This window comes from Lachnotalea glycerini (genome assembly GCF_003201285.1).
GTDB lineage: Bacteria > Bacillota > Clostridia > Lachnospirales > Lachnospiraceae > Lachnotalea > Lachnotalea glycerini.
Genome location: NZ_QICS01000003.1, coordinates 57,672 through 115,342 on the forward strand (window position 1 = coordinate 57,672; position 57,671 = coordinate 115,342).

42 protein-coding genes, 1 tRNA gene and 1 riboswitch (2 of these 44 cut by a window edge) are annotated in these 57,671 nt (G+C 35.5%); of the genes, 6 read left to right on the top strand and 37 right to left on the bottom strand.

What is annotated here, in order from left to right; genetic code table 11:
• The 3 genes in view from C8E03_RS07720 to C8E03_RS07730 are tightly spaced (at most 49 nt apart) and all read left to right on the top strand, a layout consistent with a single transcriptional unit that may run on beyond the window.
• Positions 1-523, top strand: the 3' portion of a protein-coding gene (locus C8E03_RS07720; RefSeq protein WP_170122934.1) for a GNAT family N-acetyltransferase. It extends 269 nt beyond the left edge of the window; only the last 523 of its 792 coding nucleotides appear in the window; its start codon lies off the left edge, out of view; its stop codon occupies positions 521-523.
• A 49-nt stretch (positions 524-572) separates the two neighbouring features.
• Positions 573-1,625 carry a pyridoxal phosphate-dependent aminotransferase gene (locus C8E03_RS07725; protein WP_094377064.1) on the top strand — a complete coding sequence of 351 codons (1,053 nt, stop codon included), beginning with the start codon at positions 573-575 and terminating at the stop codon, positions 1,623-1,625.
• Between the two features lie 13 nt (positions 1,626-1,638).
• Positions 1,639-2,340: a phosphocholine cytidylyltransferase family protein gene (locus tag C8E03_RS07730; protein WP_110290723.1), complete on the top strand. Its 702-nt coding sequence runs from the start codon at positions 1,639-1,641 to the stop codon at positions 2,338-2,340.
• 52 nt (positions 2,341-2,392) lie between these two features.
• Here C8E03_RS07730 and C8E03_RS07735 read toward each other — a convergent pair whose 3' ends face one another.
• The 5 genes from C8E03_RS07735 to C8E03_RS07755 form a co-directional block, all read right to left on the bottom strand.
• Positions 2,393-4,570, bottom strand: coding sequence for a glycosyltransferase family protein (locus C8E03_RS07735; RefSeq protein WP_094377066.1), 2,178 nt, complete (start codon positions 4,568-4,570; stop codon positions 2,393-2,395).
• Between the two features lie 3 nt (positions 4,571-4,573).
• On the bottom strand, positions 4,574-5,410 hold the full coding sequence (locus C8E03_RS07740) for a CvfB family protein (protein ID WP_094377069.1): 837 nt from the start codon (positions 5,408-5,410) through the stop codon (positions 4,574-4,576).
• Positions 5,411-5,469: 59 nt separating this feature from the next.
• On the bottom strand, positions 5,470-6,174 hold the full coding sequence (locus tag C8E03_RS07745; RefSeq protein ID WP_094377067.1) for an acyl-[acyl-carrier-protein] thioesterase: 705 nt from the start codon (positions 6,172-6,174) through the stop codon (positions 5,470-5,472).
• 364 nt (positions 6,175-6,538) lie between these two features.
• Positions 6,539-6,610: transfer RNA gene (locus C8E03_RS07750), tRNA-Gln, on the bottom strand.
• Between the two features lie 236 nt (positions 6,611-6,846).
• The gene (locus C8E03_RS07755; protein ID WP_110290724.1) at positions 6,847-7,785 is read right to left on the bottom strand and encodes a GNAT family N-acetyltransferase; all 939 of its coding nucleotides are present in this window, start codon (positions 7,783-7,785) and stop codon (positions 6,847-6,849) included.
• Positions 7,786-7,889: 104 nt separating this feature from the next.
• On the opposite strand from C8E03_RS07755, the gene C8E03_RS07760 reads away from it, so the two are divergent.
• Positions 7,890-8,411, top strand: coding sequence for a peptidylprolyl isomerase (locus C8E03_RS07760; RefSeq protein WP_094378972.1), 522 nt, complete (start codon positions 7,890-7,892; stop codon positions 8,409-8,411).
• A gap of 84 nt (positions 8,412-8,495) precedes the next feature.
• On the opposite strand, the gene C8E03_RS07765 is transcribed toward C8E03_RS07760, so the two are convergent.
• Positions 8,496-9,230 carry a TPM domain-containing protein gene (locus C8E03_RS07765; RefSeq protein ID WP_110290725.1) on the bottom strand — a complete coding sequence of 245 codons (735 nt, stop codon included), beginning with the start codon at positions 9,228-9,230 and terminating at the stop codon, positions 8,496-8,498.
• A gap of 19 nt (positions 9,231-9,249) precedes the next feature.
• Positions 9,250-10,254 carry a zinc ribbon domain-containing protein gene (locus C8E03_RS07770; RefSeq protein ID WP_146212307.1) on the bottom strand — a complete coding sequence of 335 codons (1,005 nt, stop codon included), beginning with the start codon at positions 10,252-10,254 and terminating at the stop codon, positions 9,250-9,252.
• Positions 10,255-10,848: 594 nt separating this feature from the next.
• Between C8E03_RS07770 and C8E03_RS07775 the strand changes: the two genes are divergently transcribed.
• Complete coding sequence (locus C8E03_RS07775; RefSeq protein ID WP_094378978.1) at positions 10,849-12,270, top strand: alanine/glycine:cation symporter family protein; 1,422 nt, start codon at positions 10,849-10,851, stop codon at positions 12,268-12,270.
• Positions 12,271-12,320: 50 nt separating this feature from the next.
• On the opposite strand, the gene fba is transcribed toward C8E03_RS07775, so the two are convergent.
• From fba to ftsH, 10 genes are all read right to left on the bottom strand, one after another.
• A complete protein-coding gene (gene fba, locus C8E03_RS07780; protein ID WP_094378980.1) occupies positions 12,321-13,187 on the bottom strand; it encodes a class II fructose-1,6-bisphosphate aldolase in 867 nt (288 codons plus the stop codon).
• A 151-nt stretch (positions 13,188-13,338) separates the two neighbouring features.
• Positions 13,339-14,295, bottom strand: a complete 957-nt coding sequence (locus C8E03_RS07785) for a diacylglycerol/lipid kinase family protein (protein WP_110290726.1) — start codon at positions 14,293-14,295, stop codon at positions 13,339-13,341.
• Between the two features lie 139 nt (positions 14,296-14,434).
• The gene (locus C8E03_RS07790) at positions 14,435-14,698 is read right to left on the bottom strand and encodes an HPr family phosphocarrier protein (protein ID WP_094378984.1); all 264 of its coding nucleotides are present in this window, start codon (positions 14,696-14,698) and stop codon (positions 14,435-14,437) included.
• Positions 14,695-15,657 carry a DNA-binding protein WhiA gene (gene whiA / locus C8E03_RS07795; RefSeq protein ID WP_094378986.1) on the bottom strand — a complete coding sequence of 321 codons (963 nt, stop codon included), beginning with the start codon at positions 15,655-15,657 and terminating at the stop codon, positions 14,695-14,697. The genes C8E03_RS07790 and whiA overlap by 4 nt, the downstream gene beginning before the upstream one ends.
• Before the next feature lie 14 nt (positions 15,658-15,671).
• Positions 15,672-16,550, bottom strand: a complete 879-nt coding sequence (rapZ, locus tag C8E03_RS07800; protein ID WP_094378988.1) for an RNase adapter RapZ — start codon at positions 16,548-16,550, stop codon at positions 15,672-15,674.
• A 65-nt stretch (positions 16,551-16,615) separates the two neighbouring features.
• Positions 16,616-17,527, bottom strand: coding sequence for a UDP-N-acetylmuramate dehydrogenase (murB, locus tag C8E03_RS07805; protein WP_242993445.1), 912 nt, complete (start codon positions 17,525-17,527; stop codon positions 16,616-16,618).
• A gap of 268 nt (positions 17,528-17,795) precedes the next feature.
• A complete protein-coding gene (locus tag C8E03_RS07810; RefSeq protein ID WP_094378990.1) occupies positions 17,796-18,650 on the bottom strand; it encodes a YiiX/YebB-like N1pC/P60 family cysteine hydrolase in 855 nt (284 codons plus the stop codon).
• Positions 18,651-18,957: 307 nt separating this feature from the next.
• The gene (locus C8E03_RS07815) at positions 18,958-19,890 is read right to left on the bottom strand and encodes an ROK family glucokinase (protein ID WP_094378992.1); all 933 of its coding nucleotides are present in this window, start codon (positions 19,888-19,890) and stop codon (positions 18,958-18,960) included.
• Positions 19,891-20,093: 203 nt separating this feature from the next.
• Positions 20,094-21,947 carry an excinuclease ABC subunit UvrC gene (gene uvrC / locus C8E03_RS07820; RefSeq protein WP_110290727.1) on the bottom strand — a complete coding sequence of 618 codons (1,854 nt, stop codon included), beginning with the start codon at positions 21,945-21,947 and terminating at the stop codon, positions 20,094-20,096.
• Positions 21,948-22,262: 315 nt separating this feature from the next.
• Positions 22,263-24,401, bottom strand: coding sequence for an ATP-dependent zinc metalloprotease FtsH (gene ftsH, locus C8E03_RS07825; RefSeq protein WP_094378996.1), 2,139 nt, complete (start codon positions 24,399-24,401; stop codon positions 22,263-22,265).
• Between the two features lie 422 nt (positions 24,402-24,823).
• Between ftsH and C8E03_RS07830 the strand changes: the two genes are divergently transcribed.
• Positions 24,824-26,428 (top strand): CTP synthase, encoded by a 1,605-nt coding sequence (locus C8E03_RS07830; RefSeq protein WP_110290728.1) that lies wholly within the window; start codon positions 24,824-24,826, stop codon positions 26,426-26,428.
• 133 nt (positions 26,429-26,561) lie between these two features.
• On the opposite strand, the gene C8E03_RS07835 is transcribed toward C8E03_RS07830, so the two are convergent.
• The 20 genes from C8E03_RS07835 to C8E03_RS07930 all read right to left on the bottom strand — a co-directional run.
• A complete protein-coding gene (locus C8E03_RS07835) occupies positions 26,562-28,295 on the bottom strand; it encodes a methyl-accepting chemotaxis protein (RefSeq protein WP_094378999.1) in 1,734 nt (577 codons plus the stop codon).
• Positions 28,296-28,343: 48 nt separating this feature from the next.
• Positions 28,344-29,360: a UDP-glucose 4-epimerase GalE gene (galE, locus tag C8E03_RS07840; protein WP_094379001.1), complete on the bottom strand. Its 1,017-nt coding sequence runs from the start codon at positions 29,358-29,360 to the stop codon at positions 28,344-28,346.
• A gap of 156 nt (positions 29,361-29,516) precedes the next feature.
• The gene (locus C8E03_RS07845; RefSeq protein ID WP_170122935.1) at positions 29,517-31,919 is read right to left on the bottom strand and encodes a lectin like domain-containing protein; all 2,403 of its coding nucleotides are present in this window, start codon (positions 31,917-31,919) and stop codon (positions 29,517-29,519) included.
• 145 nt (positions 31,920-32,064) lie between these two features.
• Entirely contained in the window at positions 32,065-33,756 is a 1,692-nt protein-coding gene (locus C8E03_RS07850) for a C1 family peptidase (protein WP_094379005.1), read from the bottom strand.
• A gap of 140 nt (positions 33,757-33,896) precedes the next feature.
• Positions 33,897-36,611, bottom strand: coding sequence for a lectin like domain-containing protein (locus C8E03_RS07855; protein WP_110290730.1), 2,715 nt, complete (start codon positions 36,609-36,611; stop codon positions 33,897-33,899).
• A 16-nt stretch (positions 36,612-36,627) separates the two neighbouring features.
• Complete coding sequence (locus C8E03_RS07860) at positions 36,628-36,966, bottom strand: hypothetical protein (protein ID WP_110290731.1); 339 nt, start codon at positions 36,964-36,966, stop codon at positions 36,628-36,630.
• Between the two features lie 362 nt (positions 36,967-37,328).
• On the bottom strand, positions 37,329-38,540 hold the full coding sequence (locus tag C8E03_RS07865; RefSeq protein WP_110290732.1) for a hypothetical protein: 1,212 nt from the start codon (positions 38,538-38,540) through the stop codon (positions 37,329-37,331).
• Between the two features lie 74 nt (positions 38,541-38,614).
• Positions 38,615-39,568, bottom strand: a complete 954-nt coding sequence (locus C8E03_RS07870) for a M48 family metallopeptidase (protein WP_170122936.1) — start codon at positions 39,566-39,568, stop codon at positions 38,615-38,617.
• Between the two features lie 276 nt (positions 39,569-39,844).
• On the bottom strand, positions 39,845-41,155 hold the full coding sequence (locus C8E03_RS07875; RefSeq protein ID WP_110290734.1) for a sensor histidine kinase: 1,311 nt from the start codon (positions 41,153-41,155) through the stop codon (positions 39,845-39,847).
• Between the two features lie 53 nt (positions 41,156-41,208).
• Positions 41,209-41,916, bottom strand: coding sequence for a LytR/AlgR family response regulator transcription factor (locus C8E03_RS07880; protein ID WP_094377623.1), 708 nt, complete (start codon positions 41,914-41,916; stop codon positions 41,209-41,211).
• Between the two features lie 106 nt (positions 41,917-42,022).
• On the bottom strand, positions 42,023-42,955 hold the full coding sequence (gene hprK / locus C8E03_RS07885) for an HPr(Ser) kinase/phosphatase (protein WP_094377622.1): 933 nt from the start codon (positions 42,953-42,955) through the stop codon (positions 42,023-42,025).
• Between the two features lie 489 nt (positions 42,956-43,444).
• The gene (locus C8E03_RS07890) at positions 43,445-45,358 is read right to left on the bottom strand and encodes an endonuclease MutS2 (protein WP_110290735.1); all 1,914 of its coding nucleotides are present in this window, start codon (positions 45,356-45,358) and stop codon (positions 43,445-43,447) included.
• 300 nt (positions 45,359-45,658) lie between these two features.
• The gene (locus C8E03_RS07895) at positions 45,659-46,567 is read right to left on the bottom strand and encodes a cation diffusion facilitator family transporter (RefSeq protein ID WP_207657794.1); all 909 of its coding nucleotides are present in this window, start codon (positions 46,565-46,567) and stop codon (positions 45,659-45,661) included.
• Between the two features lie 204 nt (positions 46,568-46,771).
• A riboswitch (NiCo riboswitch) is annotated at positions 46,772-46,865 on the bottom strand.
• A 171-nt stretch (positions 46,866-47,036) separates the two neighbouring features.
• Entirely contained in the window at positions 47,037-47,942 is a 906-nt protein-coding gene (locus C8E03_RS07900) for a CAP domain-containing protein (RefSeq protein ID WP_242993446.1), read from the bottom strand.
• 128 nt (positions 47,943-48,070) lie between these two features.
• Positions 48,071-49,054: a DUF4405 domain-containing protein gene (locus C8E03_RS07905; RefSeq protein WP_170122937.1), complete on the bottom strand. Its 984-nt coding sequence runs from the start codon at positions 49,052-49,054 to the stop codon at positions 48,071-48,073.
• Between the two features lie 89 nt (positions 49,055-49,143).
• The gene (locus C8E03_RS07910) at positions 49,144-50,841 is read right to left on the bottom strand and encodes a S8 family peptidase (protein ID WP_094377619.1); all 1,698 of its coding nucleotides are present in this window, start codon (positions 50,839-50,841) and stop codon (positions 49,144-49,146) included.
• Positions 50,842-50,879: 38 nt separating this feature from the next.
• A complete protein-coding gene (locus C8E03_RS07915; protein ID WP_094377618.1) occupies positions 50,880-52,913 on the bottom strand; it encodes a substrate-binding domain-containing protein in 2,034 nt (677 codons plus the stop codon).
• A 221-nt stretch (positions 52,914-53,134) separates the two neighbouring features.
• On the bottom strand, positions 53,135-54,352 hold the full coding sequence (locus tag C8E03_RS07920; RefSeq protein WP_094377617.1) for a DUF4422 domain-containing protein: 1,218 nt from the start codon (positions 54,350-54,352) through the stop codon (positions 53,135-53,137).
• A gap of 176 nt (positions 54,353-54,528) precedes the next feature.
• Positions 54,529-57,333 carry a hypothetical protein gene (locus C8E03_RS07925; RefSeq protein WP_110290737.1) on the bottom strand — a complete coding sequence of 935 codons (2,805 nt, stop codon included), beginning with the start codon at positions 57,331-57,333 and terminating at the stop codon, positions 54,529-54,531.
• 192 nt (positions 57,334-57,525) lie between these two features.
• A protein-coding gene (locus C8E03_RS07930) for a LacI family DNA-binding transcriptional regulator (RefSeq protein WP_110290738.1) crosses the window boundary here: on the bottom strand, positions 57,526-57,671 show its 3' portion. The gene runs 832 nt beyond the window's last position; 146 of the gene's 978 nt are visible here — the last part of the coding sequence; its start codon lies off the right edge, out of view; the stop codon is at positions 57,526-57,528.

Consider the following 57,671-nt stretch of genomic DNA (forward strand, 5'->3'; position numbering starts at 1 on the left):
CTCTACAACCGATGTAATTGATTTGTTATCGCATGAGCTTAGCAAGGAATATCAGGTGGAAAAGGGATTTGTTACCTCGTTAATCCAAACCAATGAATTGATATCCAAATCAGACGTTCAATGTGCAGATGTCAACGATTTAGAAGAAATCGCAAAGCTGATATGCAGTGATTACGGTTTAGGAGGTCATTATGATGTGATTCAGCTAAAGAATCAGCTATCGACCAGAATGCAGGAGAAATTTGGACGTAATTATATCATACGTCAAAATGGACAAATTGTTTGTCATGCTGCTACCTATGCAGAAGTTGATAATCTAGCGGTTATCAGCGGAGTTATAACTCATCCCGATTTCCGTGGCAGGGGCTTGGCCAGAGAAGTTGTCACAAAGCTGTGTGATGATTTATTATCCGAAAGAAAGCAGCCTTATTTGTTCTATTATACAAAAGATTCCGAACGTTTATATAAAAAAATCGGATTCACTTCCAAGAGCAGTTGGGGCAAACTTGCCAAACAGGAATAACAATAAAAGGAATAATCTATATGCGCTTATCGCAGCAATGGAGGTAATTATGTATTATGTAAACCAAAATATAAAAGATGTAGTTCGTATCTTCCCACCACAGAATCGCTACGGTTATTTAAGATTGGATATGAACGAAAATCCCGAAGGACTCCCTCAGCAATTCGTAGATGAGGTATTAGAAGAATTTACACCGGAATATCTGGCAACCTATCCTGAGCCTGATGTATTTATACAAAAATACGCCGCTTTTGTAAAGGTAAAACCGGAAAATATCTGTATCACAAATGGTTCGGATGCCGCCATTCGTTATGCCTTTGAGGTATTCGCCGAAAAAGGAAGCAGTGTTGTAACGGTAACACCTAGCTTTGAAATGTACGGAGTCAATTGCAATATGCTGGGATTGGTACACAAACCAGTGCCATATTCCTCTGATTTTACAATATCAATTGACCGTATTATTGAAGCAATTGATGATACGACAGACATCATAGTTTTACTAAATCCAAATAATCCAATCGGACCAAACTTTACATTAGAAGAAGTAACAAGAGTGATCAGCAAAGCCAATCAGGTAGGCGCTGTGGTTATTTTTGATGAAGCTTACCATTATTTTTGTAAAAGCTCCTTTCTCGATTTAATAGAAAAATATGATAATGTATTAATTTTCCGTACTTTTTCAAAGTTATTTTCACTTGCAGGCTGTCGTCTTGGTATGGTAATCAGTAATACAACAATCATCGAATATTTGAGAAAGGCTCGTCCATCCTTTGAAGTAAATGCACTTGCATTAAAATTCGGTGAGAAAATAATAGATCACCCGGAGATATTTGATGCACTTATTAAAACAGCAGAATTAGGTAGAAGCTATTTACTGAATTCTTTAGAAAAGAATCATTATGAATACTACCCTCAAAGCGGAAATTTTATTTTTATAAAGCCACATATTGATTCTAATATGCTTGCCTGCCGTCTTATGAATAACAAGATTCTGGTAAAAACCTATGGAAATGATTTGTTAAAGGATTATATTCGCATCAACACCGGTTCAGTTAAAGTTATGGAACAATTTATGAACGCTTTACTAGAAGCAGATCGTTAATAAGGAGGTATGCATGAAAGCATTTCTACTGGCGGCAGGTGTAGGCAGCCGAATTAGCCGTGAAATATCAAAGCCTAAAAGTCTTTTGGACATAGGAGACGGTACTCCGTTAATACGGCATACCGTGGCTCTCTTGCAACAATACAAAATAGAAGTTTCTATTGTGGTTGGCTATCAAAAGCATCTATTTTATGAAGCACTGAGTGGGATGAATGTTACTTTCTATGATAACCCCTTTTACCGTGTTTCCAACAGTATCGCATCTCTTTGGTTTGCCAAGGATGCACTGATTGCTGATGATGATTATTTATTTGCAAATGCAGATGTCTTTTTTGAGAAAGACATTCTTGAGAAAATACTTCAATCGTCGGAAGATATCACTATGCTTGCTGATTATAGGAAAATCGAAGAGGGGGATTATTTCTTCCATTGTGAAAATGGTCTGGTTACCAAATATGGTAAGGACTTAACTATTCCAGAGCGAACCTGTGAATATGTCGGTATTGCAAAGGTAGGGAAAAATTATGTTGAGCATTTCAAAGAAGTAATGATTCGAATGATAGAGCAGGAGGATTATAAAACTTGGTGGGAAACTGTACTCTATTCTCATTGTGAGGAGTTTCCAATTCATACATTGGATGTCGCTCCTTATTTCTGGTCAGAGATTGATTATATTGAAGATTATGAACGAATCGTTGAATATATAAATAAATAACCAACACTTTAAAAAGGATTTGAGCACAAACAATACTCAAACCCTTTTTTCTTTACTTTTCACTCGTTTCTTTGTCTGGTTTTTGGATAAGTAGTATGGCACTTAGGAATAATTCAAGCGCAAGCAAAAATACTGCCAATGCAAGATATTTCTTTGGCGATAAAAAGCTCTCTTCAAGTGATTGGTAAATTTGAAAGGTCAAGCTTCCTCTTGTCTCTTCACCATTTAAGCTCAGCTTTCCATCCTCATAAATATTCCAGTTTCCGGTATTGTACATCATAAACACAATATTATGATTCTCATCTGCTTTTTGTGTCGTTATCTTAAGCTTATATGTAGTTGCTTTATCAGGTACAATTGTTTCCAGTGGAATACGATAATAATCCGTATCAAAGGCTAAAGAACCAACCACCTCATCCGTTACAATAACCTGATTCTCCTCATCTAAGAGTTGAACCTTATACAAGGAGGTATTCTCCTCTCCAGTAAAGTTTCGAACCTTAATTCCGATTCTGTTAAAGGCTCTGTTTGTTACAAAGGTTTGTACAATCTCATCTCCACTTAACAAAGCAGGGCATTCATTCTCATGGAAATCCTGATTGGCAGCAATTGGATATTGCTTAAATGGAACTTCAACCATTTCATGATAACCTGCAAACAAAAATAAAGTTGTTGAAACCAAACCAAGTGCACATGTTCCCATCAATGCCCGATGTGCTTTGTTTTTCTTCATATGCATACAAAACCATTCCTGCCCATCATTAGCAAGAATCAAGACAAGAAACGTAAAGCAAATATTGTATGCAGCTCCGGTTTCCCATATCAGATGAAAAATAATGCCGCCCAACAGATTAAGAGAAATAATAAAGACTGGCTGATCAAATCTCCTCTTTAAGCCCCTTACTGCACTAATAAGCACCAAAATCATCAACAACAGATTATACATATGACAGTAGCTGACAAAAATATCCTTTTTGCTTCCGGTCAGATAATCATTAACTGCGTAATAAGTCTTATTGTCACTTAAGCTGTCAATCGTTGCATCTAAACCATCTGACCAGGTCACCTTTAATTTGTTTAATATTAAATGAATGGTTCCATCCACCCCTAAATCAGAAATTCTTCTTTTATATTCCTCAAGGTTTGCCTGAACGCGCTCCTCCTTAGTCGGTAAACTAAATGTATAATTAAAGTCTTCCGTATTAAAACCGCCACTGCCCTGCGCCCCCATCATAAGCCAATGAGTAACAGGAAAGGCTGTTTGGGAATAATCAAACTTCACATACTTCTTTTCCAATATGTGATAGCATCCTCCCGCAAGAGCCAACGTAACTGCAATAATAAAAACTGATTTAACCAGTCTTAACACGCCTGCCTTATTAAGCTTCTCTCTCCTTTGGAGCAGCATATAGATACCGATTGCCAGCAAAGTAATGATAACTGTAACCCGTAGCTGAAACCCAAAATAAAAAATAAGCGTTGCTAATATAGTATAAATTACTTTATTAACAGCCTTTTTCTCTCTTAATGCAAGCAAAAAGAAATAAATTAATCCCATAATAAACGGCATGCTTAAGGTAGATGTATACACAAGAATTGTATACGCATAAAGTAATGGGTTCATTGCACTAAGAACTAAAAACTTAAGTGCTTTCGTACCTGTAAATAGCATTTGAATGATTCGATAGGCAAAAAACATTGCCAAGTCAATAAAAACGACATTGATAAAATCCAAATATAATAAAAAATACTTATAGTTTAACCCCAGCGTTCCTCCAAGTTTAAGAATCAAATGTTCATAAATACAAAGTGGAATATTATTAGGATAAATAGAAAAATAGCCTTCAATTGCAGTAGGTGAAATGGTTCCTGATTGAAACATATCAAGCGCCTGATCAAAAACCATACCTGGGTCGCTGCGAAGAGGTGAACGGATAAAATATATCACCATAATTTGTATCACAGCAATCAAAATACCAACAATAGCTGCACATCTATTTCTTTGTTTTTGATTATACCTTTCAATAGGAATTCCTGCCACATGCACAAAAGCAAATAAAAAAATAGCTCCTGTGAGTAAAAAAAGTGGAACTTGAACCCCTTTCATAATACCAGAAAGATAATCTGCATAATCCAAATTCATAAATGTAAATATGACAATTATAAACATAAATAAGGCGAGAAGTATAATCGAAAACAAATAAAACGTTTTCCTTATTCTATCGGGCATTGTCTAATTTCTCCTTATAATGCTTTCTTCCTTAATTTCAATTTTGCCTTCTTTCAGCAGACGACCTACTGCCCTCTTAAAAGCATTTTTACTGAGGCCAAATTCTTGCTTTATGATTTCAGGATCCGCTTTATCAGTAAACGGTAACATTCCTTCATTCTTTTCCATCGCTTCCATAACAAGCCTTGCATCCTCGTCCATTTGAAGATAGGCTTTTTCTCTTACACTTAAGTCCAATTTTCCGTCAGCCTTAACATTCACGACTCTGGCAGATATCACATCTCCAACTTTCATATTACCATAGGCTTCTTTCTTGCTGATTAAACCGGAATATTTGTAATCCACTGCAACAAACAAACCAAACTCATCACTCTTTTCATAAATGATTCCAGTTACCTTATCTTCCTTTTGGTAAGGGGAGTCCAATTCTAAATATTCATATACATTCATGGTTGCACACAATCTGCTGCTCTTATCAATATAAAGTGCAACCAGACACTTATCATCCTTTTTCACTCGCCAAGTCTGTTCCTTAAAAGGCAAGAACAAATCCTTTTCCAATCCCCAATCTAAAAATGCTCCTATTTTACCTACCTCCACTACATCAAGTGTAGCGATCTGCCCTAGCTGTAATTTCGGTTCCTTTACAGTTGCAATAATTCTGTCGTTCGAATCCTTATAGATAAAAACATTTAGCTTATCATTTAGCTTCGTACCTTCAGGTACCTGCCTTTTAGGAAGAAGAATTTTATCCTCTGCATTCATTTCCTCTCCCAGGTATACTCCAAATTCTACCTGCTTCACTACAAATAATTCTTGCCTTTTTCCTAATTCAAACATACTATTTTGTATGATATATATCACTATATCATACGCTCCTTTCTCCTTAATAATTTCATCTATAAAACAAATTCGACAGTTGCATAGGTTATTTCACCTTCATCACACAACTCTACAATATACTTATTATCCTTAATTGCCAATTTGGGAATAATTAAATCGTTTAATACCGCTGCTTTTTTATACTCTGCTCTCATATGCTTCACAAAGACTCCCTTTGGCAAATAATCCTCGGCCATCTGTATATACTGTCCATTATTCACATGATTATTCGTATCCAGATTGCTTCTTCTTACCCTGAATGTTTCAAGTCTTGTGTAATCTTGAAGCATTTTAATCTTTCTTGGCAAATAAACCATATCAATGGGGGGTTCTATCTCATAGCCTTCTTGATCCTCTTCGGTTATTTTAGTTGGATGTCCAGTTTCCAGATCTACCAGTGCCCATAAAGTATTCGCCTCAACTGCTACCTGATTAACAGCATCATAAATAATAAAATTTCTTTCACCATAAAAACCCTTAAAAGCATGTGCCCAAGTACCAACCGTAATATCATCTCCAAGCTTTAACAATCGATTGACATTCACTTGCCACGAAGTCAACAGCCATCCCTTATTTCTCTTAGTTAAAGTGGAAAATCCCTGTCCGATGCTCTCAGACTGAAATGTACTGCAATCCTGAAAGTAATTAACGATTGAGCTGACTGGTGTTGTTGCATCTATGCCTGTTTCACTATATCTGACCTTTGTTTGAAAGCTATACATACTTCTTCCCTCTCTTAACCTAATGATCTTTTATCCATACTATTTCATTTTCTAATAAAGCCGCCGAATAAACATGTTGCACTAATATTTAAGATATTATAACACAATCCGCTAAAATTGTGTAACTATTCAGTACCTTCTTAATAACCGATGTGCGTTGTACACATACTTTTATATGTACCACAACAAGGTCTTAAGGTCTTTGCTTTAACAATTCATTTCTCCATTACCCCTGCTCCTAATACCAACTTGTGGTTCGCTACACTTGGCGGTAAATACCCGTGGCTAGACTTTCACTCGCTAGATTATGCCATGTCTGGCACACAATGAAAAACCCTGTAAGTATTACTTACAGGGTTAGTAGCTGGGCTACAAGGATTCGAACCTTGAAATGCTGGAGTCAGAGTCCAGTGCCTTACCATTTGGCGATAGCCCAATATACAGCTTGAATCTCTCTGCTGTTACGTCAACAAGATGTATTATATATGATAAAACGTTTTATTTCAAGTATTTTTTTGATTTTTTTTGATTTTTATTTCAATTGTTTTTGATACATAGAAAATAAAATGCTTCCATTTTAACCAAATTAATTGTTAGTGAAAGATTATTGGCAATCTTTTCTTTCGGTTTGAAAGACAAATTAAGCTCCTATGTTTTATTCATTATACCCTCTCATACAGCGTATGTCCATCTATACCAAGACAGAGATTCCTTGTCAATCTCAGCGTCCTTCAAATACACAAAACCCAATTTTTTAACAAGTGCAATGGAGGCATGATTTTCTCTATGAATAAAACAATTTACTTTTGTACAATCAATATTTTTAACTGCAAATTCTAAAATTTTATTACAGGCCTCTGTGGCAAATCCCTGATTTTGATAAGCGACACCGATTAGATATCCCAGTTCAATTTGAATTTCTCCATCAACCCTTCGGTTGTTTAGACCTGCCCGTCCAATTAGCCTGCCCGTTTTTTTCTCGATCAATGACCACAGACCATAACCATAAAAACCATACATGTTTTTGATATAGGCTTTAGTATATTCTATTTCCATTTCTCTCTCATATAAAGGTTCCAAAAATTTCGTAATTGTGGGATGTGCATACAATTCGTATAGTTCATCCAAATCCTCTAAGACCATTTCTCTTATGATTAATCTGCTTGTTTTGGCAATCATGACAGGCTCATGATAAAATCTTTGATAAACCTGCATTACAAACGTGTAATCAACCTCTTCAAAACCTTGCACCAGCATATCTGCCTGAAATAAATCTTGTCCAAGTTCTGGGACATCGAAACCTATGATGGGTATCTTTAGCCTTACTGCCGCTTCCATCACACATTCTAAATCACTGATTATCAAACACTCTTTCCAAGCATTTTCACTCTCTACTATAGAGTTAATTTTGCTGATGACCTGACAGCTTCTTTCTTCCTTATCCGGTATCTCTTTTGGTAACCAATTAGGTTGATCCAAAGCAAGCTCCTGTATTTTTACTTCGTTTTTCTTCAAGTCTTCTAATAATGACAAAAAACCTTCTATCTTTTCATAAGGTCTTACTGCCTTTGTATCTGTCGTGGTCAACTGCAATATAATTAATTTAAGCATAGAATTCTCCAATAATTTTTTAATACGCCTTTACTATTTCTATTTTATCATATAAAATAGAAAGACAGTTTAATTATAAATAAATTTTGAAAGGAAGTATCAAAATGGCAATTAACCCAAATGTTATTTTCGAAATGGAAAACGGAGACATCATTAAGGCTGAATTATATCCTGAGGTTGCTCCGAATACAGTAAATAATTTTATATCTCTTGTAAAGGATGGCTTTTATGATGGTCTTATCTTTCACAGAGTTATTTTAGGTTTCATGATTCAGGGCGGCTGTCCGGACGGAAATGGAATGGGAGGCCCGGGATATTCAATCGCAGGCGAATTTACGTCAAATGGTTTTACAAATAATTTAAAGCATGAACCTGGCGTTCTCTCCATGGCACGCGCTATGGCACCTAATTCAGCAGGCTCACAATTTTTTATCATGCATAAAACATCTCCTCATTTAGATGGTTCCTATGCAGCATTTGGAAAAGTTACAGAAGGACTTGATGTGGTAAATAAAATCGCAGAGGTTTCCGTTGACTATAATGATAAGCCACTTGAACCACAGGTCATTAAATCAGCCACCTTAGAGCTTTTTGGAGAAGAATATCCTGAACCTGAGAAGTGCTAACAAAAGGGGAAAAGAACACTGTGCTTATAAAAATGCAAGCGTTGTTTTCCCTTTTTCTATTTACTTTTTGGCGGAATCAATCTATTAAAAGCCGCCGCTGCTTCCTCCGTGTCTGTTTCCGCTGCTTCCTATATGCGTTCCCCTCTGTTCCTTTGGAGTGTTGTTAATATGTCTCTTTATCGTGGTTGTCCTTTGAAATACATCATGCTGCTGTGTGACGTTGCTTTTATGACCACTTGCATACGTAAAGCCATTCACGCTTATCTTACTCTTACTTGTGCTATACATAATCCAAATTGTAATCGAAGCAACTCCAAGAGCTGCAATGAATTCGATCAATAAATCCAAAATCTGTTTCCTTGAAATATAATCTTGTGTACTCTCAATATAGCTTTCAAAACCTTTATAGTATTGTCCATCAGTTAGATAAGAGGAAGCCTCTTCCATGATCTTATCTGAAATACTCTGCGAGAACAACTTGGCACAATCTCCACTTGTTGAAAAAGCACACTTTTGTTCTTCCATTGCGATTAAAAACAAAGTTCCGTTTCCCATTTCCTTGTTATATCCAAAGCCATTATCATCATAGAAATCATCGGCATATTTTGTTGCTGTTTTTCCATCCAAGCTTTCAACAATCACTACAACAAAATCAGCCTTTGATTTTTGTGCCGCTTTCATGCACAGTTGATTAAGGCTGTCTTCTTCTTCCTCTGATAAAAGATTGGCATTATCATATACCTTTTTCTGCTCACGGTCAAAGCCGCATGCAAATAGAAAAACAAAAACACTGATCAAGCATATTATATATCTTTTCATATCAATATATCTGCCCTTTCTAAAAGAATAAATTGCCTAGCAGGCGTAAGAGTACAAAAGTGATTGCAACGGTAGCAACAAACCAGCCTGCTGCCTTTTTCTTACTGACAGGCAAATCACCGACTACCTTACCTGTCTGCCCATTCATTGCAAAGACAAAGTTCTTTCCTAAATAACGATAGTTTAGAAGCCATACAGGTAATAAAACATATTTCGAGCTGGTATTGTCTAGTCTTACATCTTCATACACTACGGTAGTAGTAGCATATCCACTGATTGTATTTCTAGCCGCAGACGAAGCATATTCTTGTATACGCTGTTCAATTCTTTCTTTCATTTCATAACTTGAGTAGGAGTATTTTTCCGATAAAAATCCTGACAAATATGGCATTTGGAATTGCTTTAGTGACCCATAATTAAATGGTTCCAATTTATCCATAATCTCATCATCCATATTCTTGGAAGCATCAGCCGGTACCTTCCGATAAGTAGTTTTGACCTCGCGGTATACATCAAAATGATCGGTATGTACGTATTCTGTGTCCTTATGTCTCTCCACTCTGACTCTCGTGCAATCAGCCCGAAGTGATACCTCAGTGTCATAGTCGTACAGCCAAAATGGCACATACATTCCACTGATTTTTTCTATCGTACTTTGACTTGTAAAGCTCCTTGGTGTTAGCAAACCCTTTTTACACCATTTTAAGTATGCTGCCTTGGCTTCTTCCTTACTAATTGAAAAAGGAATCATTGCATATGGTTTGTCCTGCAGGATTCTGTTTTCTATCAGGGCTGAATTACCACAATAATTGCAAAATGTCGCAGTTGTATTTACATCCGTTAAAAGCTCAGCTCCACACGTTGGACACTGATATGATTTTACCTCCATCTTATCATCATTTACACCCGTATCCGCTTCCTCTATACACTTTACCGTGTCGCAATGAGGACATTTTAATTGTTGCTTTTCACTGTCAAATACCATATTGGCTCCACAGTTAGGACAATGATATACCAAAACCATATTTTATTAAATCCTTTCTTGATGATCAAGTGAATCTACATATTCAGCAACGCTGCTTGTCTTATTTTAACAAAATGAATGTGTTGTGTAAATCCCCCATAACATATTCTAAATGATTAAATGGTATATTATTCTTTTTATTCACAAATTATTCATATATCCTTTAAAAAAACTTAACGTATCACTCACGAATTCTTAATAGATGTTTTATATAATGTTTTTAAGCTAATTAATAATTAATGCAAGAGATTATAATTAACTTTAAAAATAAACTTTTTCATATTACATGCCAAGCAGAAAACTGCTTGGCATCCTCCCTTTTTAAGACTCTTTTTATCTACTTATGTGAATTTTGAAATAGAATCCATTATCAATTATGAATATTACACTTTTTCCCAACATAGTTTTATTATGAATCAATTGAATCACAGAAAAGACGAATTAAGTATTTTATTGACTAAAATTGATTGTTCATATAAAATTATAAGTGCTATGGACGTGCACGATACATACTACACGTCCTATTTTTTTTCACATAGCAATTCAAGAAAGATTTCTTTGTACGTAAAAAATTTAGAAAGGATGCTTTTTATAATGGAACATTTTATTTCTAACATTGATTCAATCAATCAAATATTAAACAACTTTATCTGGGGTCCCATCATGCTTGCTTTTTTTCTTGGCATTGGACTTATGTTTACTTTACGAACCAAATTTTTTCAATTAACTCATTATAAAATGTGGCTTGGAAATACTATTCTAGCCTGTCTTAGTAAAAAAGGAGTTCGAAAAACAAAAGAGAAACATTCTATCTCACAATTCCAGTCGCTTTGCACCGCACTGGCAGGTACCATCGGAACCGGCAACATAGCAGGTGTTGCAACTGCAATTGCAGCAGGAGGTCCTGGAGCGATCTTTTGGATGTGGTTAAGCGCATTTTTTGGCATGATGACAAATTTTGCTGAAAAATCATTAGGTATCAAATACCGCTATAAAAATGATAAGGGATTTTGGATCGGCGGAGCCATGGTCTATATTGAAAAAGGACTTGGTGTAAAATGGCTGGCCGTACTATTTTCTGTCTTTTGTGCTTTTGCTTCCTTTGGTATCGGGAATATGGCACAGATACAATCCATTTCAAGTAGTTTACATAATTCTTTTCAAATTCCTCCACTCTTAACAGGTGTTGTCGTAGCCTCTTGCGTTGCAATGGTTATAATGGGTGGCATCAAGCGTATTTCAAGTGTTACTGAGAAATTTGTGCCTTTTATGGCACTGCTGTATATTGCCGGAGGACTTGTCGTAATTCTGGCTAATATAGAGGCTGTCCCTGCCGCGTTTGCTTCTATTTTTGGAGAAGCCTTTCGTTTTAAGGCAGCAGGAGGCGGCATTGCAGGATATGGGATTGCAGTTGCAATGAAGAAAGGTATCTCCAGAGGCGTATTTTCCAATGAGGCGGGTCTTGGTTCATCCGTCATGGTACATTCAGCCTCTGATGTAAAAGAACCTGTTATTCAGGGAATGTGGGGAATGTTTGAGGTATTTGCCGATACTCTTGTAGTCTGCACAATTACGGCTCTCACCATTTTAACCTCAGGCATATATGATATGAATACATACATCTCTAATACTGCCGGCAATATTCCAAATCTGGATGGAGCTCCGCTGACTGCAGAATCATTTGCCTCTGTTATACCTTATGGTTCACAATTTGTAGCCTTATCCATTTTGTTTTTTGCTTTCTCTACTCTGCTTGGCTGGTCGTATTACGGGGAGCGTGCGGTTGAGTATTTATTTGGACTAAAAGCGATTGTACCTTACAAAATATGCTATGTATTTGTTATCGTTATCGGTTCAGTTTCCTCCGTCAGGCTTGCTTGGGAAATTTCCGACACACTTAATGGCTTCATGGCAATTCCCAATCTGATTGCACTCACGCTTTTGTCCGGTGAAGTAATGCAGATGTTGAAAGATTATTTAGCCAGATACGTTACCAAAAAAAGGTCTTTCCTATGAATGAAAAAAGGATATGCAAGATTTTCTCCTGCATATCCTTTTAATCTATTTTATTCAGCTTTTCCGATGGAGCCAAATAATTCCATCTTTTCTTTTACCGTAGCTTTAATTGCATCCGTACCCGGAGCTAACAGCTTACGTGGGTCAAAGCCTTTTCCTGACAAGTCTTTACCTGCTTCAATATATTTTCTAGTAGCATCTGCAAATGTTAACTGACATTCTGTATTTACATTGATTTTAGCAACGCCTAATGAGATTGCTTTCTTAATCATATCTTCGGGAATACCAGTACCACCATGTAAAACAAGTGGCATCTCACCAGTTAATTTTTGAATTTCTGCTAATACTTCAAAGTTTAAGCCTGTCCAATTAGCCGGATATTTTCCATGAATATTTCCAATTCCTGCTGCAAGCATTGTTACGCCAAGATCTGCGATTGACTTACATTCTTTAGGATCTGCTACTTCACCATTTCCAATTACACCGTCTTCTTCTCCCCCAATAGAACCAACTTCCGCTTCAAGAGACATACCCTTATCAGCACAAATTTTAACTAACTCTTTCGTCTTTTCAATGTTCTCAGCGATTGGGTAATGAGAACCATCAAACATAATGGATGAAAAACCTGCCTCCACACATTTCATGCAGCCTTCAAAGCTTCCATGATCTAAATGAAGTGCAACCGGAACCGTAATGTTTAATTCCTCCATCATTCCGTTCACCATGCCGACAACAGTCTTGTAACCTGTCATATATTTACCAGCGCCTTCTGATACGCCCAAAATAACGGGTGATTTATATTCTTGTGCTATTAATAAAACTGCTTTCGTCCATTCTAAGTTATTAATGTTAAACTGACCTACTGCATATTTTCCTGCTTTTGCCTTTTGAAGCATTTCTTTTGCTGATACTAACATATTTTTTAACCTCCGTTTATAGTCGATATGATTAATCTGTTCCGTTATGATTCTAAAAATATTATACAATACTTTATGACAAAATAAAACCCGAATTTGTTAAATATTTCACTTTCCCTTATTTCACTTTCATATTTTAAAGAATTGCTTATTAAAGACTTGTGTCCGTACAGTTATTTTCTTTCTCATTGTGTTGCTGGATCAAAAGTTTTTGCTCAAGATCCACTTTAATGCTTAAGGCTTGCTTATTATTAATAATAACGGCCTCTTTATGCTCTCCGCCAAATTCACCATCCAAAGTCCATGGGATTGCTTCTTCAGACGAAAAAACCACTCGATTCGTCTTATAGGAACAAATATATTGCGAATTCAAGTCCTCAATTAACAAGGTAGCAATAATTTCCTGTAACTCAATTGGATTATTGGGTTTTTTAATAAAAGCTGCTTCAAATAGCCCATCATCTAATAATACATTCTTACCCGTCATATTTTTAAAACCACCCACTGAAATAGAGTTGGTTACCATTCCAAATATAAATTCATCCTCTATAATTTCACCGTTGCATTCAATTTTTAATTGATAGGAACGAATCGAACTAAGACGTTTTACTCCTTCTAGTATATAAGCAGCATGCCCCAGAATATTTTTAACCTCCTGCTTCGTTTGATATGATACATCTGTAAAAATACCAAAGGCTGCAATATATACAAAATTGTCATGATTAAAGGAACCTATATCACTTAGAAAGTAATCATTTCCGACGGTTACCTCGGCTGCTTTAACTATATTTTTAGGTATTTTAAGACTATTTGCGAAATCATTTGTGCTTCCTGTAGGTATATAACCTATCGGAATCTTCTCCTGTCTTTTCATCATGCCGGTGACCACCTGATCAAGAGTACCATCACCACCGCTGCATACCACCAGCTCATAAATACCTTCCGGTAAGTCTCTTATTAGTTCCATTGCATCCTCACCTCTTTGAGTGGGATAAATAGTTATTTCAAAATCATTCTTCGTAAAAATATCAAGAATATCGATTAATTTATTTTTAATTTGAGCTTTACCTGCGAAAGGATTAAAGATAAACATCATTTTTTTTCTCATAATGCGCTCCTAACATAACATAAATATATGACCGCTGTTTTACCAGCGGCCATATATTTTAATCAAACCATTTATTGCCTAAGGTAAATCTTTGTACACGATAAACGTAGTTATTATAGCAATTTTATAAATGAATTTGCTATAACATTTCATTACTGTTTAAATATTTTTCAATATTTAAAATTGCTTCTTCCTCATCCGTTCCTTCTGCTGATACTACCACAGCTTCTCCGGCTGCCAATCCTAAGGTCATCATACCCATGATACTTTTAGCATTTACTTTTTTGTCACAATATTCAACATAAATTTCACTTTCATACTGGCTTGCCACCTGTACTAATAATGCCACTGGTCTTGCCTCAAGTCCTGATGGGATTTTAATTGTTATTGGTTTCTTTGTCATAATTTCTCCTCCTTATCGAATTCCCTTAGTTCCTGTGCTAAATTACTCAATTTTCTCAGCCTATGGTTTACCCCCGATTTGCCTACTGGGGGATTTAGTAATGCACCTAATTCCTTTAATGTTGCTTCTGGGTATTCGAATCTGATTCTCGCCACTTCTCCTAAACCTTCAGAAAGTCCCTCAAAACCCATATGCTTTTTAATATATTTTATATCATCAATCTGCTTCACAGCAGCCGATACCGTTTTATTAATGTTAGCCGTCTCACAATTTACCTGACGATTAACAGAATTTCTCATTTCCTTTAGTATTCTCACATTTTCTAAATTCATAAGTGCTACATGCGCTTCCATTACATTAAGTATTTGCACAATTTGCGCTGCTTCTTTAATATATACTATATAGTATTTCTTACGCCTTACAATTTTGGCGTCTATATCAAATGCCTTCATAATTTCTTGAAGCTGTTGTGCTTTATTCTTATTTGCACATACAATTTCAAAATGATAAAATTTCTCCGGATCACTTAACGAACCAGCTGCCAAAAAAGCACCTCTGATAAAAGCTCTTTTACAGCAAGAGTTTTGTATCACCAGATTATTTATAATAGACATATTTTCCTTGATTTCGTCGTTATGAATCAGCTTACATGCATTTAGTACACGCTTGGAATCTTCATGTCCCTTAATTAAAATGGAATAAGTTCTGCTTTTTTTTAAGTAAACATTTCTGCGAATTGAAATTTCAGTATTTATATTAAATGTTTTTTTTATTAATGTAAAGTATTTTCTTGCAACTGCCACGTTTTCTGTATGAACTTTGATACAATATTTATCTTCAATTGAAATAATGACCCTGCCGCAAAGACTTATAATAGCAGCTATTTCTGCAATTTGGCAATGTCTTCCAAGACTAACCTGCCTGGAAAGCTCATCTTTTACATCACTTGAAAAAGACATTCTGCCACCCCAATCTATATACTTTTTCTAATTGAATCCTTCTGTATATCTCTATGTTCAACCTTTAATCCATATTCTTTATTTTGAGACAAACGCTCAAACAATTTATTCGTTAATGTAACAGACCTGTGTTTACCGCCTGTACATCCAATTGCGATAACCAATTGGTTCTTCCCTTCTGTAATATAATTAGGAATTAAAAAACGGATCATGTCTTCTAACTTATCCATAAACTCATGTGCCACATCAAAAGCCATTACATAATCCTGAACCTCTTTGTCATTACCTGTTTGCGGCTTTAATTCATCAATATAAAATGGATTTGGTAAAAATCTGACATCAAATACTAAATCTGCATCGCTTGGTATTCCATATTTAAAACCAAAGGACAATACAGTAATAAACAGGTTATTGAATCCTTCATTCTTTACAAATATTTTGTCAATTTCACTCTTTAGTTCTCTGGTCAGTAACTGACTGGTATCTAAAATATAGTCAGCCTGCTTTTTTAAAAAATTAAGTTTATTTCTTTCCTCTAGAATTCCCTGATCGACTCTGCCTTCTCCCGCCAACGGATGACTTCGTCTTGTTTCCTTATATCTTTTGACCAATACGGCATCTGATGCATCCAAAAATAAAATCTCGTACTGAAAACCACCTGCAACTAAGTCTTCCAGTACATGCTCCAGTTCTGATAACGCCTGCCCGCAGCGAATATCAACGCCCAATGCAATATTATTCACATCAATTGACTGCTTATACGTTATTTCCGCAAATTTACGAATCAAAGGAAGCGGTAGATTGTCAACACAGAAATAGCCTACATCTTCTAACATTTTTAAAGCTGTACTTTTACCTGCTCCTGACATCCCTGTTACAATAACAAATCTCATATTTTCCTCCATATGCGCGCTTTCAACACGTATTCTAATGATGTATGATTATCCTTCCTGTATCTTTAAAATCTGCCTAGCATTTTCACTTCTGTTTCTAATTTTACTTCAAACTGCTCAAAGACTTTACTCTGAGTATATTGAATTAATTTCAAAATATCCGCCGCAGTAGCATTGCCTTTATTGATAATAAAACCGCAATGCTTGTCGGAGATCTGTGCACCTCCTAACTGATAACCCTTTAACCCTGCATCCATGATCAGTTTACCTGCAAAGAACCCTTCAGGGCGTTTAAAAGTACTTCCGGCACTAGGGTATTCTAAAGGCTGTTTGTCTATTCTTCGTTGCCGAAAATCATCCATTACCTTTTTTATTTCACTAATGTTACCTTTTTCAAGCTGAATTGTCGCTTCTAATACGGTATATCCTTTTTTTGTAATAATACTGGTCCGATAGCCCAATTTAAGCTCATCATTACTAAGGATGAACCGATTTCCATTCTCATCTAATACAGTGGCATCTATTAAAACCTGCTTTATTTCACCTCCATAGGCTCCAGCATTCATAACTACCGCACCACCTACTGTACCTGGGATTCCGGCTGCAAATTCAAAATTTCTAAGGCCTGCATTACAAGCCGCTATTGAAACATTGGATAGCAACGCCCCTGCGGAAGCTTTTATTTTAGTCTGGTCGATAGTAATATCGCTTATATTTTTATAGATTCGAATAACAACTCCTCTATATCCATCATCGCTTACTAATACATTACTGCCATTTCCAAGTATATAATATGGCAAATTAGATTTTTTCAAAAATGAAATTAGCATGCTTACTTCTTTTATATTTTGAGGCATAACATAATAGTCTGCCTTTCCCCCTACTCTAAAAGTAGTATGTTTATACATAGGTTCATCAACAGAGACATTATCACATCCTGATATAATGCACATTTGATTATATATTTCTTTATCCACGCTGACTCCTTAGCTTCTATCGTCAAAACAAATACCTTTATTTGCTTTATACACTCTTAAATCATAATATGTTAATAGTTATTCATACACTACAATATAATACAATATCTCACAATTAAATTCAACCTTTTGAAGTACATTAGAAGGAGGATTCATCATAAAAGGAATATTTTGATACGAAACACTCTTTATTATTACAATAATAATATGAAATATAACAAAAAGATGAATAACCTTCATAGAAAATGGCTATTCATCTCTTTATTCATTATTTACTAAAAGTAACCTTTGTTACAGCCGAGCTATTATAAATATCTCTTGGTGTTATACCTGGTTCATTATAAAATCCCGTTGTTTCTATATTGATTCCCTGATTATAATAACCGGCCCATACAAGTTCAGAGCAATACCAATCTTTTTCATTTTCGCTGCTATCTTTGGCAAAATCCAATGAGTAATTTTTACCTAGCTGCCTGATACAAAAATTAACTGCATTGTTTTTTTGAGTACTGTTAGCAGATGATACTCTTAAAACTGTGACTCCCGAATCATCCACCCGGCTATCATCCAATACGCTTCTAACTACCCCTGTCAAATTTGACTCAATAATTCTGATATAGTATTGCTGTTGAGCTTCACTGTAAAATATTCCTTCTACAATTGCCACATGAGCAGTGATACCTAAACCTCCATTAGCTTCAAAAATAATATCACCCTTTTGAACCGTATTGAGCAAATTGTACTTGGAATAATTAGCTGCCTGTGGCAAAGAATTTCCGGTATTGTAATACCACTTGGAAACGGCTCCAATCGCATTGGATAAAATACCTGTATTATTTGATAAGGATAAAGGCTTATTATCAAGCACCTTATAATAGGCTTTCACATAATCATTTACGTTTGTATAAGAAGAGTCCTCATATTCTTTTACAAACGTACTCATCTCAATATCTAAATCAATTCCACTGCGTTTTGCATAGTTAAGCAGCATCTCATAAGAATCCGTCAAATTATTTTGTATTGAGATATCATTACTTTTCTCCTGTGCTACTGCTACATCTCCAGAACCAACAAGCATTAAACCTGCCAACGTCAAACATATTACTTTTTTTAATTTTTTCATCCCTATTTTTTCCCCTTTCTATTAAAAACAATATTTACTTTTTAATATTACTACTTTTATAAACATATTTCATCTATTTTTTGTCAATTAATTAAATTTTATTAAATAATTTACTTATTTTTTATATTGTCAGTTATTTTTCTTGTGCATTTGCGAAGCAATACTTCCTAATCCGCATCTTAGCGATCCTCCGTAAGGTTTTTATACTAGGAGATTAAATGGAATTTTTTAGTATATAACAAAAATAGCTCAGAGAAAAATTCTCTAAGCTACATTTTTATGTTTATGTTTCTTTAAACTTTTTATATTACAATACCAGCTTTGCAGCTCCAATAATCCCAGCGTCATTACCAAGCTTTGCTAATGTAAATTTTGCACTCTTACAAGCTGAAAATGCATGCATGTCATAATGCTTTTTGATATATTCCAATAATATCGTACCAGCCTTGGAAACACCGCCACCAATTACAAATACCTCTGGATCTGTTACTACGGCAATATTACAAAGCGCAGTTCCTAAATATTTGCCGAATTTCTCAGCAATTTCAATTGCCAGACTATCTTTGGCTTTCACCTCATCAAATATTGATTTAGCTGATATCTCTTGATTTCTTAAACTGGATGGCATATCGGAAACTTCCATTGCTTTTTTTGCTAATCTTACTACTCCGGTAGCAGATGCCATTTGCTCCAGACAACCTTTTTTACCACAGCCACAAACTTCTGTCTCATCATCCTCTACATGAATATGTCCTATTTCGCCGGCAGCTCCATTCGTTCCTGCTACAATTTCTCCATCAATGATGATTCCTCCACCTACTCCTGTGCCTAATGTAACCATAACAACATTCTTACATCCACGTCCGCCGCCCTGCCACATCTCGCCAAGTGCAGCTACATTGGCATCATTGCCTGCCTTAACTTTAATTCCAGTCAGATTTTCCAAAGTCTTTGCCACGTTAAAAACACCCCATCCAAGATTTGCAGCCTTAAGTATGGTACCATCTGCCTTTACCGGCCCTGGAACACCGATTCCGGCTCCAGCTACCTTGCTTTTATCAATCGATTTTTCTTTCATTTTTAATTTAAGTGAATCTGCTATATCCTGTAATATGTATTCTCCGTTATTTTCTGTCCTTGTAATAATTTCCCATTTGTCAAGAACCTTACCATCTAAATTAAATAAGCCCAACTTCACTGTTGTTCCGCCTACATCTATTCCAAAACATACTTTATCCATCGTTAAACCCTCTTTTTAAGTCAATGCGAATGTTCGCAATCCGCTTAGCTGCTTGCTCATAATCTTATTTTCATTTCGTGGTATTTCTTAGGTGCTAGGACTTCTACAAAAACAAGCCAGTCCAAACCTCCATTTTAAAAACAGAAACTTTCTTAATAAGATTAAATTAATAGATAATCTTATTTATTATACTCTATGCGTATCTACTTTTCAACCTTATGAAAGAAATCATATACGCTTTTTGCCGCAGTTTCAGTCATGCCAGCAACATTTGTCAGCGTTTCTACCTCTGCATTTTTGATATCTTCAATTGATGCAAAACGCTGCATCAATGCTTTTCTTCTCGTAGCTCCGATTCCTCCTATGTCATCCAATATAGAATGCACCTGTCCCTTACTTCTAAGAGAACGATGGTATTCAATTGCGAACCGGTGAGCTTCATCTTGAATTCTTGTAATCAGCTTAAAACCCTCCGAATTTTTATTAATTGGTATCTCTTTATTTTGATAATACAAACCACGCGTTCGGTGGTTATCGTCCTTAACCATGCCGCAAACAGGAATGGTCAGCTTTAATTCGTCTAATACCTTTGAGGCAATATTAACCTGTCCTCGTCCACCGTCCATCATAATCAAATCCGGAAATTTAGTAAAGCTGTCATATGCAGCCTCTTTTGTGTTCATTTCCTCAATACCATGTGTAAATCTTCTGGTAAGTACCTCATTCATACTGGCATAATCGTCCGGACCTGATACCGATTTTATTTTAAACTTACGGTAGTCACTTCTTCTTGGATTTCCATTTTCATATACAATCATTGAGCCTACCGACTGATAGCCACTGATATTTGAAATATCAAAGGCTTCAACTCTAGAAATTTCAGAAAGTCCCAGTAATTCTTCAATTTCTTTCATTGCACCTGTGGTTCTTTTTTCTTCTACCTTTATTCTATCTTTATCCTTAGTTAATACCATAGCTGCATTTTTTTCCGCTAACTCTACTAATTTTTCTTTCGTACCTTTTTTAGGTACCCGAACATACACTTTTTGTCCTCTTCTTTTGGAAAGCCATTGCTCAATCAGCTCCATATCTTCAATTTCTTCCTGAATCATAAGCTCTTTTGGTATATATGGTGTACCACTGTAAAATTGTTTGATAAAGCTTGATATAATTTGTCCTTTTTTATCATTAATAGATATATTCATATGAAAATGTTCCCGTCCAATCAGCCTGCCGCTCCGAATAAAGAATACCTGAATCACTCCGTCATTTCCATCTCTGGACAAAGCAATTACATCCTTATCCTCAAAATCACTATTTGTAATTTTTTGCTTTTGCGCAATCTGCTTCACGCTATTTAATAAATCTCTATATTCAATTGCAGTTTCAAACTCCATATTCTCAGAAGCTTCCAGCATTTTTTTCTCAAGCATGCCTTCCACCTCACTTAAATTTCCATTTAAAAAGTCAAGAACAGCCATAATAGACTTTGCATACTCTTCCTCAGTTATATATCCCTGGCAGGGAGCATTACACTGCTTAATATGGTAATTAAGACACGGTCTGGCCTTATTAATATCTCTTGGCAGATTCCGATTACAAGTTCGTATTTTATAAATTTTCTGTATGAGATCAATCGTGTCCTTAACAGCACCTCCGCTTGTATATGGACCAAAATATTTTGACTTATCCTTTTTCATGGTTCTTGACAGCATAATTCTGGGAAATGCTTCATTGATTGTAACTCGAATAAACGGATATGTTTTATCATCTGTCAGCATTGTATTATATTTAGGCCTGTGCTCCTTGATTAGATTACATTCCAGAACAAGGGCTTCTACTTCCGTATCCGTTACAATGTATTCAAAGCGCCTTATTTTGGTTACCATTTGTTCAATTTTAACAGTTTTATTCCTACTGCTTTGAAAGTACTGTCTTACCCTGTTTTTAAGACTGATTGCTTTACCCACATATATAATGGCATCTTTATCATCGTGCATGATATAAACACCCGGTCTTGCCGGAAGTTTCTTTAATTCTTCTTCTATATTAAACATAGCTCTCTCCTACATTACAATTAATTTTAATATTATTACAATAAATCTGAATCTAATCTTAAATTCAGATCGTTCTACCCCTATTTTAAAATTGTTTCATACATTTTGCAACTGAAAATCAATGTTATTTACAGAAGAAAACTATTACGCAGTGACATTTTCCACTTGCATTCGTGCGCATATTTTTATGTAATAGGAAACAATTTCCTATTACATAACAAAAAAATACACCCTTACTTTAGTGATACTAATGTAAAAATGTATTCTTTCAAAACTAATCTTTCTTATCTTTTAGATTTTAATTCATAAATTCAATTAATCAATCAATTCCGGCTTAGAATCTCTCTCAGGTTTATCCTGATTATTATGTTGATTTACAGATTCCGCCTCCTGATTTGCAGTCTGACTTGGCAACTCATTTTTCTTTTCTACTTGTTTTAGTGAATCTATATTCGGGCTATCTTCAGATGATTTCTTTTCAATTATTGATCCATCAATTGTAGATTTTTCGTTCTCCAATTCATACGTTGAATATTCATTCTCATTTTTCTTATCTAAATGAATTGTGTCCTTTGTTTCACTTTTCGTTTCTGTATTTTCTTCCGGCTCAATTCCACGTACCTTATTATAGATTTCCATGAACTCCTTGCCAGTAATTGTTTCCTTTTCAAAAAGAAAATCTGCTATTTTATCTAATATTTCTTTGTTACCTGATAATAATTCTTTTGCCTCATCATGACATTCTTTCAGTAGTCTCTTTACCTCACTGTCAATCTCAGCAGCAGTGGTATCAGCACAATTTAATACTGTTCTGCCATCTAAATATTGGTTTTGTACAGATTCTAGTCCCATTAAACCAAATTCTTCAGACATACCATATTGAGCAATCATAGCTCTCGCAAGCTTAGTCGCCTTTTCAATATCATTGGAGGCTCCTGTAGTCACAGAATTAAATATAATCTCCTCAGCCGCACGTCCACCAAATAAAGTTACAATTCTTGATCTGAGTTCTTCCTTCGACATTAAGTATTTTTCCTCTTCCGGAACCTGCATTACATATCCCAGAGAGCCCATTGTTCTTGGAACTATGGTAATCTTTTGAACCGGCTCTGTATTCTTTTGCAGCGCCGTTACAAGTGCATGCCCCACTTCATGATAAGCTACAATGCGTTTTTCATCTTTACCAAGAATTCGATCTTTCTTTTCCTTACCCGCAATTACTACTTCCACAGATTCAAATAAGTCGGACTGTGAAACTACTTTTCTTCCACCTTTAACGGCATTGATTGCAGCTTCATTAATCATATTAGCCAAGTCAGAGCCAACCGCACCTGAGGTTGCTAGTGCAATTGCATCTAAATCTACCGTTTCATCCATCAATACATTTTTGGAATGAACCTTTAAAATATCTACTCTTCCTTTTAAATCCGGCTTATCTACTATAATTCTTCGGTCAAAACGTCCCGGTCTTAAAAGTGCCGCATCCAGTACTTCCGGTCTGTTTGTAGCTGCAAGAATCAGGATTCCCTTTGAAGTATCAAAACCATCCATTTCAGCCAATAACTGGTTTAAAGTCTGTTCTCTTTCATCATTACCGCCGCCGTATCTGCTGTCACGGCTCTTTCCAATTGCATCAATTTCATCTATAAATATGATACAAGGTGCATTTTGCTGAGCCTGTTTAAATAAGTCTCTAACTCGGGAAGCACCAACACCAACAAACATTTCAACAAAATCAGAACCTGATAACGAGAAGAAAGGAACCTTTGCCTCGCCTGCAACTGCCTTGGCCAATAAGGTTTTTCCTGTTCCAGGAGGTCCTACCAATAAGGCTCCCTTAGGTAATTTAGCTCCAATTTGCGTATACTTTCCAGGGTTGTGTAAGAAATCAACGACTTCTTGTAATGATTCTTTCGCCTCATTTTGACCGGCAACATCTTTAAAGGTAACACCGGTTTGCTTTTCCACATATATTTTTGCGTTTGACTTTCCAACGCCCATCATACCGCCGCCTTTGGACATCCTCTTTAGAATAAAGCTTGCCATAAGCCATACCATGGCAATCGGAAGCACGTATACAAATAAAATATCTAATATGGTGGATCTGGAATCCGGGATTTTAGCGTCATAGGAAGCACCGGCTGCTTCCAGTTTACTCTGCAAATCCGGGTCGCTGAATATTCCGGTATAATATTCAATAGTGATTAATCGTGATGCCTGTTCTTTCGGTGTAATGATAATCTTATCGGAATCAACATATACACTTTTTACTTCTTTATTGTCTAACATCGTCATAAATTGATCGTACGTTATTTTTTTCATTGTGCTTTCTTGTTTTATACTTGTAAAAAAATTCATAATCAAAAGCGTAACTAATGCGATAATAAGGAAATACAAAATAGTTTGTCTATTTTTCGGATTGTTATTATTATCATTATTCTGGTTATTATTCATTCTCATCCTCCTCGGTTCAATATATATATTATAGAGAGTGTTCCTCTATAAATCAACTACTAGATTGTGAATTTTCATACACAATTTTAGTGAAAAATGTCATATTATTAAAATTAGCATAAATTTTAATATTAGTATAGATTTATTATTCCATTGGTTGTATAATATATAAGTTATTTTATGTCTTTTAGCAAATATAAATTTGCGGTAATGAATGATAGCAAATTCTATATATGTAAAAATAATAGATTTTTTAAATTTTATCCATTATTTTTACAATTTCGATTGAATCGATTTATCGGTTCAATTGCTGCTTTATAAAGCAAATAATATTGATGTAACACTTCTTTACATCTTTACTCACTATTAATCTATGGAACATCTATATATTCCATTTTCATTCAAAGGAGGAACATTTAACTATGCCAGTAAAATATGTCTTTGTGACAGGCGGTGTTGTTTCAGGACTTGGTAAAGGAATTACTGCTGCTTCTTTAGGAAGACTTTTAAAAGCCCGCGGCTACAAGGTTACCATGCAAAAGTTTGACCCATATATCAACATTGACCCAGGAACAATGAATCCCATTCAGCATGGTGAGGTTTTCGTTACTGATGATGGTGCAGAAACTGACCTTGATCTAGGTCATTATGAACGATTTATCGATGAGAGCCTGGATAAAAATTCTAATGTAACAACCGGTAAAATTTACTGGTCCGTATTATCAAAGGAACGCCGAGGAGATTTTGGCGGAGGAACCGTGCAGGTAATTCCTCATATCACCAATGAAATTAAAGGACGTTTCTACCGAAATTTCACAGACAAAGCAACCCGAATTGCAATCATTGAGGTGGGGGGTACTGTCGGGGATATCGAAAGCCAGCCTTTCCTTGAGTCTATTCGTCAATTCCAACATGATGTGGGACGTGAAAATGCAATTTTGATTCATGTTACTTTAATCCCTTATTTAAGGGCTTCAGGTGAAATGAAAACCAAACCTACTCAGGCCAGTGTGAAGGAATTGCAGGGTATGGGAATTCAGCCTGATGTTATTGTTTGTCGTTCTGAGCAACCTCTTGACCAACAATTAAAAGATAAAATTGCTCTATTTTGTAATGTACCCAGTAATCATGTACTCCAAAATCTCGATGTTGATATTTTATATGAAGCACCTTTGGCAATGGAAAGTGAACATCTTGCACAGGTGGCCTGTGAATGCCTGCATCTTGAATGTCCTGAACCAGACTTAACCGAGTGGGAAGATATGATAACTGCATGGAAGAATCCTACTTGTGAAGTAACTGTTGCTTTAGTCGGTAAATACATTCAGTTACATGATGCCTACATCAGTGTAGTGGAAGCACTTAAGCATGGTGGCGTTGCAAATAGCGCGACAGTAAATATAAAGTGGGTTGACTCCGAGCTTGTCACAGAGGAAAATGCAGCTGAATTTTTTAATGATGTAAGTGGTATTTTAGTACCCGGTGGATTCGGTGACAGAGGGATTGATGGAAAAATAGCGGCAATTAAATATGCGCGGGAAAATAAAGTACCGTTTCTTGGCTTATGTCTTGGAATGCAGCTTTCCATCGTAGAATTTGCAAGACATGTCATAGGTTATAACGATGCACATAGTGTAGAATTAAAGGCTGATACCACACATCCTGTGATTCATTTAATGCCTGATCAAGATGGAATTGAGGATATAGGAGGCACGTTAAGACTTGGTTCTTATCCGTGTGTATTAGATGAATCTTCAAAGGCTTACGAACTGTATAAGGATAAAGTAATTCACGAAAGACACAGGCACCGTTATGAGGTAAATAATGATTATAGAACAGCCCTTGTTGATAAGGGAATGACTCTTTCCGGCTTATCTCCAGATGAACGTATCGTTGAAATGATTGAAATTAAAAATCATCCTTGGTTTATCGGAACGCAGGCTCATCCCGAATTAAAATCAAGACCAAACCGCCCACACCCTCTTTTTAAGGGATTTATAGCAGCAGCAATAAAATTTGACCATTAATTTTTATTATAAAACATATGCTATTGTGTATTCTAAGTAAAATAATGCTTTTATAAAAAACTCCCCTTGTAGTGACGGTTTAACCATTTGACCGCCTGCCACAAGGGGAGTTTTTTATATGAGTACTTATCTTTTAGATTTTTGAAAATCTTTGAGTTTCTCCCTTAAGCTTATCTGAGATTTTTCTATTATTGTCTAACTGATCTACAATCAAACTCATCGCTTGAACCAGTCCGTTAGCATTATTTGCAACATTGGTTACTCCCTGTGTACTTTCATCCACTGTAACTGCAATACCATCCAAAGCATCATTCATAGCCTTTATTGTTTGCTTTAGCTCGCCCGAGCTGACAGCAAATTCATTTATGATAGAATTGATATTATCCGCATCGCGCTTATACTCATGAGTTGATTTTACAAAGTCTTCATAATCGCTCAATACGTTAACACTTACAAATTCTATCATCGCTTCTGAATTATTGGTTAACTGCTCTACTGCTGAAATAACCATTTGACTTATTTCCTGTATATTATTGGCTGTATCTCTGCTATCATCTGCTAAAACTCTGATTTCATCAGCTACTACAGCAAAACCTTTTCCTGCCTCACCGGCTCTTGCCGCTTCTATGGAGGCATTTAACGCCAAAAGATTAGTCTGGCTTGAAATGTCCAGAATCTGTCCGGTCAGCTCATTAATTTTATTTACGCTCTTACTGCTTTCTAATGCCGCCTGCAATCCTGCATAAATCTCATTTACGGTTTTATCCGTAAGCGCTTTACTATTTTCTGCACTACTGTTCATCTCTTCTGCACTTTTTTTAATATTCTTTGCCATAGATGAGCCTTCCGTAGCTCTTTCATTCATTAATTCAGTCGCTTCTAAAATAGAGGATGCGTTTTCATTGAGCTGCAATATAGTGGAGGTAACCTCCTGCATACTAGCGGCCAACTCCTCCGATGTTGAAGATACATCATTGATATTAGAATCAGACTGTGCAACCTTTTCCTCAATCTCTTTAACCGCTTCCTGTAAATGATCTGATTCTATTTTAATTGATTTTAATATTCCCTGAAGACATTCAAGTAAATTATTAACACCCTTTACAATCTGAGCAATTTCATCCTTCGACTTGATCTGTATCCGTTTTGTCAGATCACCTTGATTATTATTAATTTCACTTACTAAAGCTTCAATTTCTGACTTAGCTTTCTTAGCAGGATAAACAATTGTTTTTAAAGTTATTATTATTATAATGATAGCAATTATAACGCCTAGTACTGCTACCGTAGTGATTGTTGTATAACCAATTGTAAATCTACTGTCCTGCTGCTTTTGGGCCGTATCTGCCAAAACACTATACTGATTTCTTATCGCCGTTAAGCTTTCATCTATGCTGTTAATCTGGGTTATCATATTTTGATATGTCTCATTTGACATAGATTGACTTCCTGATTTGCTGTAGGATTCAATGATTTCGTCTGCATTCGTCTTATAATTATTATAAGTAGTTATAAATTCACTGAAATTCTGAGTAACTGTAGTATCATTTATGTTTTTATTAATATTCTCAATTTCTGAGATCTGAGATTGAAGCTGTTCTCTCAGCTCTGAAATTGTCTGAAGTATGCTGTCGTCCGTGTTTGCTTGAGATGCATTGGAGAGAATATTAACAAATTTTTCTTCTTTTTCAATATTAATGCTGATATTTGCAATTGCATTCACACCGACGATATATTTTTCGCTTAGCTCTTGGCTGGCACGATTCATATTATTCAATGAAATAATTGAAATAATGTTACTTAATAAGCAAATTGCTACTAAAATACCTAACATACTTCCTATTTTAATACCGATTCTCTTGTTCATATTATATTCACACCCTTTTTCTCTCGTATATGATCTTATAGCACTTTCCTATATCTCATATCCATTTGGATTGTTTGACTGCCATCTCCATGAATCCTCACACATCTGTGCTAAGTCACGTTCTGCTACCCAGCCAAGTTCATTTTTTGCCTTTGTTGAATCCGCATAACAAGTAGCAATATCACCAGGTCTTCTAGGCTTGATTGCATAATTAATTTTCTTATTACAGGCTTTCTCAAAACTTTTTATTACATCTAATACACTGTAACCATTTCCCGTTCCAAGATTATAAATATACACACCTCCTTTAATCTGATTCAATTTATCAATTGCTTTTACATGTCCAATTGCCAAATCAACTACATGTATATAGTCACGTACCCCTGTTCCGTCAGGCGTGTCATAATCATCACCAAATACCCCTAGACATTCCAGCTTATTTACTGCTACCTGCGCAATATAAGGTAATAGATTATTTGGAATCCCCTTAGGATCTTCACCAATCATACCACTTTTGTGTGCTCCAATAGGGTTAAAATAACGCAGTAAGATTACATTCCATTCCGGATCTGCTACTACAAAATCCTGCAATATTTCTTCCAGCATCAGCTTTGTTCTTCCATACGGATTCGTTACTGATAATGGAAAATCCTCCGTTATCGGCACTGTTTTTGGTGATCCATACACCGTAGCTGATGAACTGAATACAATGTTCTTGACGCCATGATTGCGCATAACATCACACAAAATCAAAGTTCCTGTAATATTATTATAATAATACTCCAATGGCTTGCTAACCGATTCTCCGACTGCTTTCAAGCCGGCAAAGTGTATTACTGACTCGATTGACTCATTATCAAATATTTCTTCGACAGCTTTCTTATCTAATAAGTCAGCTTTATAAAATTTAACTTTCTTACCTGTAATTTTTTCCACTCTTTTTAAGGCTTCTTCACTTGAATTGCTTAAGTTATCTACCACAACAACCTCATGGTTTGCATTAAGCAGTTCAACGCATGTATGGCTTCCAATATATCCTGCTCCGCCTGTAACTAAAATTGCCATTTATCTTTCTCCTCTCGAGCGCTCTTTTATGCACCACTTTTTATTTCACATTCAATAATAGCATTAAATAGCGTATAACACAATATATGAAATAATTTCCAAAGTTCATATATAAGTTTATTTTCAACTCTTAATTTATTACTCCGTACGCTGCTTTCAATGTATTTTTACAGCTTTTGTACTGCTATAGGAGCTGTATATTTTTATACCCTTTACTACTTTATATGCTCTTAATTTAAAATAATATGTCTTTCCTTTTTGTAACTTGCTTTTTGTATATTTAATGATGTTAGTTTTACTGATTGTTTTAAGCTTCTTATAGCCTCCTGATTTTTTGGTTGACATAAATATTTCATATCCGGTCGCACCTCTCACCTTTCCCCAACTTAATCTTGCTTGTTTATTTAATGAATAAATAACTAAGATGGGTCTTTGCATTTTGGTAGCCGTTGTCAGTACAGTGGAAAACTCACCATAAACCTTTTTTCCATTTACTTTTGTAAATGCCCTGACTTTATATTTATAAACAGTCCCACTCTTTTTCCCTTTATCTGTGAAAGTAGTACAATAAGATTTGGTGTTGATTTTTACTTTAATATACTTTTTCTTGTCACTATCGTAGCGGTATATCTCATAGCCACTTACTCCATTTTGTTTCATCCACCAAATTTTAATTTTACTTGTACTTTGGTATTTTACAATCAGACCGGTTGTCTTTTTGATTTCCTCTGCCATATTAGAATTGTCTGTCATGTCGTATTGAACAGCTTCCGTTATCGTCTCACTGTCATTACCTGTATTGTCTTGTGTTTCCTGTTGGGTTTCCACTTTTGTTTCTTCTTTTGTTTCTTCTTTTGTTTCTTCTTTTGTTTCTTCGATATTCTCATTCTCTTTGCTAACCGCAGCCACAGGTTCTAAATTTTTAGTAAATGCCTTAATTCTTGCAGTTACGCCGCTTGAATTCATATCTATCCAGCTACTGTCTGCACTCATTTTCCGAAAACTCTGACCTTCTTGTGTAGCATTCGTAAATTTTATCCAATTACCGTTTTGATAAGTTGAATCTCCAAAGAAATAGGTAGTAGAATTATTGCTTTTTGACAAAGTAACCACAACAGCAAATTTTTCTCCTTCCTTAAGAATAACCGATTCTTCCAAAGGTATTGTATAATAACCGACATAAGTAGTGCTTCCTGTTTTGGGTGAGGCAAGTAACGCCGTTGCACTGGTTGGATTTGTAGGGTCTGTCAATTGATTATAAATTTGAATGCTATAATCAACATTTACGTCAAACAATGCAAAGGATACAGCGCTCAATTCTTCCTCTTCACCCTCTGGATTGCCAGATGCAGTAAAAATGTTAGCAATACTTCCCGAGCTATTTAACGCATAACCATTGACACCGCTAGTACCATCATACTGATAGTTATTATCGTAAAGGCTTGCCTCTTCAAAATCAAATACAAATGCCTTGGATGAGGAAGAATGAAACGCTGTGTCCTCGTAAGAAATCCAAAAATAGCCATCATCACCCATACTGTTGCCCCAACTGTTTCTAACAAGCCACGCTCCATTGCCTAAAGGCTGATTTTTTAAATTAAAGTTTTCACTGCTATAATCATCGTCCCATCCTGCTATTGTAATCGCATGGTTGGTTTGATACGCTCCATTGTAATAATAGGAAAAAGTGTCTTTATTATAGTATTCAGTGTACTCATCTGTTGTCGTTTGATCGGTATAAAAAGCGGATGCAACTGCGCCATATTGCATAATCATTCTTTTGACCTCCTGTGTATCGGATTCCATATTAATCCAATACGCATTTTGCAGATGATAATCATCATCAAAGGCCAAGCTGTCATTCAACGGATTTGAAACAGAGGCTGTCTCATAAGGAGCCTTTTCCTCCTTTGCTGCACCAACCCAGCCTGCTAAGGTGAAAGTAGTAAAAACACTGTTTCCTCCAATGTTTAAGTAATCTCCTTGCAATAATTGTGTTTTATCACCTGTAGTATTACCTAATGGATCTGCTGCCGAATGATAGAAAAAGTAAGCTAACTGTAGTTCAGACAAGTCAATCGTCTTATCTGCCAGACCTTTTGATATCATAGAGGCCTCTGCTGCACCCAAAGCAGCAAAGCTCCAACATATGCCAAAGCTTCCCTGGTTTCTTACAGGCGGAAGGCTATCCTTTGAGCTATAACTGGCCGGTAAATCACCAGAATTATTTAATACATATGTATAGGTATTAGCGGCTTTTACAGCATCCTGTGATGACTTAGCGGATGTATTGGCCTCATAGGTTTCACTAATACTTGGAATAATGAGATCATCCTCTCTATACCCCATTACGCGTATTGTATCATCCTCTTCTGTTATTTCTGTTTCTGTTTCATTTACATCAGAGGACTCCTCCCCCTCTATAACTTCTTGCAAGCTCTCATTACAATTGGTGCTCTCTTCTGATATTGCTTCATTTGCATATACCACCTTACTAATCTGATTTACCAAAAACAAGGTAATCAGAATAAACGCTATCATTTTCTTATATTGGTTCAATTTTTGTATTTTCTCCTTCATTTTCACGTAGCTGTCATTTTTTTATAATAATTCAAAGAAAAGGCATAACCATTTCGTCATGCCTTTTCTTTACTCTACTATATTTTGTTTTTGTTTTCAATGCATTTGACAATATAATATCAAGTTAATTTGCATTTGTAGTAAATGCCTTGATTCTTGGTGTCATCTGATCAGCACTCATATCCTCCCAGGAAGCATTCTTCCAATATTTTTGGAAGCTTTGACCTGACTGCATTTCGCTTGTAAATTTAATCCAGTTTCCGTTGTTATATGAATAGTCACAGAAGTAATTTACATAATTGCTTGATCTTTTTGATAAAGTAACTACCACAGAAAATTTTTCTCCATCCTTGATTGTGATGGAATCACTTAATGGAACTGTATAATATCCTACATAAGAGGTTTGTCCCGTTTTAGGCTTAGTCAGCATTGCTGTTCCACTTGTTGGATCATTTGCATTCGTTGGATTTTTATATATTTGGATGCTATAGTTTACATTTACATCATATAGGGCAAAGGATACTGCATTTATTGTTTCTTTTTTGCCTGGATTTCCACTAGCAGTAAAAATGTTAGCTATACTTCCGCCATTATAAACGGAATAAGCGTAAGTACCATTTGAACCATCGTATTGGTAATTGTGGTCATAATTGTCAGCTGCTTCAAAATCAAATACAAAAGCCTGTGAATAATCAGAGTCATTAAAAGCTGCATCTTCATAAGAAATCCAGAAGTAGCCTGAATCTCCAAAAGAAGTTCCCCAACTGTTTTTCACTAACCAAGCTCCATTTGAAGATGGTCTGTGTGCCTGATTAAATTTGGTTTTACTAAAAGAATCATCCCAGCCTACAATAATAATGGCATGATTTGAAGAATATCTACCATCATAATAATAAGCTTTGTTTGTACTGTTATAATATGTAGTTGAATCATTCGAAGTCTGATCACTAAGATAAGAGGTAGAGATTGCTCCGTAATTCATAATCAACTGCTTCACATCACTTCTATCTGTCATATTAACCCAGAATGCATTCTGCATGTGATATGCGTCATCATAAGCAAGGCTGCTATCTAATGTAAGATTTTCACTGGCATTCTCATAAGGTGCTTTGGATTCTAATGCTGTTCCGCACCAGCCTGCCAACGCAAAAGTAGTGAATGCGCTGTTTCCGCCTCTGTTTAAATAGCTCTGAGATACTGCCTTTGTACTGTCTCCTTCTGTGTTACCAAGTGGATCTGTCACTGTGTGATAGAAAAAATAAGCCAATTGCAATTCAGACAAATCCAACGTGTTACCAGCTAAGCCTTTCTTTACGATATTTGCTTCCGCTACACCAATAGCCGAAAATGCCCAACAAGTACCCCAAGTACCTTGATTTCTCACTGGAGTAACATATCCATATGTTCTTGAATCATAACTTGTCGGCAGTGTTCCACACTGATTTGGTAAATATGTTCCATCGTAAAGGCTTGGTATCATTAAATTATCAACACTATTGTAGGTCATTTGCCTTTTTGGAATTTCTATTTCTTCACCCGTTTCAGCCTCCATTATTACTTCGGAATTCTCGTTCGTACTTTTGTCTTCTATATCTTCTGTATTTTCTGTATTTTCTGTATTTTCTGTATTTTCTGTATTTTCTGTATCCTCAGCACCCATAACAGCCAAGTCCTCTTCTTGTTCCATATCCTCCTGCATTTGCTCTTGTGACTGTACACTTGCCGATGCAATAACGTCAGTCATATTAAGAGTACTAGCAGTCAATAAGGCTGCCATGAATATCGCTTTTCCTTTTAATAATAAATTTTTTCTCATCTAGCTTCTCCTCTCTTTAAATTGATGCCTATATGTTAACATATTAATTGTAACTCTTTTGTCTATTTGTTTCAACGCTTTATTGCAAAAAAATACGGTTTCATATTTTTTTAATAAACAAAACCGTATTTTTATAATATTTATTTAATTTTCACTGTTATTACTTTACTGTAACCACTGTATACTTTATTGCCTGATACCGTTTTATAAGTTCTGATTTTAAAATAATATCGTTTGTTTTTCGTTAGCTTGCTTTTAGTATAGGAAACCGTTTTTCCTTTTTTTATGGTTTTTATCAACGAATAACCTGAAGATTTTTTAGTAGACATATAAATCTCATAGCCACTTGCTCCTGATACCTTTTCCCAGGTAAGCTTTGCTTTCTTACTTAAAGCAGATACTGATAACGTTGGCTTTTCTGTCTTTGTGCTAGTCTGGAATACAGCGGAGTACGAACCATATTTCTTTTTGCCATTTATTTTTACATAAGCCCTAACCTTATATTTATAGGTGGTTGCAACGGTTAATGACTTATTATTGTATGTCGTTTTGCTTGCCTTGCTGTTTGTCCCGATTTTCTCATATTTCTTAGTCTCTGTATTATATCGGTAAATCTCGTAGCCGCCTACCCCGTTTTGTTTTGTCCAACTAAGTTTAACTGATGTGGTGGATTGTGAGGCTGCTTTCAATCCATTAACCTTACCTATCTTCCCAGTGACAGTACAAGCAGCCGTTAAACCATTTGACGTTTCTGCTGTAATGGTTGCTGTTCCAATGCCTGTTCCGGTTACAGTACCGTTTGCATCCACAGTAGCCACTGCTTCATTGGAAGAACTCCAGGTAACACTTGTCTCTGTAGTCGCTGACGGTGTAATGGAAGCTGTTAATGCTGCACTATCTCCCGCTTTTAGAGTAATCGAAGTATTGTTAAGAGATATCCCTGTTGGATAAATCTGATCAATATCCGTAGTAAATGCCTTAATTCTTGCAGTTGCATTTTCTAAACCTAAATCATCCCAAGAGGAGCCTGAATTCCATTTAACAAAGCTTTGTCCCGCCTCACAGGCATTGGTGAAGTTTATCCAGCCAGCATTTGCATAGCTATAATCGAAGAAAAAGTAAACTCCATCACTCGCTTGACGAGAAAGAGTTATTACTACAGAAAATGTGCTGCCTTCCCCTATAGATACCGCCTCATCCAGTGGTACTGTATAATATCCTACATAAGAGGTTCTTCCCGTTTTAGGCGAAGAAAGCATAGCTGTTCCACTTGTTGGATCCTGCGAATTAGTTAAATTTGTATAAATCTGAATTTGATAGTCGACATTAATATCGTAAAGTGCAAAGGATACTGCTTTGATTTGCTCTGCGCCATCTGAATTTGCCTTAGCAGTAAATACATTGGAGATACTTCCACCGTTATAAATGCCATAAGAACGTATACCACAAGAGCCATCATATTGATAATTATGATCATAATTATTAGCTGACTCCATATCAAATACATAAGCTTGCGAATAGCCCTCACTCGTAAACGCACTGTCCTGATAGGATATCCAAAAATATCCCGAATCGCCAAAATCACTTCCCCAACTGTTCTTTACCAGCCAGGCTCCATTGGAGGATGGACGGTGTTCTTCGTTGAAATTACTAGCATTAAAGGAATCATCCCAGCCCACAATTGTAATTGCATGGTTAGAGTTATATTGATTATCGTAATAATATGCATATGTTGAACCGTTATAGTATGTAGTAGTATAGTTATATAACTGATCACTATAGTAAGAAGTCGCAACCGCTCCATAATTCATAATCATGTTTTTTACTTCCGAAGTATCAAGCATATTAATCCAATATGCATTTTGTAAGTGATAATCATCATTAAATGCTAAGCTATCGTCTAGTGCATAGCTATCATAGGTTGCTGCCTCATATGGTGCTTTTGATTCATCTGATGCACCAATCCAGCTGGCAAGTGCAAAGGTTGTAAAAGCACTGTTGCCTCCTTGATCCAGATAACTGTCCGTCAATGGCTGTGTACAGTCACCTGCTGTATTTCCAAGCGGGTCTGTAACTGTATGATAAAAGAAGTATGCTAATTGTAACTCTGATAAATTAAGCGTACTTCCGGCTAGTCCTTTTTTCACAATATTAGCCTCTGCCATTCCTAATGCTGCAAATGACCAACATGTTCCCCAAGTTCCCTGATCTCTCACCGGGGTAATATATCCATAATCTCTGGAATCATATTTTGATGGCAGACTTCCTTGTTGATTAGGTACATAGGTGCCATCATAAAGAGTAGGAATCGTAAGATCATCTACACTATTATATCCCATATGTCTTTCTACGATCTCTTCTGACTCTTTCGTTTTGGTATCTGTTTTTGTACTATCTTCGGTTATCGTTTGCGTACTTGTGTCCTGACTATCTGTCAATGTTGTATTGCTGCTTTCAGTGGTTGTATCTGTTGCAGCCACTGTACTATCTGTTGCATTGGTACTATCTGTCGTAGTACTATCGCTTGCTTCGGTATTATCTGTTGTCTCAGTATTCTCTGTTGTACTAGTGCTGTCCGTTGTCTCGGTATTCTCTGTTGTACTGGTACTGTCCGTTGTTTCGGTATTCTCTGTTGTACTGGTACTGTCCGTTGTTTCGGTATTCTCTGTTGTACTGGTACTGTCCGTTGTTTCGGTATTCTCTGTTGTATCGGTACTATCCGTTTCTGTAATATCTGTAACCTGTGTTGTTGAAGGCGTTGTTTGAGTTGCTATGGCTGTTATATCAAATGTACTTAAAGTCACACACGCAGCTAAAGCAATTGCCTGTACTTTCATTAAAAATCTCTTCTTCATATGTTCCTCCTATTAATTAGTCCTCATGAATGCTCGGCACCTTAATATCCACATCATGATACGTGTTCTTATAATTTTTATCCTTACTCTCCTCATCATTTTGATCACTTGTGTTATTCTCATCCTGATTTTGTTTGGCGTCCTCTTCACTTTGTGGATTCGTTACATCTGCTTCATCTGTTAAGACCGCATTATCCCCTGCTGCGTCAGTATTTGCAGTTGTATCCTCAGCAGCATCCTCTTCACTTTGCATATCGGTTGTATTAACTACTTCTTTATCTGCATTCTTTGACTTACACGAAGCTGCAATGATCGCTAGTATTCCAATTCCTACCAATAACCATTTTTTATTCATTTTCTCACCTCTTTACTAATAATTAGATAAAAATTATCTATTCTAATCATACCCTATACAGTAAAAGCCTTCAATCCCTTTTTATGTAAAAAATTGTTTCTTTTATTGCAGCTTAATCACACCTATGCAACAAAGCGGACAAGTCCGCTTCCTAATCCCTCACTCATGAGGAACTTGACCGCTTTGCCGCGTCGAATGCTGTCACGCAGTGACATTTTCCACTTGCATTCGTGTGCATTGTGAGTTTATTTTATAGAATTCAATACTTTTATACGTTACCAAAACAAGGTCTTTCCTATGAAAAAATAAAAAGCACTGTAAAACAACAAAAATACGTTATTTTACAGCACTTATATTATTTATTACCACTCATGTATCGTTCCGCAAAGAGTACTATATATACTGTCTGCAATCTGCTTATACCCTGCTACTCCAGGATGAATACCATTATCCGGAACCTCCTCAGATGCTGTGGTATAAGGACTTGCAGCTTGTGTATCGGTATTAAAATCATTTTCACTATCATGAGAAATTGCCGCTGGCACTATATACACCTTATTGTAATCTGCAAGATGTTCAGCTAAATAAACCATTAGATTAAATATTTTAGTATCTTCTTCATATTTATATCTGCCAGGTAAAACTGCCAGATCATGACTATTCTGCCAGGAACCGATTCCATCCTGATTAGACATATAAATTGTATTCACCATATAGATAGGAATATCAGGATCAGCCTCTCTTATTAGATCAATTATCTTTATGATATCATCTCCATTTGGAGTAGGATCAACATCCGCACCATTCGTTCCTAAAAATATTTCAACAACATCCGGATCACATCCTGTTGTCGTTTTATAATAATTCCAATCAAATTGATTTGTCTCCTTATTAAAAAACGGTTGAAGCGGCTCACCGCTTTCATACTCAAAATGTGTTTCTGTTAAATAGTCGGCTGCCGAAAATCCGGCTCTTGCTTCACATTTGTATCCATCAATATCTCTGGTACCTACAAATTCAATATTATCTCCTGACAATTGTGCCATATGCAAATAGGTATTTGCATCTGAGGATAAACTATCTCCAATCGTAAGCCACGAAATCTTTTGAGGCAAACTATTATTTACAATGGACAGCACTGTGCTTTTCGTGGCTATCAGATTCATTTTATTATCATATATATCAAATTCAAGCGGATACTCACCAATCAATTCATCTGTTCCCGTAATTGAGAATTTTCTTTCCATGTTCTTTCCAATGTCGCATACCCATGTCACATTATAAGTATCAATTTGTTCACCTATTGAAGTAATCTGACTGTCATACAGCTCTGTAGTAACTCCTGACGCAACATAAATAACATCTGGAAGATAGATGGAAATATTATCCTGATATGCATCTATTTTTGCATTAGTCTCCTCATAGCTCGTATCAAGCTGCGTTTTCAGTGCAGCAAGTGCGTGATTTAAGCTATTAATTTTAAAGAATTCATACACTAATAGCCCAATGATAAGTACAAATGTAACATATAATGCTACTCGTTGTGCTTTTTTCATTCGAATTTTTTTGTTCATTTCTTAATGGCTCCTCTATCGTAAAATACACCATTAGTATATCGTAAAATATTCCATTTTTCAATCTAATCCGACTAATAAAGTTTGCCACTTCCTTCTTTCATTTCCAATGCTAATACTCTTTTGGATGTAACTGGATGTGAGGCCCCTAAATTATAACACCAGACAAAGAATCCCTTGACCTTTTTGGCATTTTCAATGTAATCTGCTTTGTCAACATTCTTATATAAATGGATTCCAGCTGTCAAAGCCATCATCGCTTCAATGCCATCACTGCCTGACAGTTTCTGTGCTAATCTGTCACAACTGTATTCCCTTGTTCTTGATGCAATTTTAGAAAGAATCGGGATCATATTTGCAAAGAGTATCAAATAATTATAGTGAAGCTTTGCATGTGAATAGCGTATATGAGATATTTCATGAGCTATAATAAATCTTAACGATTCCATATCATGATGCTCTCGATATGCCACCTCCACCAAATCAGCATATAATTCAATATATTGCTTAAACGGAATACAAGTCGCAAATGCATTCAATATTCCGTTTCCCTGTACTAAATAGATGGCCGGAGCCTCTTTCAAACCGAGTTTTTGTGTATATTCTTCTACAATTTCATATATCTCTGGAAAATTTTTCTCTGTAATTCTTACTGACATGCTTCGAAACTGAGCATACATATAATTGAGGATAAACGGAAACGCTATCATTAACCCTACAATAACACCTGCCATCATAAGAGAGTCGGGAAATTCATCCACTTTATCTTGCAGCTTCTTGGTTGCGGACTCACTTGTCTCAGTTGTCTGGTCTATTGTATTAAAGCAGGTCATGGCCGTATCTTTAAGCTCAACGAAATAATCCTTATTCTGATTGGTTTCTGTCATAAACCAAACTAAAATTCCTATTACAAAAATAAAATTGAGAACCACTAATCTGCGATACCAGCGTTTTTCCGCTTTATGTCTGCATTTATTAATCTCTTGCTGATCCATTACTACATAATTAACGTCATTTTTTTTATCCATAATTCTTATCTCCATTTCTAATATCACTTTAAAAGTGATAAGTCATTTTCTATCACTTATATCAATCTTATCAGAAATGAATTAAATATGTTGTATTTTGTTGTGAACGGTAACCAATTTGTAGTGAAATGTAACGAAGTATTTTCTTGCAGGCACTCTCACGAGCCGCATTTGCGAATATTTACTTCCTTATCCGCGTCTGTGATCCAGGAATCAAACTTTTTTACGTTACCATAGCAAGGTCTTTCCTTTGAAATAAAAATAAGTCTAAATTACTTACAAAATGAGCATAATTTCCAGACAAAACAGTCCTTGATTGTTCTCCTCCTCAATAATACTGCACTTTACATTCCCATTGTACTTGTCTGCTGTCTTTCTCATATTGTCCATACCAAAACCATGATTTATCGTGTCCGCTTTTCTTGTTTTTACTTGCATTATTCCTTTCGTCTTGTTACATGGATTTGTAAAAGTGATTAACACAATCCTGTTATTTCGTTTGACTGTTACAGTCAATACCGCTTTTATTAATTGTAAACGCTTTATTTCCTCTATCGCATTGTCTAAGGCATTTGCAAACAAGGTACAGATATCAATCGGAGCAAGTCCTTTTATCTCTGTCATACTGCCCTCAATTATTAATTCAATTTCATATTGTTTCACCTGAGATAATTTTTCATTTAATATTGCATCAGCCATATCATTTCCAATATGGTATTCTCGATCTATTTTTTGAGTCATTTGGCTTAGATCCATGATATAATCTCCAAGCAATCCATATTCCCCACGTTCGTACAAATCCTTTATACAAATCATATGGTTTCTCATATCATGCTTGATACGTCTTGTTTCCTTTTGTGTTTCTTGATATGTCTTAAAATGGTTCAACTGCGTTTGAAGATAATATTCATTGATTTCAGACTTTACTTTATAGATGTTTGCATTTGTGCTCTCAATTGTCATAATAATGGAAGTTATAATAATCATAATTGATATAATGACTCCACCAAGCAAAAGATAACGCTGATAATGTGACAAATCTTTTGGCAAGACTGTGGATATCGCATAAATAATGAGCAGTAATAATCCGTTAGCATTCAGGATACGTCGTTCCCAAGTCCCTAATTCAAAGTTTAGTAAGCCTCTATTTCTCTTAATCCAAAGACTGATGATTGAAACTATTAAAATGTCATAAAACAATTCAATAATTATAATAGGATTGGACAAATCTGTTGAATTCTCTTTTACAAAGATATGAAATGCCATGGATGGAATCATCTCAATTGACATAGTAATTCCCATAATTGGTAAAATAAGAAACAACCCTCTTATTTTCTTACTTTTTCTTGTGATTGCAATCATAACAGAGAAAAAGCCTATAAAAAACAATGACATAAGCCCTTCGCCTAATTCACCACTTATAAACACAGCAAAGATTTCTGCACATAAATACATACCACCAAATATTACCCATGATTTTGGATGTAAAAAACATCTTTCACCATAAATATATCTGGCAGTTAATATCATTAACAGCATAAAAATTATCATTGAAATACCCAGGATAATATGGTCTGATTGAATCATAAATACTCACTTTCTGCCTTTCATTGTATGCTATGGCGTTTAAGAAAAAATAACTATTTCCCACATATCTTCACATAAAAGATAAGCGCATCCTTTAATTCTTTTAATTTATTCCTGCTTAAGGGAATCAAGTCCCCATTCTCCATAGTAATCAGCTTATTCGTATAATGCATAATATAGCCAAGATTAATCAAATAGCTTCTATGCGGCTTATAAAACATCGTCCCTTTTACTTCCTCCTCCATTTTTGCAAGAGTTTTCCTGATCAGATAAAAGTCATTCATCGTATGTATGCTTATATTAACATTTTGAGCTTCTATTGTTACAATATCGCGATATTTGATTAGGATTTCCTTGTCAAAATCCTTAATTAACATTTTTTTGTTACGATTTATTTCATTTTGCACATCCTGCAATGCAACCTTTAATTTTATCTGACTGACTGGCTTGGCTAGGAAGCGAAAAGCATCTACCTCATAGCCATCCATAGCATATTCAAGATGGCTGGTTAAAAAGATTAGAATTACCTCTCGATTGAAATCTCTTATTTTCTTAGCTGTCTTAATTCCATCAAGTGTTTCCATTTCAATATCCATAAAAATAAGCTCATAGGCCTGAGGATTACTCTGATAGACAGTTAAAAATGATTCGCCTGACGAAAATCCTTCAATCACAACATCCAGACTTTTATAATATTGGTATAAATAATTTTTAAGCTGCTCCCGAAATATTTTTTCATCGTCACAAATGGCTATTTTCATCTCTTTTATTCCCCCTCTCGTTATTTTTGCTTTTTTCTTATGAAAAAAAATACCTCGTATTTAATACGATATCATTAAATACGAGGCAGCATTTAGTTGTACTAAATTAATCTTTAGCTATAAATTGTTCGTTTGCTCTTTTTATAAATTCTGCTGTATCATTATAACCCATTTGTCTTTGCCGGTAACTTAAAGCAGCAGCTTCCAATATTACCGCTACGTTTCTGCCCGGTCTTAATGGAATATCATAATTCACTATTTTATTTCCCAGTATTTCTACAAAAGATTCCCTGTCACCTAATCGGTCATATTCCGCTTTTGAATCCCATTCTTGTAACGTAACTACCAATTCAATACTCTGAGTTTCTTTCACGGATTGTACCCCAAACATAGTCTTTATATCTACAATACCAATACCTCTTATTTCTAAAAAATCTCTGACTATTTTAGGTGCTTTTCCAAATAAGGTTTTCTCACTAGCCTTATATATCTCTACAGCATCATCTGATACCATACGATGCCCTCTTTTGATAAGCTCTAATACAGCCTCACTTTTTCCGATTCCGCTTTCTCCTCTAATAAATACTCCTACTCCATTGATATCAACTAAACATCCATGAAGAGTAATAGACGGTGCCAGTTTTTCACCTAAGTACTTTATAATAAGACTCATAAAATCAGTTGTACTTTCCTGTGTAGAAAATATCGGTATGCATTTCTTTGTAGCTATATTTATTAACTCAGTATCAGGCTCAATATCTCTGCAAAAAATGTAACAGGGTGCACCTAAATCCATTAATTTAGTATAAATACTTAATTTTTCATTTTGCGCAAGCTGTTTCAAATACATTGCCTCTACCTGTCCAACAATCTGTATCCTGTTTTTATCAAAGTAATCCAAAAAGCCTGTTAACTGTATCCCCGGTCGATTAATATCCCTTGTGGTAATATGAATATTTTTATAATCGACTTCTGGGGTTAAAACCTTTAATCCAAAATGCTCAACAATTTCATTCAATTCACAATAAAATCCTTTCATAAATTAATATCCTTTCATTACGTATATTATATTAATAAACAAGATATCTTTATCTTGTTCAAATTAACCTATTTTTATCAAATAATGTACATTTTAAGGCTATTTATCTTTCTGAAAATATTCCCTTCTCATTTTGTTTACTCAATGCTTCACTTAATATATTCAGTAAATTCATTAGCAAAAGCTTCTTTACTCTCCTTTTTTATTTTAGATACTTTTATAAACATGTACAAAATCCCATCTTTCATTCCTTTTACACATACCCAGCACGTAGTGCATTTTATTATGTAGAAATGCATTATTTTACCTTAAATAACAAGACCTTTCCTAAAGATAAAATATGCACTATAAAGATAAGTAACATCATCTCCTTATTAGTTTAAATATATAAAATAATTACTAACTTAGTTATATTATACCACTGAGATACTGTCAAGTTATTAGAGTAAAATAGGTTATATTTTATACAAATTGAACCGATTAATGCTTCTATTCTTCTATTTTTATTTCTAAAGTCTCATCATATTTTCTTTCCATTTGGTGCCTTGCTTTCCTTGTTGCAACCGAATCAAATACGATTGAAAAATCATAACCATCTGGATATAATTCCTCTGCTCTTACATGAAGCTTTACTCGTTTATGATTAATCCATATCTTTTTCTCTCGTAGCTGAACTTGTAAAACTCCCTTTTCATTCACTTTCATACAAACAATTCCTATTTTATTATCTGGTAAAATCATAACGCTGTCACCTATACTGAATTTCTCAGTCAGATTATTTGGAGGCTGTTTTTCCTTCTTTCGCTGAAGCTTTGGTGCAACGCTTTGTTTGAAAGAAATATCCTCTTTTATATTTAGCTCTGTTATCCATTGACTTTGTTCCTCACCATATGCCGCTTTACTCGCGGTGATTAGCATTTGACTTGGCATTCCAAGTCTCTTCGCAATTTGTAGTGCACAGCTTTCTCCTGCTTTTCCTACCTCAAGGCGATAAAGCGGCTTAAGTGATTCACGGTCAAAGGCCATTCTGGCGTTCATAACGTGTTGAGTTTTCTCTGCATATGCTTTGACCTCAGGATAATGTGTAGTAGCCAGATACAAACATTCACTTTTTCTAAGCTCCTCAAGAATAGCAATCGCAATCCCCATCCCTTCGGTAGGGTCAGTCCCAGAGCCTAATTCATCCACAATAACTAGACTGTCATGATTTGCTTTCTGCAAAATAGACAAAATATTAGTAATATGTGCCGAAAATGTAGATAAGTTTTCTGTTATATTCTGTCCGTCCCCGATATCGCACAGATATTGACTGTTCATCGCAAAATTTCCTGCCTCACATGGCACATGCAGACCGCACTGAGCCATAATACTAAGAAGCCCTACCGTTTTTATCGCCACTGTTTTTCCGCCTGTATTTGGCCCGGTTATAATTACTCCATTGATGCCGTCACCCATTTCGAAGTTAAGTGCAACACACTGGTCAGGATCAAGAAAAGGATGTCTGCCATTTATAATCTTGATCCAGCGTCTAGTATTAATTTCAGGTGTTACCCCTTTCATATCAAAGCTAAGCTTTCCTTTTGCAAAAATAAAATCAAGCTTCTCAATCACTCTGATATTTTCGTAAAAAACCTCCTCTTCATCATGGATCTTAGATGCTAAGGAATAAAGTATTCTTCTTTCTTCATTTTCTTCATCTAGTCTAAGGTTAATCAGCTCATCATTTAGCTTTGAAACAACTGTGGGTTCAATAAATAATGTGGCTCCCGTTGAGGATTTATCAATTGTACTTCCAGATATTTTAAATTTGCATTCCTTTTTAACTGGCAGACATATACGACCGCTTCTTTGCGTAATATAAGAATCAGTAAAACATTCCTTGTTACTTTTTAATATGCTCTCCGCCTTTTGACGCATCTTAGCATCTACCTGCTCTATATCCTGTCTTAAACTCCTTAACAGCTTGCTTGCATAATCATCAACTCTTTCTGCTCTGATTTTTTCTCCTATTTCATAACGCAGCTGCTCTAATGAATCTAATTGTTCCTCATAGTAAGGCAGGCTTATATTAAGCTGCTTGCAGCGTTTCAAAAAATCTTTTAGCCGCATTACAGCAGTCAATGTGATTCCAATGTATTCTAATTGTTTTGGAGTAATGAAACCTCCTTGCCGAACAGCGATTAAAATATCCTCTATTTCATTCAGACTGACTAGGGGTGGATTTCCAAAGGTATCCAAAATTATTCTGGCCTGCGTTGTCTCAAGCAGACTATGCTCTAATTCACTTTCAGACAGATACGGCTTGATTTCTTCCAGATGTCTTTTTGCATTCTCTGTAAATGCATATTCCTTTAATTTATTAATTATTTTATCAAATTCTAGAATTTTAAATGCTTGGTTCATGTTTTCCTCCTGCTACAATAGTGTGAACTTGCTTTTTCTTTGAAATAAAAAAACCTGTAAGACCATAAAGATATAGTCCTACAGGTATTCTTCACCTATATGATTACATGTTTTCTATCATCTTTATGGCATGAAACAGGTACAACAATAAAAGCATTCTTAAATGCTCTGTTGCCTGAAACCTTAAATTCATTAAGCTACCAATAAAGATGCAATTAACAAAAACACACAACCTTCCATTAAAATTTTATTTATCATAACATTTTGTTCTAAAAATATCAAGCTTATATTGATTTTATCCTATTTCACTAAAGTTGGATTAACGTGAACCATACAATGCTTTACCATTGGTATTTTATTTTCAATTTCATCATGAACATTCTGGGCAATATTATGTGTTTCATTTAAGGATTTAGAACCGTCAGCCGATATTTCAACATCGACGTATATTTTAGCACCAAATAATCTTGTTCTGACCTCATCAATGGACTCCACGCCTTCTTGTTCTGCTATAATCTGCTTTATGTCACTTATCGTTTTGGTATCACAGGATTTATCAATCATCTTATCAATTGCATCCTTGAAGATATCGTAGGAAGCTTTTTCAATAAAAAGACATATTACCACACTTGCTATTGGATCCAAAATAGGATAACCTAATCGAGCTCCAAATATACCTATGAAAGCACCAACCGAAGAGAGTGCATCTGAGCGATGATGCCATGCATCTGCCATAAGCGCACCTGAATTTATTTTTTTGGCAGCCGCTCTTGTAAACCAATACATCCATTCCTTAACGATAATTGACATAACTGCTGCAACTAATGCCAAAACCCCCGGTATTTGTAATTCTTCATAATTTCCGGAAAAAATTTTCTCAATCCCGCTTATTCCTATCCCTATACCCGTGATAGCTAAAATAACAGCAAGTATAATAGATGCGACGCACTCAAACCGCTCATGTCCATACTGATGCTGTGTATCTGACTTTTTATTGGAAATATTAACACCAATCATCACGATAAATGTACTAAATACATCAGACGCTGAATGTATGGCATCTGATATCATAGCCCCGGATTGTGCAAAAATACCCGCTAGTAATTTAAAAAGGGATAAAACTACGTTTATTATAATACTTATTACTGATACCCTCATAGCGATTCTCTTATCGCTTAGACTATCTTTCATCTGATTTGTTTGTTCCATAACAGTTACCTCCACCATATTTTATTGAGTAAGATAGCTCTATGGCACATGCAAGACATTTATTTATCCGTTTTTATTCCAAGGGTTTTTTTAAAGACAGGGTTCACATAATATTAAGAAATAATATATTCCCTATCAGCAAGCCAAAAGTATTACTTTACTTGCTAAAAATAAAAAAACACCTATGGAACAATAATAGTAAACTACTGTCCCACAGATGTTGAATTTCATCTGCTGCCAATATTGGCCCGGCTCCATGAATTGACATGTAATTCATCGCCTGCTCAGTTTGTACTGTAGATTTGTATGCAGTGCAAAGAGTATTATTAATATAATATGGCAGCAATTAATAATTGTCAATCATTTTTAAACTTTTCTATTGTATTTTTTGATTCAATTTATTATATCAGTCTTTTTTATAACGTATTTTCTATTTTTCATCATATGTTAAAAACTTAAATAATAAGAATTAATAAGTAAACAACTGTACCCAATATTGTGTTCCTGAGCTGTTTTGAAGATTTCCAACTCCGATGTGAACATAATTCTTATTCATAATATTGGCTCTGTGTCCAGGACTATTCATCCATGCAGTCACAACCTCTTCCGGTGTTTTTTGACCCCAAGCAATATTTTCGCCTGCTCCTTTATAGGTAACGTTCTGCTCTTTTAATGCAGTAACAAATCCACTGCCATCAGGGCGTACATGCTCAAATTTTGTCTGTATTTCGTTTGCTCTGACCATGGCAGCTTTTTCTACATTTGTATCAATGGTTAAAGCAGCAAGTCCTTCTTTTGCTCGTTCAACATTAACTAAATCTACGACTTGCTGAGCATAAGATGAATTACTTGTTGTAGTCTGATCAGTTGTAGTTGTGTCTTTTGTTTCCTCGGGAGTCGTTACGGTAGTCGTGTCTTTACTTGAATCTTCTGCTATTACCTCTTCTACTGTTTGGTCTTTTGTATCAATCTCCTGCACATCATCTGCTGAAGTATTTGCTGTTTGGTTACAGCTTTGTGAAGTTTCTTCACTTTGTATGTAATCAGACAACACATTATTGCTGCAAGCCGAGCTTTGTGTACAATCATTAGTAATACAACTGCTATTACTATTGCAATTACTTTGCGCTGCATCTACTCCGCAATTTTGCTGACCAAGAACTTTGGTCAAATCCGCACAGCTTCCATTGATTCCAGCTTCCTGCAATTTGGCTTTTACATCATCTAGACTGCTACAACTACCACTTATCACTACGGCATTATTACTGCCGTAACATTGATTATAGGAACATGCCCCTGCTGCATTTACAGTCATTGGTGCTAAATTGGCTGTTATCGTTATTGCCATCATACCAAGCGCCATAATTTTCTTCATTGAATTTTCCTCCTCGTTGAATGTTACAATTTTGTTACATTTATGTTACAAAAACATAATAACATCCAAGTGCCTAATTTTCTAGCGGTAATGATTGGGAAAAATTCAATAAATTGTGATTATTGTGACTATTCAGTTTTTTTTCTTCGATTCACAAATTTTAATGTGTAATAAGTACCTGCCACATACAAACCCATAATAGGCACATAATCCATGAAAAGTTCAAGCAGTGAATTATCATTATTTGAAAGTATAATTGTATTTTCTGTAGATTCTGTTACATTGGTACTCTCTGAATCACTTGTATCATAAGAATTATAATACGTGGTTGCCGTAGCTGCCTGATTTTCTCCTATATTACAGCGTGGTGAGAGTAACGAACACTGCTTCCCACACCCTGTACAGGTCAGACTTCCAAGAAAATCATTTAACGATTGATTCTCTTGAATCGTTTCTGTAAAGGTTCTGTTTTCACTGTTCTTTTTGTCATGCTTCGTATTTTGACTTGTATCAACTGCCAAAACATCACTTGTTGCTTTTGCCTTTGCTTTTGAAAAAGCCGGAATGAATTTACTGCCAATTCCTTTGTCAAAGGAACCTTTCACTCCTGCTATTACCATGAGAAGTGCCAGAGCCTTAAGGCATATATTTCTTAATACATTATCACCTTGAATATGCAGTGATCTTTTGATGCCTCCCATAATCATCTTCCAATGAAAGCCAAGATGGATTGACATAATAATAAAGCCGCCGTATGCACAAACTTCATGGAGATAGGCCCAAAACCGATTAAACGAAATGCCAAGCCCCGCAAATACCTGTCTGGAAATCATAACAGAAGAAACAACTAGTACAAGCATATCTATCATTAGCAAAAGATTGGTTAAAGTCCATATCAGTGATACTTTATTCTTTTTTAAATTTTTAAATAAATTAAAAAGATTAATAAACCATATTCTATTTAATGCGCAATGTAGAATAAATAACAAAAATATCGTCATTCCTAAAATCTCATGTAATTGATTGCCGGTGACTTGATATCCCATTAATACAATCATAATTATGGTCATAATAAAATCAATTACAAGCTTGAAAATCATCTTTCTACTCATTTGTACCTCCACCAATTTTAATACTTCTATATTAATTGACGAATGTGACAAAAGAATGACGAAATTATGAAAAACAAATGAAGCATTCATCAACCAATCAAGGTACTAAACGCATTGTAAACATCCAAAATTCCATATCCCCATTCCCTGTTCGGATACACCATATTAGAATCCCTTCGAGCTCCACGAATCAGAAAGTTTTTAATTTGTAAGGTATCAAGCTGCGACTGATTTCCTTTTACTACTCCCCATTCCAAAAGCATAGCAACGACTCCGGCCGTAAAAGCTGCAGATATGCTGGTACCGGTATAACTCGTATATGTATTATTAATTGATGGTACTGTCATATTTACGCCTGCTGCTGCCAAAGTTGGGTTTACAACATTTGAAATCGTATAGCCTCTGCTTGAAAAAATATATAATCCCCTGTTTCTGTAATCATATGCCGCTGTTACAATAGGGATAATTGCATTGCCTGGCGAAGTAAGTGTATAATAAGGATCCGGTTTTACAAATCGTGTCCCTTCTGTTAAAAAATTAGTAATGGGCAGCCATATATGAAAGTTAGGTTCAATATTAATTGTGGAATAGACACGAAAGCGCCAAATTCCTTCCATTGGATTTTGAAAGCGTACCAGTATAATTTCTCCTCCTGATTGTTCCTCTACTAATTCATAATCGACAAACACTCTGGTGTTTTCAAAAATAAAATTTAATTCTCTAGTTTCCTTTAGTCTTGCCGGAATACGTGGAATATACTGTCCCGTTGGTGAAAGCAGGTCAATAGAGAAAATATTCGGACTTTGTCCCCATATTTCCATAGCGAATCCCTTATTGTCAGGTCCAACCTTAAGCTCTACCGTATCATAGCCGATTGTAGGATCTACGGTTCCAGAATAATGATGTGCTCTGTTTCCTTCATTTCCTGCTGCTATAGAAATACCAATCCCCCTTTGTGTTGAAATAGAGGTAAGATAAGTGCTTAAAGGTGACTGAGAGTTATGTGCTCCCTGAGAGGTACCAAGTCCGATACAAATTGAAATCGGGCGTGCTAATTTTCTTGATATATTTACCAGATATTTAATCCCTTGCATGATATCATTCTCCTGATAACAGATAGCATCAGAGGGGATAAAGAAGAACTCTTTTAAATATTGCTTTGCAGTTTTTAATTTAACAATTACAAGCTTTGCATCCTGAGCAACTCCGGAAAATTTCTCACCTTCATTTCTGGTTCCTGCTGCCATTCCCGCCAGCGCTGTTCCATGTCCATTCTCGTCAGTACTAGGAACAATAGACAAAGGATTTGCACTGTCAAGCGCAAGATTAATCTGATCCTGCGTATATTCTGATCCATAATAAAAACCCTCTGGTACTAAATTAGTATTAATTATGGTTTGATCCCAAATAGTAATGATTTTTGTGGTACCATCCGAATTTTTAAAGGCTTGATGCAAGTAATCTATGCCGGTATCAATAATACCAACTAATACTCCCTGCCCTGTTAATTTCATATACGGACTGCTTTGTATTCTAGTAACACCTGATTCATCCAAACTGCCAATATCCATCAGACCAAAACAACTTGGATAGATACTATATGAATATTGTTGAATTAAATTATTAGGTAACAGTGACAATGGTAAATATGCAACTGAATAAATATTGTTTATATTTTCGTAGCAAAAATCCTGAATTGACTTAATACTATCCGGAATTTGCTCATTTTCAAATATTAGATCTCCATAATCTTCACTTATGATGCGGTTTGCACAAAATTCATCCAATCCTTTCTCCCCCTAACCCATGCAATTTTTGGCAGCTTTTACGTGACATTATTTTGAACCGTACCTGTCTCATCTACCAAGAAAACTTCCATTAGAATTATCTTTTCTCTCCAATCATCAAACGTAATTGGATTACCCAGTAAATAGGTATTTGCTATCTCTACTCCTATCTGCCCCATTCTATATGGCTGTTGTGCAATAGTTCCTTGTAAATCCCCTGCCTTAATTGCATCAATTACACGCGGCCCTGCATCAAAACCGATTAGCATAATAATGTTCTTTTTTCCTGCTTCATTAATCGCACGTGAAGCGCCAATTGCCATTGTTCCATTTTCACAAAAAACAACTGCAAGATCATTTCCATAAGAAATCAGTATTTTCTGCATTTCAACATACGCCTCTGATTCTTCACTGTTTGCGGTGACTTCTGTTACAAGATAAAAACCTTGAGCCAGCAAAACGCTTTTAAAGCCTTCTCCTCTAAGTAAAGAATACTTTGCCGTTTTTTGTACCTTAATAATGGCAAAGTTTTTGCTTTCTATTCCATGTGATTTTATTAAATTCAAGGCATATTCACCTGCTAAAATTCCTCCCCCAAAGTTATCCGAAACAATAAAAGCAACTACGTTAGCTCCTCCTGTTCCCGTATCAATTGCTACAACAGGAATATTATACTTTTCTGCATTTGCAGTAATAACCGGAAGAAGCTCCGGATTAAAGGGTGCAATAATCAAGGCATTAATTCCTTGACTGATCAAATCAATACTGCCTGTGATCATTTCGATTGTATTCCTCTTCTCATCGTGAACAATTATATTAATACCAAGCTCCTTGGCCTTATTAAGAACACCCATCTGCATCTCCTCCCAAAATTCTTGAGAAGTGTCAAAGACAGACCAGCCAAATGTAAATATTTTACTTGGATATTTACTAGTTTCTTCTGTTTTAATATTGCATGCAGCCTGATTATCATCCTCATTCTTTTTTTCATAGGGAATAATCGTTACTCTAGATTCACCAATTGCCTTTATCAATTCAAATTTTCTTTCAGAAAGGTTATACAAACCATATGTAATTGGATTGGTTTGCATTTTCGATACACTTGGACACATGCATCCCGTAGTAACATACATAATTTCATCATTTTTGAATATCGATGGAGAATGAGTATGACCCATGACTACAGTATCCACTTCTCTTTCCACGCAATGATTCATTATTTTTTCGGAAAAATTTTTTTTGTTAAAGTCATCTATGATGTCTTTTAATTCAAGCTTTTCGCTTACTAGCTCCTGACTTTGATAAATTGTTTTCACATCATACAAGGTAGCTGAATAAAAGGGATTTACCAAAATTGGCATGTCACCAGGAATGCCTGTTGCATCTATTAATGCATCTACAAAATTACTGATTACATTCGTATCCTTTGAAAAATGCTCATAATAAAAGGGAAGTAACGGAAGAAAATCATTATAATTACAAGCACTATAATCCTCTAGCATACAAATAGACTCTTCCTGTGTTTTTTTGAGAATTGATTGAACTTTATAAGCAAATGCCCTGCATACAAAATGACCAATCGGAATAGGAGCTATTCTGCTTGCAAAATAGGGAGCATTTAATATTGTAAATTCATGTCCATGAATAAATTTAATTCCTGAATCATAATAGGGAAAATAGGCGCCATAATGAAATTTTATCGTATATCCATCATTACTTCGTATTTTATTAAGTTCTGCTTGTGTTACATTCATATCGTGATCTCCAGATATATATGTCATTCTACCTTTCAGCGCACTAAGCGCTTGTACGAGCTTCCCATATGGTCCTAACACATTAGGATTCGCCTCAATAATATCATTTATGGTAGGCGGTAAAGCATCTGGCGGATATGCCCAAAATTCAAAAATATCCCCAAGCAATATTACTTCCTCAATTTGATCAGCGCAATTTATAATGTCATTTAGAATGGCAAGCAGATATTTTTCGTGTATTTCCTTACAATACCAAACAGTAGGAGAATTAGTTCCCATATGTATATCACTTAAAACAACTACATATTTGTCTTTCATATATCCTCCAATTTATCTATTTCAAATTAATATATGAATGAAAAATGAGCTTTATTCATTAGGGGTGCAGGTACTTTTCCACTTGCATTCGTGCGCATTGTGTTTTTATTTCATAGAATTCAATACTTTTATACGTTACCACAACAAGGTTTTTCCTATGAAAGAAAAAAGCTTCCAAGGTAAATAACACCTTTGAAAGCCTTTACGAAAAATATGATTCCTTATATAAAATCTTTAAGCAGTTCTAATCTTTCACTGACCATTTTATTATCTGAATCATATTCCAGACAACGTTTTAATAATAAAACCGCAGTCACATATTCCTTACTCTTTTCCATGTCTTTGGCAATACGAAGCAGAGTTGAAACAGAATTTTCCTTTGTATCACAAAACAGCATAACTGCTATACTGACAGCAATATAGGATACACGTTCTTTTTGTAGAAAAAGCAAGTCAGTATCTGTGTTTTGCCCGAGCATATATCTTTTTACAATACTGTTAAGATTTCTAAAAAACTGCATTAATTTTGTAAACTCATTTGTCTGATCCAATACACCGCTTACCTGATTCATTGCCTCATTTTCACAAGTTGAAATTACCTGCATGGATAGCTTTAGCTCTCCTGTCGTGTCTGAGGCTTCCAGCAATACATCCGGTCTTTTTTCATAGCACTGCATGAAATATTCCTTTGCTCCTTGAATATCCTTATTCTTAAAATAAACAGAAAGCTTCTCTTTCATTTCTTTTGTCTCATACTTTTCCGCCGACATGCCTACCATACACTCATATGCCTTTAATTTTCTGGTATCTACCCATACCATTAGCAAAAACTCTGAGATAAAGCCAAAAACCCTCTTATGGTAATTGTCATAGGAATCAATATCGATTCGTTTCTGTACCTCTTCAAAGATATCAAAAAGCCATGAAGCATATTCATCAAAGAGCTTTTTGGATGCCACCATAATATTTCCAAAGTAGGATCCATTAGAATGCACCAGTCGTTCAAAATTCGGATAATACTCTGGATATTTTTCTTGTATAACTCTTCCTGTTTCTATTAAATCCTTGATATTGTGAGCATCTGCATATCCATCATAATAGGTATAATCATATTGAAGTTTCTTAGATGTGATGATATCATAATCCTTTAAAATAGTAAGAAACTCTTTTTCTCGTAAAATTTGACCACTTTGGTTAATCAAATATCGACGGTAATGACAGATTCCAACAAAATCCGCATCCCTGACATTCTTCCATACCCAGTATACTCCTGTGAGCTCACTATAGTAGCAATTCAGAACTGATATATTCTCTCCCGTATTATCTGAAAGATACCCCAAATCCTCTGTTAACGCCCTTCCCACCTGAAGGGGAACATAAGTTTCATCCCTTGGCACATCAAACCTTTTATGTGTCATAGTAAAAATTTTAACCGACATAAATACCTCCTGCCTCGTATCAATACTTATGTCATCATATCACTTTTTAGATATGAATTCAATGTGAGCTAACTCGGAACCTGCCAATGTCTTCATCCCCTTTTTTACAGTATAAAGAATGTAGAAATAATTATCCTGTCATTTTGTGCTCAAATTTGTCTGCTTTTTTATTCTTTTTATCCATTCATTTTACTTCCACATTTGGGGCATACACTGCCCTCTTTATATACATAGCCACAACGGTAACAACATTTTACCGGATGTACCTCCTTAGCAAGGTAAGATATGTTTCTGGATTCAGGCTTTTCTTGAAGATATGATAAAAATGCATCTAAAACTTTGGCAATTTCCTTTAACTGCTTGGAATGTAATGCATTAGAAATCTTCGTTTTAGAACCTTTATGATTGACGTAAATGCCTTTGCCAATCAGACCTGTACGTGCATAAATCTGTTCTACATTCATCACATCAATCACACCACCACTCATCAGTGCTTTATAATATATATGATTAGGAGTAAGTATAAAGCCGCTCTCACCATTTCTGGCATATGAAGTATCACAGATTACAATAGGATATTCATATTTCTCTCTGCCAGCAGCATAGGTCTTAAGAGCATTATGAATGATAATAGAAACATCATCTGATGGATTGCCCCTCATCATTTTCCTTGCCTGATAAAAATAGATTCTTGACTCATCTTGAATGAGTTCAATCAGTTCTTTAGATAGTTTACTGACTAGCTGTTCGCATTCATCACTTTTTAATTTGGTAAGCCTCTTATCAAGCTGTCCTAAAATATCTTCCTTAAGCTCCGGCAAATATTCTCCCAGTAAGATTTCTTCATAGGCTTTGATTCCTTCTTCGAATGTAAGGTCAGCCGGTTCATTGCAGATTCTTTTCAATGCTGCCACATCCATATCGTACACTTTTTGATGAAGCTTTTCAAAAACAGGAGCTACATTTTGTTCCTCAAAGCCTTGTTCCTTTAGCTTTTGGCTGACATCTAAATACGCTTTTCTGTTTCTTGGATTTTCACGCTTCATAAATGCCGCAATTTCTTGCTTTTGAGCATCCTCCCATTTATCCTCCAAAAGTCTTTTAAACGTACGCAAATCAACCTCTTTATAGGCTTCTAGCCGATCCTGAAACTGTTCATACTGTCTCTTACTAACATGCTCTGGTACTTGTGAAATTAACTGCGCAAGCTCTTTTTTAGCCGCCTTTTCCAATAATTGCCTTAATGAGTTCAACACCGATTCTTTTATGCTGTCTGCTAGTTTTTCACTCTTGACCTCCTCTATAACAGATAAAATCTGGTTATAGTTTTTATCTTTACTCGCAACTGCCTTTTCCAATACTCTCTTTTCATTTTCCTTATATAAATACCTATCTATGGTATGCAGCCTGCCCCTTTTTTCCTCCTCCTCCAATTTTGTCTCAGACTGAATCAGAGCTTTCAGCTCGCTTAACTGTCCTGTGGAAAGTTTTTCAATCGTTTCGTCAAACTTTTGATTCTCGCCTCTAAGCAGTGAAGAAACTAAATCCTTTAAATTTACGAGAGCAGAGGTAGTGCCTGTCTTTTTCTCTTGATTAACTGATTTATCCTGATTCCTTTTTTCTCTTTCTCTATTCTTTGCAGTGATTTCCTGTTCAGAATATGTCCTGTCAAAGTCATCACCCCGTCTTATTTCCTTTTTTAGACTTGAGCCTTTTTCCAATACTGATTCATTCGCTGAACTATTTTTATTTGATTTTATATTCACTTTCTTATGTTCGGACTTTTCTTTTTTATTTTCTGAATTAAGATTGTCTTTTTTATTGTTTTTACTATTTGTATTGCTTTCGCTAGGTAACGCTTTCTCTTTCAGCCTTGATTCAATCGGACTATAATACTTTGTTACTTCTTCTTCTGGATAAAAACCTGCTTCTACTTTATTGATTAATTCGTCTAATTCCTCCTGTGACATAGAATCTATATCATCACACAATTCTTCTAATTCAGAAGCATCATTTGTATTCATAGGCTTATTTTTCTTGTTCTTATAATCTTCTTCATATTCATTGAAATTACAATTAGAAGTTTTCCTCCCCTGCTTTCCTAACAGCTCTAAATAGTCATCATAGGCTATGGAATCCTCCTCTAATATTAGTTGGTAAACCTCTTGTTCACTAATCAACTTTTGCGGCTTTGGCGTGAAAAAGCTATGGCATTCTCTACAGGTGTATGCCCTAGCCAAATACACACCTCCCTCATCCGTCTCGATTCGGAACTCTTTTTCTATAGGAAAAACGACCATATAAAGCTTTTCTGTACAAAAAGGACACTTGTAATTTACCATATAAAAATCATTACCCAAGCGAGATTTTACCTTATCTTCCTCTGTTATATCCTCTTTATCAAAAGAAAGTCTGCTGCTTTTCCATACCATCTTGTGCCATAAGCCAAGGCTGTAATTGCTTTCTTCCTCCTGCTTTATTAGCTCTTCTTCCTGTTTTTCTTCCTCTTTATCCTCATCTGTCTTGTTTGGCTCCAAGATAATTTGAATGACATCCTCGTAAGTAAACAAAACGTTATTTCGGTAGAAACGAAGGTTATCTCTTGTAAGAGCCGCTTCAATATGTATGTCCTGCAAAATATATTGTAATAACTTATTTAACTGGTCATAATCCTTTTCAACTCTTAAACCTTTGATTCCTCCCCACTTACCAAAAGTATACAAAGTCATATTTAAAGTATTTTCCAATAATTCATTTTCTGTAATTAAAAGGACGTCGTCCTCATTTACTATTATATCAATGATATTGCTATAGGCTCTTTTATTGTCAAAATTAAAAAAAAGAGAACGCACTTTTCCTAATAAAATTAAATCATTGTTATTAATCAAAAAAATTCCATCCCATTGAACATTTTCGCCCATTGTTTTAATAATTTTTTGAAATACTGCTTTCAACTTCTCATTCGCCTTTAAAAGAATCATCTCAATCACTCCTCTGGCTTCTATTATAGCGTGACTTTGACAAATTCTCCAGTTGAAATAAAAAATTAGTACTAATTCATTAATCGGAACAGAGTGTATGCAAGCAGACACTCACGCGAGGCGCGATTGCAAAGCAAATAGCGGTGCAAAGGATCTTATTGGTTCCCTTGACCGCTATCAACTTACTTCTTATTACGTGCTTTCTCTTTTCATCAGACTAACCGGAAGCGTTGTTTTACTTGGCACAATCTTGCCGTTGCTTGCCTCTATTAGCAAGGATATCGCCATCTGAGCCATCTCTTTGATTGGCTGATGTATGGTTGTAATCGTCGGAGTGG

What these genes read in the sequence shown, in the direction of transcription:
- C8E03_RS07755 (WP_110290724.1), bottom strand. Translation starts at nt 7,785, where the DNA reads ATGCTTAAATTAATTATATTGCAGTTGACCACGACAGATACAAAGGCA.
- C8E03_RS07735 (WP_094377066.1), bottom strand. Translation starts at nt 4,570, where the DNA reads ATGCCCGATAGAATAAGGAAAACGTTTTATTTGTTTTCGATTATACTT.
- C8E03_RS07740 (WP_094377069.1), bottom strand. Translation starts at nt 5,410, where the DNA reads ATGTTTGAATTAGGAAAAAGGCAAGAATTATTTGTAGTGAAGCAGGTA.
- whiA (WP_094378986.1), bottom strand. Translation starts at nt 15,657, where the DNA reads ATGTCTTTTTCAAGTGATGTAAAAGATGAGCTTTCCAGGCAGGTTAGT.
- C8E03_RS07810 (WP_094378990.1), bottom strand. Translation starts at nt 18,650, where the DNA reads ATGAAAAAATTAAAAAAAGTAATATGTTTGACGTTGGCAGGTTTAATG.
- C8E03_RS07730 (WP_110290723.1), top strand. Translation starts at nt 1,639, where the DNA reads ATGAAAGCATTTCTACTGGCGGCAGGTGTAGGCAGCCGAATTAGCCGT.
- C8E03_RS07785 (WP_110290726.1), bottom strand. Translation starts at nt 14,295, where the DNA reads ATGAGAAAAAAAATGATGTTTATCTTTAATCCTTTCGCAGGTAAAGCT.
- C8E03_RS07855 (WP_110290730.1), bottom strand. Translation starts at nt 36,611, where the DNA reads ATGAAGAAGAGATTTTTAATGAAAGTACAGGCAATTGCTTTAGCTGCG.
- C8E03_RS07850 (WP_094379005.1), bottom strand. Translation starts at nt 33,756, where the DNA reads ATGAGAAAAAATTTATTATTAAAAGGAAAAGCGATATTCATGGCAGCC.
- C8E03_RS07725 (WP_094377064.1), top strand. Translation starts at nt 573, where the DNA reads ATGTATTATGTAAACCAAAATATAAAAGATGTAGTTCGTATCTTCCCA.
- C8E03_RS07860 (WP_110290731.1), bottom strand. Translation starts at nt 36,966, where the DNA reads ATGAATAAAAAATGGTTATTGGTAGGAATTGGAATACTAGCGATCATT.
- C8E03_RS07890 (WP_110290735.1), bottom strand. Translation starts at nt 45,358, where the DNA reads ATGAACCAAGCATTTAAAATTCTAGAATTTGATAAAATAATTAATAAA.
- C8E03_RS07865 (WP_110290732.1), bottom strand. Translation starts at nt 38,540, where the DNA reads ATGAACAAAAAAATTCGAATGAAAAAAGCACAACGAGTAGCATTATAT.
- C8E03_RS07830 (WP_110290728.1), top strand. Translation starts at nt 24,824, where the DNA reads ATGCCAGTAAAATATGTCTTTGTGACAGGCGGTGTTGTTTCAGGACTT.
- C8E03_RS07765 (WP_110290725.1), bottom strand. Translation starts at nt 9,230, where the DNA reads ATGAAAAGATATATAATATGCTTGATCAGTGTTTTTGTTTTTCTATTT.
- C8E03_RS07815 (WP_094378992.1), bottom strand. Translation starts at nt 19,890, where the DNA reads ATGGATAAAGTATGTTTTGGAATAGATGTAGGCGGAACAACAGTGAAG.
- C8E03_RS07870 (WP_170122936.1), bottom strand. Translation starts at nt 39,568, where the DNA reads ATGGATAAAAAAAATGACGTTAATTATGTAGTAATGGATCAGCAAGAG.
- C8E03_RS07775 (WP_094378978.1), top strand. Translation starts at nt 10,849, where the DNA reads ATGGAACATTTTATTTCTAACATTGATTCAATCAATCAAATATTAAAC.
- C8E03_RS07925 (WP_110290737.1), bottom strand. Translation starts at nt 57,333, where the DNA reads ATGATTCTTTTAAAGGCGAATGAGAAGTTGAAAGCAGTATTTCAAAAA.
- C8E03_RS07905 (WP_170122937.1), bottom strand. Translation starts at nt 49,054, where the DNA reads ATGAGTAGAAAGATGATTTTCAAGCTTGTAATTGATTTTATTATGACC.
- C8E03_RS07880 (WP_094377623.1), bottom strand. Translation starts at nt 41,916, where the DNA reads ATGAAAATAGCCATTTGTGACGATGAAAAAATATTTCGGGAGCAGCTT.
- C8E03_RS07915 (WP_094377618.1), bottom strand. Translation starts at nt 52,913, where the DNA reads ATGAAAGACAAATATGTAGTTGTTTTAAGTGATATACATATGGGAACT.
- ftsH (WP_094378996.1), bottom strand. Translation starts at nt 24,401, where the DNA reads ATGAATAATAACCAGAATAATGATAATAATAACAATCCGAAAAATAGA.
- uvrC (WP_110290727.1), bottom strand. Translation starts at nt 21,947, where the DNA reads ATGTTTAATATAGAAGAAGAATTAAAGAAACTTCCGGCAAGACCGGGT.
- C8E03_RS07900 (WP_242993446.1), bottom strand. Translation starts at nt 47,942, where the DNA reads ATGAAGAAAATTATGGCGCTTGGTATGATGGCAATAACGATAACAGCC.
- C8E03_RS07760 (WP_094378972.1), top strand. Translation starts at nt 7,890, where the DNA reads ATGGCAATTAACCCAAATGTTATTTTCGAAATGGAAAACGGAGACATC.
- galE (WP_094379001.1), bottom strand. Translation starts at nt 29,360, where the DNA reads ATGGCAATTTTAGTTACAGGCGGAGCAGGATATATTGGAAGCCATACA.
- fba (WP_094378980.1), bottom strand. Translation starts at nt 13,187, where the DNA reads ATGTTAGTATCAGCAAAAGAAATGCTTCAAAAGGCAAAAGCAGGAAAA.
- C8E03_RS07745 (WP_094377067.1), bottom strand. Translation starts at nt 6,174, where the DNA reads ATGTATAGCTTTCAAACAAAGGTCAGATATAGTGAAACAGGCATAGAT.
- C8E03_RS07835 (WP_094378999.1), bottom strand. Translation starts at nt 28,295, where the DNA reads ATGAACAAGAGAATCGGTATTAAAATAGGAAGTATGTTAGGTATTTTA.
- C8E03_RS07895 (WP_207657794.1), bottom strand. Translation starts at nt 46,567, where the DNA reads ATGGAACAAACAAATCAGATGAAAGATAGTCTAAGCGATAAGAGAATC.
- C8E03_RS07790 (WP_094378984.1), bottom strand. Translation starts at nt 14,698, where the DNA reads ATGACAAAGAAACCAATAACAATTAAAATCCCATCAGGACTTGAGGCA.
- rapZ (WP_094378988.1), bottom strand. Translation starts at nt 16,550, where the DNA reads ATGAGATTTGTTATTGTAACAGGGATGTCAGGAGCAGGTAAAAGTACA.
- C8E03_RS07875 (WP_110290734.1), bottom strand. Translation starts at nt 41,155, where the DNA reads ATGATTCAATCAGACCATATTATCCTGGGTATTTCAATGATAATTTTT.
- hprK (WP_094377622.1), bottom strand. Translation starts at nt 42,955, where the DNA reads ATGAAAGGATTTTATTGTGAATTGAATGAAATTGTTGAGCATTTTGGA.
- C8E03_RS07770 (WP_146212307.1), bottom strand. Translation starts at nt 10,254, where the DNA reads ATGGTTTTGGTATATCATTGTCCTAACTGTGGAGCCAATATGGTATTT.
- C8E03_RS07920 (WP_094377617.1), bottom strand. Translation starts at nt 54,352, where the DNA reads ATGTCGGTTAAAATTTTTACTATGACACATAAAAGGTTTGATGTGCCA.